Raw genomic sequence first — 55,836 nt, forward strand, 5'->3', positions numbered from 1 at the left:
ACAGCTGATCCACCCCGCACGAAGGCCCGTCACCGTCAGGTGGCGGGCCTTCGTCGTGCCGGGCGGGTGAGCGCTCAGCGGCGACGCAGGACGGCGGCCCAGCGGCGGCCGCGCGGCGCGGGGGCGACCTCGGTGCCGCCGTGCTCGGAGGCCCATTCGGCGGCCTCGCCGAGCGGCATCTGCTCGACGGTGCCGGCCTCGACCGGCTGCTCCTCGCGGGAGCGCCACTGGGCCACGCCGGCCGCCACGAGGAAGCCGCACACGGTGGAGTAGCCGTCGGCGCTGGGGTGGAACCGATCGTCGCCGAACAGGGCGTCGCCCTTCACCAGCAGCAGGGGCTCGAGCACGTCGGCCAGCGACACCACGCGCGCGCCGGCCTCGACGGCCGCCACGGTCTGACGCCGCGCGAGGTGGCGGCTCCAGTAGCGGCACACGGTGCGCAGCGGGTCGGGCAGGGGCTTGATCGTGCCGAAGTCGGGCACTGATCCCACGACGACCTCGGCCCCGAGCGCGCGCAGCCGCGAGACGGCCCCGGCGAGCCGGCGGGCCGAGCGCTTCGCGGGCACCTGGTGGGTGATGTCGTTGGCGCCGATGAGGATGATCGCCAGGTCGGGCCGCTGCTCGTCGGAGGCGGTGATCTGGTGCATGAGGTCGCGCGATCGGGCTCCGACGGTGGACTCGTTGCGGATCCTCACCGGACGGTCCAGCAGGTGCGACAGCCCGGTGCCGATCAGGGCCGAGGGGGTGTGCGCGACGTCCTTGACGCCATAGCCCACCATCGTGGAGTCACCCAGCAGCAGGCAGTGGAGCGGCTCGCCGGGGAGGTCGTCGCCGTAGAGCCCGTTGCCCGAGGGCGGGCGGTCGGCGGTGGTGCCGATCCGCTTGCGTGCCAGGAGCGCCTGGGCGACCAGGATCGCGTAGGTGCCGAGGCTGACGCCGGCCGTCCTCGCGGCGGCCTTGGCGGTGGTCCTCGCGGGGCTGGGCACGCATCCAGTGTAGGAACCCGCGCCAGAGGGTCGGACCCGGTTCCTAGGATGGGGGCGTGAACGAGACCGTCCCCAACCTCCGCGACCTCGGCGGCACCTCCGTCGAGGGTGGCGTGATCCGCACGGGTCGCCTGCTGCGCAGCGCCCTGCCCCTGCCCGACGACGTCGCCCCGCCCGAGATCGAGTGGCCGCCGACGGTGGTGATCGACCTTCGCTCGCTCGCCGAGACCGAGGCCCAGCACCCCTTGTCGGCGCCGGGCGTCAGGGTGCTCAACTTCCCGCTGCTCAGTGCACTGCGCCCGGGGGTGGCGCCGCCGGAGTCGCTCGCCGAGCTCTACCAGCTGATGCTGCGCACGACGGCCGATCACTTGGTCGAGGTGGTCGACGCGGTCGCCTCGGCCGAGGACGCCACCACCTTGGTCCACTGCGCGGCGGGCAAGGACCGCACGGGGGTCAGCATCGCGATGGTGCTGGCGCTGCTCGGGGCCAAGCGCGACGACATCGTCGAGGACTACCTCGCCACCGCCCAGCACGAGCAGGAGATCCAAGCGCGCTTCCGCCGGCTCTTCGGGCAGCGCAGCGCCGAGCTGCCGGCGGCCTACATCGCCACCCCGGTCGAGGCGATCAGCGGCGTCCTCGACACCTGGGACGAGCACCCGGGCGGGGCGCTCGGGTGGTTCCACCACTGGGGCGGCAGGCCGGAGACGGTCGACCGGCTCCGCACTACGCTGGTGGGATGAGCGCTGGCGCGATGAGCCCCGACCGGACGATCGACCCGCGCGAGGTGCCCCTCGGCGGGCTGCGCGGACTGCTCGTCCACCGCACCCTGCCGAGCAAGGAGATCCCGCTCATCGGAGCGTGGTGCTTCCTCGACCACTTCGGTCCCACCGACCACCGGATGCAGGTGCTGCCGCACCCGCACACCGGACTCCAGACGGTCACGTGGCCGCTCGTCGGACGGATCCGCCACCGCGACAGCCTCGGCAGCGACCTCGTGCTGGAGCCGGGCGAGCTCAACCTGATGACGTCCGGAGACGGGGTCTCGCACTCGGAGTTCAGCGAGGGCGAGCCCGGTCCGATGCACGGCCTCCAGCTGTGGGTGGCGCTGCCCGACCACCGCCGCGCCGGGCCGGCCGCCTTCGAGCACCATCCCGACCTGCCCCAGGTCGAGGGTGCGGGCTGGACGGGCGTCGTCCTCGCGGGCACGTTCGCCGGAGCCACCTCCAAGGCCACGGTCCACACGCCGCTGGTCGGCGTCGAGCTGCGGCTCGAGCCCGGCCGCCACGAGTTCGACCTCGACCCGGCGTTCGAGCACGGCGTCTTGGCCGTCGACGACGCCGTCACCGTCGCGGGCCGGCCCGTGCCGCACCGGTCGCTGCAGTACCTGGCGCCCGGCCGCGCCCGGCTGGCGCTGGAGGTCGAGCGGCCGACGATCGTCTTGCTGATCGGCGGCGAGCCGTTCGAAGAGCAGATCGTCATGTGGTGGAACTTCATCGGCCGCAGTCACGACGAGATCGCCGCTGCGCGCGAGGACTGGGAGGCCCACGAGCCTCGCTACGGCCACGTCGACGGGCACGACGGACAGGTCATCCCGGCACCTCCGATGCCCCACGTGAGACTGCGTCCGCGCGTTCGTCGCGCCTGAGCCTGCTTTTCGGATACTCTCGGTATCCGGAGGTGGGTATGACGTACTTCACAGGCAAGGTCGCCGTCGTCACAGGCGCGGGATCGGGCATCGGGAGGGCCCTCGCGATGGGTCTGGCGCGACGCGGCGCCCGCGTGGCGATCAGCGACGTGGACGCCACGGGTCTGGCCGAGACGGCCCAGGCGCTCGAGGCCCTCGGGGCCACCGTCCGGGCCGACCACCTCGACGTCTCCGAGCGCGAGCGGGTCCTGGCGTACGCCGACGAGATCGCCGGGCACTTCGGTGTCGTCCACCAGGTCTACAACAACGCCGGCATCGCGTTCACCGGCGACATCGAGGCGATGGACTTCAAGCACCTCGAGCAGGTGATGGACGTCGACTACTGGGGAGTGGTCAACGGCTCGAAGGCCTTCCTGCCCCACCTGATCGCGTCGGGCGACGGGCACGTCGTCAACATCTCGAGCGTCTTCGGGATCATCTCGGTGCCCACGCAGGGTGCGTACAACGCCGCCAAGTTCGCGGTGCGCGGCTTCACCGAGGCGTTGCGCATGGAGATGGTGGCGCGCGGACGCCCGGTGAAGGTGACGTGCGTGCACCCCGGCGGCATCAAGACGAACGTGGCGCGCAACGCCGGCCAGGTGGACGGGCTCGATCACGACTCGCTGGCCTCGTCCTTCGACCGCGTCGCGCGCACCACCCCCGACCAGGCCGCCGAGGTGATCCTGCGCGGGGTGGAGAAGGGCAAGGCGCGCGTCCTCATCGGCGCCGACGCCCGCGTGATCGACCTGCTGGCGCGGGTGACCGGCCCGCACTACCAGCGCCTCGTGGCGCGCTTCGCCGGGAAGGCCGGACTGTGAGCCTGATGACCGTCAAGAACAGCTGGGGTGGCCAGCGGTTCCCGCACCCGCCCGGTCGCCGGCCGATCGCGTACGACGCGCTCACGATGCGCACGGGCACGCCGCTGGCCAACGTCATGCGCGTGGGCCAGGACCTCGGGCCGCTCTTCGAGGTGCGCGTCTTCTCGCAGAAGTTCGTGTTCGTCACGGGCGCCGAGCTGGCCGCCGAGCTGTGCGACGAATCCCGCTTCCACAAGAACCTGCCGCCGGCGCTGGTGGCACTGCGCGAGTTCGTGGGCGACGCGCTGTTCACCGCCTTCGACCACGAGCCGAACTGGCAGACGGCGCACGGCGTGCTGATGCCGGCGTTCTCCAAGGCCGCGATGCGCGGCTACCACGGCACGATGCTCGAGACCGCGGCCGAGATGTTCGCCGTGTGGGACGACCTCGAGGGGCCGATCGACGTCACGGCCGACATGACGAAGCTGACGATGGAGACGATCAGCCGGTGCGCGTTCAGCCGCGACTTCGGCTCGTTCACCTCGCGCGAGCGGCACCCGTTCGTCGACGCCATGATCGCGGCGCTGATGACCGGGATGCAGAAGTCGTCGCTGGACTCGATCCCGGGCGGGAAGCGGATCGCACGGCGGATCGACGAGCAGAACGCCGAGCACCGCGCGTACGTCGACGAGCTGGTCGACGCGATGGTGCGCGAGCGGCGCGCCTCGGGGGAGCGGCGCGACGACCTGCTCGACCGCATGCTCTACGAGGCCCATCCCGAGACGGGGGTCCGGCTCGACGACCAGAACATCCGCGAGCAGATCCTCACCTTCCTGGTGGCGGGTCACGAGACGACCTCGGGCGCGCTGAGCTTCGTGCTGTACTACCTGTCGCGCAACCCCGAGTTGCTCGCGAAGGCCCAGGCGGAGACGGACGCGCTGCTCGGCGACGACCCCGACCTCGAGCCCACGTTCGAGCAGGTGCCGCGGTTCAGGTACCTGCGTCGCTGCCTCGACGAGGGGCTGCGGCTGTGGCCGACGGCCCCCGCGTTCGCGCGCTCGCCCCGCGAGACCACGACCATCGCGGCAGGGACCGACCACGAGGCCGTCATGACGCCCGATGACTGGGCGATCGTCGTGCTCCCGATGATGCAGCGCGACCCGGCGGCCTGGGGCCCGACGGCCGAGGAGTTCGAACCCGACCGCTTCCTGCCCGAGAACTCCAAGGGCCGGATGAAGAACGTCTACAAGCCGTTCGGGACGGGCGACCGCGCCTGCATCGGGCGCCAGTTCGCCCTCCACGAGGCGATCCTCGTGCTGGCCCGGCTGCTGCACCGGTACGACATCACCGGCGACCCGGACTACGAGCTGCGGATCGACGAGCGCCTCACGATCGTGCCCAAGGGCTTCGAGGTGACGCTAACGCGGCGCACGCCGGGCGCGCGTCCCGAGCCCGAGCCGGTCGACGAAGGTCCCGCCGAGGTCGCCTCCGGCTGCCCGGTGGCCCACTAGCTGCGCCACCTCAGCGCAGCGTGGTGCGCCCGTCCTCGTGCACGGTCCAGAACGGGTTGTGCGCGATCTCCCACGGGTGGCCGTCGGGGTCGGCGACGTAGCCGGAGTAGCCGCCCCACTCCGTCGCCGTGGCGGGCTTCAGCACGCGCGCGCCGGCTGCGCGCGCCTGCTCGATGACGGCATCCACCTCCTCGGGTGAGCCCACGTTCTGGGCGAGGGTGACGCCGCTGAACGTGGCCCCGGTGTCTTCCACCGCCGCGTCGACGGCCAGGCCCTCGCGTGTCCACAGGGCCAGGATCAGGCCGGGCAGCTGGTAGAAGGCGATGCCGTCCTCGTCGTTGTCCTTCGTGAACCCGAGGCCCTCCTCGTAGAAGGCGCGCGCACGCCCGAGGTCGGCGACGCCGAGGGTGATGAGGCTGAGTCGTTGGTCCATGAGCGTCACGATAGGCGCGGCCTCGGACACGCGAGGGGAGTCGCGATCGAATTCGTCACAGGAGCAACTCCCGTAACTTGCCTCGCGCTCGACACATCGTCGGTAACCTGCGTGCCGGGCGCCGTTCGGATCGGCCACGGCGCTGTGCCCGGAACGAGTGGAGGGCGAGGATGAACTCCTTGCGGATGGTGTTGGCGTGCGGCGCGGTGTCAGCGGTGATCGGTGCCGGAACGGCCTTGGTGGTGACGACGGCCTCGGGCGATGACGCGGTGCGGGTCAGCTCGCCGATGTACGGCTGCATGGACGTCGCTGAGGGATCGCTCTACCTGTCGGACGAGTCGGCCTCGTGCGCGGACGACCTGGTGCCCGTCACGTGGCAGGGCTCGGAGGAGGCCGCCGACGGTTCCGATGGCGAGGACGACTCCGACGGTGAGGACGGCTCGGACGGCCTCGATGGCGCCGATGGTGCTGCGGGCGCCGACGGCGGCTCCGGTGCGAAGGGCGCCGATGGCCAGGACGGCGCCGCGGGCGACAAGGGCGCGAAGGGTGACGACGGCGCTACCGGTGCGAAGGGCGACAAGGGTGACCCCGGCGCTGCGGGTGCGACCGGCGCCAAGGGTGACGACGGCGCGACCGGCGCGGCAGGTGCCAAGGGCGACAAGGGCGACGAGGGCGCTGCCGGTGCGGCCGGCGCCAAGGGTGACGACGGCGCGACAGGTGCCGCGGGTGCCGCGGGTGCCAAGGGAGACAAGGGCGACAAGGGCGACGACGGCGCCGCGGGTGCGACCGGCGCCAAGGGCGACAAGGGCGACGACGGCGCCGCAGGTGCCAAGGGCGACAAGGGCGACGACGGAGTCGTCCCGTGGAGTGCCGTGTCCACGTGGAGTGCCTCGACCACCTACAGCGCAGGCCCGCCGGCCTCGGTCGTGACCCGCGGCGGCAGCACCTACGTGGCCGCCCGGTCCTCGATCGCGGCCGACCCGGCCGCCTCGCCCGCGGACTGGATCCTCGTCGCGGCAGCCGGCGCGAAGGGCGACAAGGGCGACCAGGGTGAGAAGGGTGACGATGGCGCGACCGGCGCCGCAGGCGCCGCAGGAGAGAGCGGGCCCGCCGGCCCGGTCGGCCCTGCGGGCGATACCGGTCCTGCCGGACCGACCGGTCCGATGGGACCCGCCGGACCGCAGGGCCCCGCCGGCAACTCCCTGCTCTCCGGGCAGTTCAATCAGTGGCAGGGCTCCGGTCGCGCGTTCCGCGATGACTACGACTGCACGATGGGCAGCATCGTCCTCGGCGTCGGTTGGCGCGGCATCCCGGCCGACGGCCGCCTGATGGCGATCCAGCAGAACTCGGCGCTGTTCTCCCTCATGGGCACCACGTTCGGCGGGGACGGCGTCAACACATTCGCGGTTCCGGATCTGCGGGCCGTGACCCCGAACGGACTGCGCTACAGCGTCTGCTCGATCGGCATCTATCCGTCGTCGGAGTGACGGAAGCGCCTCACGCGAGCAGGCCCGCGGCCTGCGCCGCCTCACGGTAGGCGCGGGCCAGCGACTCGACGGTCTCGTGGGCGTTCAGGCCGCTGGGGTTCGGCACGACCCAGACCTGCGCGCCGGCGAGGTCCTCGGGCTGGCGTCCGGGGCGCGCACCCCGCTCACCGAACGCGGTGCGGTACGACGTGATCCCCGCGATCGCGACCACGCGAGGCCGGCGTTCGAGAACGAGCTCGGCCAGGCGGGCGCGTCCCTCGACCAGCTCAGCCGGGTCGAGCTCGTCGGCGCGCGCCGAGGCCCGCGCCACGAGGTTGGTGATCCCGACGCCCCGGGCCCGCAGCTGGTCGGCCGCGGCCGCGGGGTCGTCGGTGTCCACCAGTCCGGCGCGCACGAGCGCCGGGTAGAAGCGGTTGCCGCGCCGGGCGAAGTGCAGGCCCGTCGCGGCACTCACCAGGCCGGGGTTGATGCCGACGAACAGCAGTCGCAGGTCGTCGGGCATCAGGTCCGGGATCGTGCTCCCGGCGAACGACTCCAGCTCGGCGCGGCTCCAGCCCACGCGATCAGGCGTAGCTGACGCCGGTGGCGTGCAGCGGGCAGTAGCCGTACGGGTTCTTCACCAGGTACTGCTGGTGCGGCGCCTCGGCGTAGTAGTACGCGTCGAGGGGCCGGATCTGCGTGGTGATCTGTCCGTACCCGTGGTCGGTCATCTGCTTCTGGTACGCGTCGCGCGACGCCTCGGCCTCGGCCTGCTGCTCGGGGCTCGTGGTGAGCAGGATCGAGCGGTACTGCGAGCCGCGGTCGTTGCCTTGGCGCATGCCCTGCGTCGGGTCGTGGTTCTCCCAGAACACCTTCAGCAGGTCGGCGTAGCTGGTGACCGAGGGGTCGAAGATGACCTTGACGACCTCGGCGTGACCCGTGCGACCGGTGCACACCTCCTCGTACGTGGGGTGCGGCGTGTGGCCGCCGGCGTAGCCCACCGAGGTGGACCAGACGCCGGGCTGCTCCCAGAACGTCTTCTCCTCGCCCCAGAAGCAGCCGAGGCCGAAGACGGCGACGCCGAAGCCCTCGGGTCCGTCGGTCTCGATCGGGTTGCCCGTGACGAGGTGGCGGTCGCCGACCTCGAAGGGGCGGGTGTCGCGGCCGGGCAGGGCCGAGTCGGCCGTGGGCAGCGTGGTCTTGTCGAATCCGAATCTCATGGAACCTCCTGTGTCGTCTTCAACACCGTGCGGCGTCGGGGTGTTCCCGTAGCCTCGAACCGTGAGTGACGAGACGCCACGCGGGTCCGGGCGATACGAGGTTCCCATCGGCGTCGAGATCGCCGCGGCGTGGGCCTGGCGGGTCGTGGTGATCGGAGCGGCGCTCTACGTCCTCGCGCTGGCTCTGGGCCACTTCTCCGAGGTCACCATCCCCGTCGCCGTGGCCATCCTGCTCGCGGCGCTCACGGTCGGCGGCGTCGACTGGCTGCAACGTCACGGGGTGCCGCGGCTGCTGGCGGCGCTCGCGGTCGTGCTGGGGCTCGTCCTCGCCCTCGTGGGCATGCTCGGGCTCGTCGGGCAGCAGCTCTCCACGCAGTTCGACGACCTGCGCGACAGCGTGGTCAAGGGAATCTCGCAGCTGCAGGACTGGGCGCGCACCGGCCCGCTCAACCTCTCCGACCGCCAGCTGGCCGACTGGATCGACCGGGTCGAGAAGGCCATCTCCAGCAGCGACACCTCCGTCGTGAACCAGGCCACCGAGGTCGGCACCCAGATCGGCCACTTCGTCACGGGGTTCTTCATCGCCCTGTTCGCGCTGTTCTTCTTCCTCTACGAGGGCGCCCGGATCTGGTCCTGGGTGGTCACCCTCTTCCCCAAGGCGTCCCGTCCGCGCGTCACCTCCTCGGGCCGTGCGGCGTGGGGCTCCCTGACCGCCTTCGTGCGAGCCACGGTGCTCGTGGCACTCGTCGACGCGATCGGCATCGCCGGCGTCGCGCTGATCCTGCAGGTCCCGCTCGCAGCGGCGATCGGCGTGCTGGTCTTCCTCGGCGCGTTCGTGCCGATCGTCGGCGCCCTCCTGTCGGGCATGGTCGCGGTGCTGGTGGCCCTCGTCGCCCAGGGGCCCGTCACGGCCCTGCTGATGCTGGCCGGCGTGATCGCCGTGCAGCAGCTCGAGTCGCACGTGCTCCAGCCGTTCCTCATGGGTGCGATCGTCGCGCTGCACCCGCTGGCGATCCTGCTCGCGATCGCCACCGGACTCGTCGTTGCCGGCATCGTCGGCGCGCTGCTCTCGGTGCCGTTCGCGGCCTGCCTCAACAGCGTCGTGCGGCACCTCGCATCGGGGGAGCCACCCGACACCGACGGCATGCTGGGCGAGGAGTCACGGGACTTCGGCGACCCGCCTCCGGCCACGGCCTAGGCTGGATCCGTGGACCTCGACGATGCGCGCGCGGCGCGTGAACTGCTGGACGGGGTCAGTGAGGTCACCCCGCTGACCCACTCGCGATGGCTGCACTCCCTCACCGGCTGCGACATCCGGCTCAAGTGCGAGAACCTCCAGCGCGCGGGGTCGTTCAAGATCCGCGGTGCCTACACCCGGATCGCGCGGCTCTCCGAGGAGGAGCGCTCGCGCGGTGTCGTGGCGGCCAGCGCCGGCAACCACGCCCAGGGTGTCGCCCTCGCCGCCGCCCAGCTCGGCGCGCACGCCACGATCTTCATGCCCCACGGGGCCGCCCTGCCCAAGGTGGCAGCCACCCGCGGGTACGGAGCCGACATCAGGTTCCACGGCAACGGCGTCACCGAGGCGCTCACCGCGGCGGAGGAGTTCGCGGCCGAGACCGGCGCGACCCTGATCCACCCGTTCGACCACCCCGACATCGTCGCCGGCCAGGCCACCGTCGGCCTCGAGATCATCGAGCAGCTGCCCGAGGTCGCCACGATCCTGGTGCCGCTCGGCGGCGGGGGACTGGCCGCGGGCATCGGGCTGGTCAAGACCGAGCGCCCCGACATCCGGGTGATCGGTGTGCAGGCCGAGGCCGCCGCGGCCTACCCCGACTCGCTCGCCGAGGGGATGCCCGTCCAGGCCGAGCTCGGCGCCACGATGGCCGACGGCATCGCGGTCGCTCGGCCCGGCGAGGTGCCCTTCGGGCTGATCCGCGAGCACCTCGACGACGTCGTCACCGTGTCGGAGGAGTCGATGAGCCAGGCGCTCATCGGCCTGCTCGAGCGGGCGAAGCTGCTCGTGGAGCCCGCGGGGGCCGTCGGCGTGGCCGCGCTGCTGGAGCACCCCGACCGGTTCGAGGGCCCGATCGTCCCCGTGCTCTCGGGCGGCAACCTCGACGCGCTGCTGCTGATGGAGGTCATCCGGCACGGCCTGGCGTCCGGCGGACGCTTCCTCATGTTCCGCGTGCGCATCTCCGATCGCCCCGGCGAGCTGATGCGCCTGCTGACCGCGCTGGCCGAGATGGACGTGAACATCCTCAACGTGCACCACGACCGCGGCTCCGAGGCCCTCGGCGTGCGCGAGGTGGAGGTGGCCCTGCAGGTCGCCACCCGCGGTCTCGAGCACCGCGCCGAGGTCTGGCAGCGGCTCGAGGAGCTGGGGTACGACCCGATCTGACGGCGCCGCCCCGCGAGTGGCGCAGAAACGCCCGCCACTCGACGAGTGGCGGGCGTTCTTGCGCCACTCGAAGAGTGGCGCTGGGGGATCAGAAGGGCTTGGCCTCGACGATCTCGACGGTGAGCTTCTTGCCGTTGGGCGCCTCGTAGGTGGCGGTGTCGCCGGCGGACTTGCCCACGATGGCCTCGCCCAGGGGCGAGGTGGGGGAGTAGACGTCGAGGTCGACGCTGGAGTCCATGCTCAGCAGCTCGCGCGAGCCGAGCAGGAACGTCTCGGTGTCGGTGTCGCCCTCGAAGCGGATCGTGACCTTCATGCCCGCCTCGACGAGACCGTCGTCGGCCGGGACCTCGCCGACCTCGGCCCGGCGGAGCCGGTCCTCGAGCTGGCGGATCTGGGCGTCGGTCTTGCCCTGCTCCTCGCGAGCGGCGTGATAGCCGCCGTTCTCCTTCAGGTCACCCTCTTCACGCGCGTTGGCGATCTTCTGGGTGATGTCGGGCAGGACCTCGTTCTTGAGGCGGTTGAGCTCGGCGACGAGTCGGTCGTAGGCCTCCTGCGTGACCCAGATGGTCTCAGTCGACATGGCTGTTCTCCTCACTACGTACGACACCCCGGGACCTCCCGGGGTGAAACCTCGAGTCTACAGCATCAACGGGGTTCGCAGGAGTCCAAGACGGCGGTGACGGCCCGCCGTTCCGTGCGGATCTCCGCGACCACGCGGACCTGGGCGGCGTCCGAGGCGGGCACCTCGATCGTCTTCTCGCCGACGACGACCTTGTCCTGGCTCTGGGCGAACACGCGGCACGTCAGGGCCACGGGCTCGTCGCGGAAGATCTCCAGGTCGACCTTGGTGGTGCTGGCGTCGACGACCTCGTAGGAGTGGACGCGCGCCTGGTGGACGGGGACGTCGGTCCACGACGCCCACGCGGCCCACGCCACGCCGAGGGTGATGCCGACGGCGGCGACGACGGGCCACAGCCAGCGCGGAGTGGTGCGGCGGTGGCGTCCGTAGCGTGCGTCGAGGTCGGTCACGACATCCATTGTCTCAGGGGCGTGGAACACTAAGGGACGTGGTCGAGAACGCCGAAGCCGGCACCCTGCGTCTGATGCACGTGCACGCCCATCCCGACGACGAGTCGAGCAAGGGCGCCGCGTCCACCGCCAAGTACGTCGCCGAAGGGGTCGACGTCCATGTCGTCACCTGCACCGGTGGCGAGCGTGGATCGATCCTCAACCCGGCGTTCGAGCATCCGGGGATCCTGGAGAACCCCGAGCTCATCGCCGAGATCCGCCGCGAGGAGATGGACAAGGCCCGCGAGATCCTGGGCGTCACCCAGGACTGGCTCGGCTTCGTCGACTCCGGCTGGCCCGAGGGCAACCCCAAGCCGCCGCTGGAGGAGGGCTGCTTCGCGCTGGTGCCGATCGAGGAGGCCGCCGCGCCGCTCGTGCGCCTGATCCGCTCGTTCCGTCCCCACGTGCTCACCACGTACGACGAGAACGGCGGCTACCCGCACCCCGACCACATCAAGTGCCACGAGGTCAGCGTCTACGCGTTCGAGGCGGCCGCCGACCCGGAGCGCTACCCCGAGCTGGGCGAGGCCTGGCAGGTCAAGAAGCTCTACTACCACCACGGCTGGTCGCGGGCGCGGATCGAGGCGATCAACTCCGCGATGGAGCGTCACGGCCTCGAGTCGCCCTACAAGGACTGGCTGCAGGAGCGCGAGCTCGACCCCGAGCGCGAGAAGCGGATGACCACGCGCGTGCCCTGCGCCGAGTACTTCGACGTGCGCGATCGCGCGCTGATCGCTCACGCCACGCAGATCGACCCGAACGGGTTCTGGTTCGCGGTGCCGCGCGAGGTGCAGGCCGAGGCGTGGCCCACCGAGGACTATGAGCTGGTCACGTCGTTCGTCGACTCGCAGGTCCCCGAGGACGACCTCTTCGCCGGACTGCGCTGACCCCGCTCAGCGACCCAGGGTGCGACGCGCGAGGCCGCGCACGGGATCGAGCACCGTGCCGATGCGGGCATGGGCCAGCGCGGCGCGCGCCGCGTTCATGCCGGGAGCGCCGTGCACGCCGCCGCCTGGGTGGGCTGATGCGGAGCCGAGGTAGAGCCCGCCGATCGGCGTCTCGGCGCGGCCCAGGCCGGGGGTGGGCCGGAAGACCAGCTGCTGGTGCAGCTGGGCCGTGCCGCCGTTGATCGCCCCGCCGACGAGGTTCGCGTCGCGCGCCTCGAGCTCGCGCGGACCCAGCACGCGGCGCGTCATGATGCGCGACCCGAAGCCGGGCGCCAGCGCCTCGATCCGGGCCTGCATGCGGTCGGCGAACCGCTCGACGTCGTCGTGGTCCCACGTGCCGCGGATCGACCCGTCGCCCGCGTCGGCCACGGTCCTCTGGGGCACGTGCGTGTAGGCCCAGACCGACTCGGTGCCCGCCGGCGAGCGCGTGGGATCGGTCGTGGTCATCTGGCCGGCCAGCAGGAACGGGTGCGCCGGCACGCGCCCGGCGTGGACCTGCTGGAGCGCCTGGTTCATCTCAAAGCGCGAGTCGGCGACATGGAAGGTGCCCGGTGCGTAGAGGGGCGGCGTGGCCCAGGGGATCGGCCCGTCGAGGGCCCAGTCGACCTTGACCGTGCCGGGGTCGAGCCGGAAGTCCTTGATCCGCCGGTTCACGCGGGCGGGCACGTCGGCGGGGTCGAGGAGGTCACCGTAGAGCTGAGTGACGATCACGTCGGCGATCACGGCGCGGGTCGCGGTGTGGTGCTCCCCGTCGGCCGTGCGCACCCCGGTGGCCCGGCCGCCGGCGACGTCGATGTGGGCGACGCGGGTCGACGTCTCGATGCGTCCGCCCAGCGACTCGAGCCGGCGCGCCATCGCCTGCGTCAGCATCCCGGCGCCGCCCTCGGGGACGGGGAACCCCACGGTCTGGCCCAGCATCGTCATCATCAGGCCCATCAGCCCGGACCCGGGGGCGTCCAGCGGGATGTCGGCGTGTCCGGCGTTGCCGGCCAGCAGGAGCGCGGGGGAGGGGCCGCGGAAGCGGGTGTCGGCCAGGTCGATCACGGGGCTCAGCAGCGTCTTGACGAAGTCCATGCCGCCGACCCGTGGCAGCTTGGCGGCCGTGCTCAGCCCTCCGCGCAAGGGCGGGAACGGGGTCAGCAGCGACGTGATGAGCGCGTCGCCGATCGTGTCCCACGCGGCGCACAGCTCGAGCCATGCGTCGCCGTCGCCGGGCTGCTGCTGCTCCATGAGGGCTGCGGTGATCGCGCGGTCGCGGTGCAGCAGGGCCCAGCTGCCGTCGGTGGAGGGGTGACCCAGCACCGCAGGCGCGTGGCGCCAGACCAGCCCGTGCTCCTCGAGGTGGAAACCCTGGATCGTCCGCGACGCCGCCGCCAGGGGATAGAAGGTGCTGAAGGTGTCGTGGACGAAGCCCGGGTGGACGTCCTCCGCGCTGCGCACCGCGCCGCCGACCGTGTCCTGCTCCTCCAGGACCAGCACCGACCAGCCGGCGTCGACGAGGTGGTTCGCGGCAACCAGGCCGTTCGGCCCGGCGCCGATGACGATCGCGTCGTGGGTGCTCATCGGTGGTCCACCTTCTGCAGCGAGGACAGGACGTTGCCTGCCGTGGCCCGGACGGTGCGGTCGGCGTCGGTCGCCAGCCGGGCGAAGAGCGGACCGATGAGTCGATCGTAGACGCGCGGTGTGGCGACGAAGCCGAGCCGCAGGACGTGGTTCAGCATCGGGACCTGCGTGTTGCGCCGTGGGCGCTCGAGGCGTCGCACGATCACACGGGCGACGGCGTCGGGCGACAGCACCGGAGGCGGCGGCGTCCCCGCGTTCCCCGTGTAGTTCGCGGCGTGGGGGTAGATCGGCGTGTCCACGCCGCCGGGGGAGACGCACGAGACGCTGACGCCGACGTCGCGGTTCTCGACCTGCAGCTGGCGGCACAGGGCCCGTACGGCCCACTTGCTCATGACGTAGGGGGTCATCGTGGGGACGGTCAGGTGCCCCACGACCGAGCTCACCACGACGATGGAGCCCAAGCCGCGGGCGCGCATCGGCGGCAGCACGTGGCGGACGACGTTCACGACGCCGAGGACGTTGGTGCGCAGGACGCCCTCGAACACCTCGGGCGGGACCTCCTCGGTGCGGCCGTAGGAGACCACGCCGGCGCTGCACACCACGTCGTCGATCCGTCCGTGCCGGGCCAGCGTCCCGCGCACGCACTCCGCGACCGCGTCGTCGTCCCCGACGTCCGTCGGCGCGATGTGCACCGAGGCGGCGCCCGCGGCCCGCGCCTCCTCGGCGGTCCGCTCCAGCGCCTCAACGCCGCGGGCCACGAGGGTCAGGTGGTCGCCGCGCGCGGCCAGGCGGCGGACCACGGCCAGCCCGATCCCGCTCGACGCCCCGGTGACGAGGGAGACGCGAGGGGTCATGAAGTCGGCAGCTCGCGCCGCTCGGCGATGAACGCGAGACGCCGCAGCGACTCGGAGTTGCGCCAGCGCAGGGACAGGCCGCGCACCGGCTGCGGGATCAGCGTGGCCGGGCCGCTGACCGGCTCCTCCTCGATCGTGACGAGCGTGCCGGCGCCCTGCGGCGAGAGGGTGATGACCACCTCGGCCGCTCCGGCGGGCCAGCCGCGGGCGTGCAGCTTGATCCGGCGACCGGGGTCGGCCTCGATCACGCTGGTGCTGTCGTCGATGAGGGCCGGCCAGACGCCCACCGAGTGGTGCAGCTTCGCGCCGACCTGGGGCCAGTGGCTGTCGACGTCGCGCATGCGTGAGGCGCCGACGACCCAGAGCGGGTAGAGCCAGCCGTCCGAGAGGACCTCCCAGACGCGCTCGGGCGTGGTCTCGACGAGTCGGGTGTTGGTACTCATGCCTCGCAGGTACCCACCGGCGCGCGCCACACACCCCGCCGCGGTGGCCGCGTGGTTGCCGGAATCGCCTACGCTGCGTGGTGACAACAGTTTTCGACAGTGAGGATGCGAGCCCATGTGCTCTCCGGTCCCGTGCAGGCAGTGCGGCAAGACGACGTGGCGAGGATGCGGCGAGCACGTCGACCAGGTCCGTGCGGCGATCCCGGCCGACCAGTGGTGCGGTCACGAGCAGGACTAGGCTGATCCGGTGACCATGCTGGATCTCGCGGTGCTCGCCACCCAGGAGATCGACCCCAAGGGCAACCAGTCGATCGGCTGGCTGGCCGGCCTCTACACGCTCGGGCTGTTCATCGTGATCGGCCTGCTGCTGTGGTCGTTCACCAAGATGGCGCGGAAGGCGCGCGAGCCGTGGGAGGGCGAGGACACCGACGCCCGCCGTCCCGAGGACGATCCGCCGGCGCCGTGACCGACCTGCCCCGCCTCTGGCACGAGTTCGTCGAGGCGCACCCCGAGTTCGCCGGCGAGAGTCCGGAGGTCGAGCCGTTCGGCGACACCCCCGAGATGGCCGATCGCCTCGGGCAGCTGGTGCTGGACGGGACGAAGCGCGCCACCGCCGGACCCGTCGAGGAGGGCGTGCCCCCGGACGGCGCGCACTGGGTGCTGCTCGACGGTCGAGGCGAGGCCGTGGCCGTCATCCGCACCACCGAGATCCGCATCGGCCGGCTCGACTCCGTGGACGACGCGTTCGCCTGGGACGAGGGCGAGGGCGACCGCACCCGCGACTGGTGGCTCGACGCCCACCGCGGCTATTTCCGCCGCCGACTGCCGCACGTGACCGACTTCGACGCGCTGCCGACCGTCTTCGAGAGGTTCACCGTCGTCTGGCCGCCCGCGCTGGCCGACTGAGCGGGGGCTCCGTGACCGAGCTGACGACTGAGCGCCTGACACTGCGCCCGTGGACGCCCGCCGACCGTGAGCCGTTCGCCGAGCTCAACGCCGACCCCGAGGTCATGGAGCACTTCCCGTCCACGCTCGACCGCGCGGGCAGCGACGCCCTCGCCGACCGCATCGAGACGCGCATGGCGCACCAGGGTTGGGGTCTGTGGGTAGTGGAGGCGCCCGACGGCCGCTTCGCCGGTATCGCCGGGCTGAACCCCGTGCCGCCGGATGTCCGTTCGCTGCTGCGCGGCACGCCCCCGGTCGAGGTGGGCTGGCGCTTCGCCCGCTGGGCCTGGGGCCACGGCTGGGCCACCGAGGCCGCCACGGCCGCCGTGCGCCACGGCTTCGAGATGCTGGGGCTGGTCGAGATCGTCTCGTTCACTGCCGCCGGCAACTTGCGCTCGCGAGCGGTGATGGAGCGCCTCGGCATGACGCGCGACGAGGCCGACGACTTCGACCACCCGGCGCTGCCGGTCGACAGCCACCTGCGCCGGCACGTGCTCTACCGCTTGCCGCGGTAGCCGCGGCGTGGCCAACCGGCTCGTGCTGGCTGTTTTCCACAGCCAGCCTGCACGTGGGTTGTCGTGGCACCGCGACGTCGGGAGGCTGTCGTCCGAGCGAGCGACTCCTGCGCTCGCCGGTCGAATCGGGGGATTCACATGCTTGGTAGTCGCGTGGGCAACAGGGACACACGTTGTCCGGTCGGGCTGGTCGTCACCTTCGTCGCGGAGATGTTCTTGGGCCTTGTCAGCCCTTCGCCGGCCGAAGCGGCCGGTGCGTGCGGGGACCGCTCGCTGAACTCGATCAAGAGGTACTACCCGACGAAAGCCGGGAAGGTCCCGCTTCGCTGTGGCTTCCACAACCATGAGGAGAACAAGGGCTTCGGGGTGCGACACCTTGAAGCTCGAGGACGATACAACGTCTGGTTTCGGGGCATGATCGGTGCAACGCTCGAAAGTCCAGCGTCGATCAAGCGCGAGGGGACGACGTTCATCTACCGCACGAAGTACTTCACCAACTGCGACCCGGTGTACCGGTTCAAGGTCGTCGTTCAGACGAAGAACATCGGCGGAACGAGACTCATGCGTGGTGTCATCACCGCCTACCAGGAGAAGAGGAAATGATGGCCAAGCGGGATCTCATCTCTGAGTTCAGGACACTGCGCGACCTGTTGGTCGGTGTGCAGCGCACGGATGACAACGGCCCGGTCCTCACGATCGAGGACGTGGTCGTCGTGTCCGAATCGGCCGACGTCATCGAGGGCCGCGTCCTCTTCACCGACTACCGCGCTGCCGGTCGTCCTGCGCGGACGTCCGACTTTCACTACGAGGTCAAGCAACTCGCGGTGGACGGGCCCGAGGATGCGGCGGACCTGCTGATCGTCAATCTCGAGGAAGAGGTCCTCGCCATCGACTGATGGGAGTCACGGCTTCGTGCCGAGCACAAGACTCGGCGACCAGCGGCGCGACCTCAGACCGCCATTACGTCGGCATGTGATCTGTCGCCCGCCCCGGTAGCGTGACGAAATGGCCAATCGACTCGCTCAGTCCCAGTCGCCGTACCTGCTGCAGCATGCCGACAACCCCGTCGACTGGTGGGAGTGGAGCCCCGAGGCACTGGCGGAGGCCGAGCGCCTCGACCGGCCGATTCTGCTGAGCGTGGGCTACGCCGCCTGCCACTGGTGCCACGTGGTCGGGGTTGCGCTCAGGTCGGACTCGATCGGGCCGGTTCACGCTTGATTCGAGCGTGATTCAGGCCGTTCAGGTCTGCCGCTGGTCGTCGTTGGACGCGCGTTCCGGACGAATTCGTATCAAGATTTCGTATCGTCGGCCAGTGCTCACGGTAGGTGAACCAAGACGCGCTTCGGCTGAGACGCGACGACATCCTCACTACGGCCGAGGTCTCCGAGCCGGTCGGCTGATGACGCAAGTCCCCAGGTGAAGCCGTCGATGCCCTCGACGGTTCGCTGCCGCAGGCGATCGAACCCCTCCGCTGATGTGACTGCCAATCCACAGCTAAAGCGAAGATGCCGATTGTGTGGCCCGTACGGCGTGTTCTTTGCACGCCGAGACTGGGCACCGTTTCGATCCCAGGCGGCCGCGAGGATGACCTCCGCAGAACCGATTCGTCCGGAACCGATGTGCGGTGCGACCCGTTGATGGGCAACCTCGAGGGCCTGTTGCTCCGACCAGGAGGGATCCCATTCGCCGAGGATGCGTAGGTGTGCCCCATCGCGAAGAGCGCCATCCAGGCTACGGACGAGCCACTTGGCATGGTCGCCAGACGCCTTCGTGAGGAAGTAGCGATCCAAGAGCGTCGCCTCGTCCGAGATCTGGGCGAGGGGTCGAAGAACCGCATCCCAGATCTCGTCCCTCGAAGAGCCCTGCGCAAAGTTGCCGCGGTCGCGAAGTCCGCGAACGGTGTTGGCGGTCGCACAATGCGCGAACGAGTCGAGGTAGGCCAGTTCTGGCCCGTCGTTCCGACAGACGAACCCCGGGCTTTCAGGGACGCCCTGTGCATGTCCGGAGACATCACTGACGACGAGCACGTCGACGTCGCTGCTGAGATCGAGTGGAAGCGGCGTCTTGAGGGCGACCTCCCGGGACGTTTCCGTGCCGTTGCCTCGGCGGATTCGATTCACCCCGTCCAATGCCGTCAGGGTCTTCACCCACAGGGTTTGGGTATCCGAGCTCAGATTGGTGATGGCGTCGAAAAGTTCGACGAGGTCGTCGTTGTTGCGGGCCTCCAGAAGGCCAAGGCTTTCGAGACTTGTAGCCATCGCACGCTGTGCATTCAGTGACGCTCGCGAGGAGTCTTGGAAATCGAGAAGGGCGCTTGCATCAACACCTACCCTGGCCAGCAGCCCTGGATGGCGGATCACCGCGTAACCCCGAGGATGTCAGCCAAGGTGTCATCGAAGAACCCGGTGGGCCACGGATCAAGGAGCTCACCTTGTGCGCCGAGGCGAAGTCTGCGAACGGTGACGCCGTCGTCGGGCGTGTTGTCGACATACAGGACCGCGACCTCGTCCGGCAGGAGCTGTCCGGCACGGACCAAGCGGCGGGCCCGCAAGAGGAGGCTCTCGGAGTGTGTCTCCACAACCACCTGGTTTCCGCGGCGTAGGACGGAGAAGGCAAACAGGTTCGCCAACTTCGCCTGAAGGCGCGGGTGCAAATGGAGCTCGGGCTCCTCGATGGAGATCACGCGTTGCGTCGCATGCGCACACGCGTCGATCACGGGCAGCAGCTGGCTGACCCCGTATCCGACCTCCGACAGTGGAACAGGCGCTCCGGACCGTCGGTCGGCCAATATCCAGTCGGATACACGGACTCCGCCCTGGTCGGATGTGAAGGCTGGCTCGAATGAGTGGGGGATCTCCAGCTGTTCCAAGAGTTGGTTGAGGACCTCGTATCCCTCGAATCCTGCTACGCCCCATCGTGGGGCGCCGGCGATTCCCCAGTGGTCCGGGCCAGCGATGTCCGCGAGGTCAACCGGGGAGTATTTCTCTGCAGGGTTGCCCCGGTGCGGCCCGAAGTGCGTGAGCTGACCGGCCAGTCGGAACAGAGTTCGCTGGAGGTGGACGTCGGCATCCCCAAACAGCAGGTGGTCGACGTCCCGCTTCATTGGCTCCGAGCGCTCACCGCCGGACCACTCACTGACCTCCCACCGGGGTCCGATGTTGCCGAAGTCGCCACGATCGATTGGGTCGGCATCCTCGAAGTTCAGGAAGAACTCCTTGCGGGCCTGGGCTGGGTCGCCTGCCAGGCCGATGGTCGACGACTGCCATGGACCGATGTCGGAGCTCTGGAATCCAAGCTCGGCCCGGGCGAGGTCGCCGGAGCGTGGGAGGCGGTAGTCGACTCCGAGCACGAGCGTCCTCGTCTGAGAGAATGGGGTGTCCTCAGGCTGGCGCTCCCAGGTGACCACGCTGTCAGGGCGAACGTCCGGAAACGCTCGACGCCAGAGATTCAGGGCGTCGGACCTGCCGGTGTCGACGGCATGCATGAACAGTTGCAGTGCCTTGAGTGCCGTCGACTTTCCGGCGGAGTTTGGTCCGTAGACCAAGGTGAGTGGCGCGAGCGGGATCTCGTGACGGCCTGCCAGCGACTTCAAGTTCTCCACGTGGAGACGCTCGATGAGTGGCTGCGGGCGAAGGCGCTGCTTCGGCTCTCGCGGTTCGGTTGCGCCGCCCGCAGGGCGAGGGTCGTCGGCGTGTCGATCGAGGAATGCCTGGAGCTGCTCCTCGCTGCGCTTCTGCTCCTCGCGCCAGCGTTCGCCAGCCTCGCGCATGCGACGTACAGTCTCCTCCTGCCGAGCCTTCATCGCCTCGCGGTCGAGGCTGACCCACTCGGGCGGGATCGGGCGCTCGCCCCCGGAGGTGCGGGTCGAGTCGGGCATGGAGTGCTCCTTTGGGTTTGTGCGAATGCTATTCAGTCGATCGATCGGCTGCGGTGCAATCGGAGCGAACGGCCGACGCCTCGGGTCAGGCGGCCGAGACGCGATGGTTCCTGCCAGGCGACGCTCTTGACGTAGGGCGGGCCGAAGCCGGGAGCCGGGTCTGCGACCACGACGAGGAGGGTGCGGCTGCCGATGTCCCGGAACAGCTCGATGGCGAAGTCTTTTGGACTGCGCCGCCGCTTGGACGGATAGGCGATCACGGCCTCGATGTGCTCGGCAGTGATGTTGTGCTGGGCCATGTCGGCCCGAGCCTCGGGCGAATAGGTCACCCGATCTCGATCCGCCTCGGCTTGCACGAGCGCGGAGTGAAGATCGTCCCTGCCGATGACGGCGACGAGGTGGCGCATTCGGGAGCGTTGCTCCTCAAGCAGGTGTGTGACCTGGGCGGCCGCCTGGCTCCGGCCCTCGAGTGAACGGCGTCGCAGGGCAACGACGTTCCGGACGGTCAGCAGCATGAGAATCATCCAGACGACGCCCACCGTCAGTGTGAGCGAGAGCAAGGCGAGGTCGGGTACGCCGCTCATTGACCGGCCTCCTTCGCCGGGGCGGACAGGGCGGCGCGCCATGCCTGCTGACTTCCCTCGGAGAAGTTCCACGCCGCGGGGCGGAAGAGGCGTTCGACCGCCTCGTGCACGGCGGCAGGTGGGGCGGACGGCACGACTTTGAGTACGACGCGGCTGACGGCAGGAGCCACGCTGTTACTCATGACGTCGGCGAGAAGCGATTGCAGCAGCAACGTGAGCATGATCAGGCCTCGCTCACCAGGGCGAAGTTGAGCTGGCCCTTCTCATTCTTGCTGGTCACCTTGACGTAGACCGACTGGCCGACATTGGCGACGAGCGTGGCGTTGGCGAGGCGGCGACCGTTGTTGAGAGGGTGCATCTCCGAGACGTGGAGCAGGCCCGACTCTCCAGACGGCAGCAGGATGAAGGCCCCGAACGGCTTGACGCCCGTGACCTCACCCCAGCACGGCTCGTACCCGCGTGCGGGCGCAGGCGGGAGCGCGGCCTGGATCTTGGCGGTCTCGACCATGTCGGTCGCCTCGATCATCGCGAGCTCGACGCGGTGCCGAACCTGGGCAAGCATCTCGTCGATCACCTTCGACGGATGCGTACGTCCCCGACGGGTGCGGGTGGCGACAAGTAGTTCCTGCTCCAGGTCTGCCGAGCAGGCGCTCCACAAGATCTCGTCAGCGCGAGCCTCGGGAGAAGCGATCACGCCGGACGGTGCGCCGCGGAGGATCCCGATCAGCTCGTTGCGTGCGCGGGTCAGCGACTTCGCCAGCGTCCCCTTCGCGATCGTCAGCGCCTTCTCAAGCGCACGGATCTGCGCTGGGTCGGTCGACTCAACGAGGGGCTGGAGCAGGGTGGTGACGAGCTCCGGGACGTAGGCGAACGGAGTAGCGCCGACCGAGGCGACGGGCGTAGCTACGACAGAGGTGATGGTGGCGACCGCGGGAGAGCGGTGCACGGTGAGCTCGGACATGGTGGTTCCTTCCTCAAGGACGATGTTTGGGTCTTCGGCCACGCACGACGTGGTGGCCGACATGGCCTCGGTGGTCGAGGCGGTGTGCGCAGGCATTCGCTGCGCGGTCATGTGTTCAAGCACTTCGTCAATGAGGGGGTGGAACGTGGTGCTACTTGAGTTGGCAGCCTTGCTCTGGCTGCCGGTGCCGCGTCGGACCGACTCGCCGATGGTCTGCCCGGCTCGGCCCTTGCTGTAGTACTTGCCGTCGAAGTTGCCGGTCGACTTCAGGACAGCGATCTGCCTAGCCGTCGCCGGCTGAGACCACATCCACGAGTTGGAGGATCGGGTCGCGGATGATCCGGCGGACGTGCGCGAGGAACCTCGGGACGAGGCGGTGCTGCGACCGCCCGCCGACCGGGATCCCTTCGCCATGCTCATCTCCTTGGGTACGTCGGCCAACGGTGTGCTGACCGAAATATGCAAAGTCGAAAAACATAACACCCCTGTCAAGTCCTGCTGTCACTTGGCGTTGTCGGGTGTTGGTCTCGTGCCGACCGATCGCTGGGCCGAGCTCGGCCCATCGACTCGGACGCTCGACCTCCACGCACAACAACGGCCTGAATGTGTCGGGGCCTCGCCCTACGCTCGTTACACCAGCCTCGGGGCTGCACAACACGGCTCACCAACGAGGAGGGAGGCCATCCCCATGGCCAAGTCGGCGTTCTTCAGTTTCCACTACAACCGTGACGCTTGGCGGGTCCAGCAGGTCCTCAACATGGGCAAGCTGGAGGGCCAGCCGCTTCGAGGCGGTACGCCGGCGTCGCGGTTTTCGCGAGATCCAGCACGAGTCGGTACGGCGCCAGCTGATCGGCTTTGAGAGCGGTGACCACCAGCCGGGTGATCAATGGCGGCACCTCATAGCCGCCGCCCTGCAGATCCCGCACGATCGCCTCTTCGGCCCGTCCGCGCCTCGCGCGTTGCCCAACCCGATGCTCGCCTCGACGCACGTCACCGAGGCCACCGTGCAAATCCTCCTCCGGCAACGCGCACTCCACGCCGAGAACGAGCACATCTTCGGCCCGTTGCATGTCCAGCAGCAGGCGTACGCCGATCTCCAGATCGTCAACCAACTCCTCGCTGTCACACCGGCCAAGCTCCGACACGAAATGCACCGCGCAGCGGCCTCGGTTGCCGAGTTGTTCGGCTGGATCGCCCAGGACAGTGGTGACACCAGGCTGGCGCTGACGCTCACCGACGAGGCGCTGGGCCACCTGAACGTCGTGAACCACGCCGACCCTGCCTTCAAGGCGATGGTGATCATGCGTCGGTCGAACATCGTCACGGTGTCCGATCCGAGGACCGCCGTGGAATGCGCCGAGGTCGCGGCGCAGCTCGCCGAGCATCTCCCAACTGGCCGGCTGCACGCTGCCATCGGCCGCCAGCAGGCGCTCGCAGCCTTGGCTGCAGGGGAGGAGCGTGCGTTCAACGAGCACGTCGCGTACGCGCTCGACCTCGCTGAGGCGGACAGGACGACCGACGACCTCGCTGCCTACGCCACCCGCGGCTACGTCCTCTCCGAGATCACGCCCGGCATGATCAGACTCAATCGAGCCGATGAGGCAGCAGACCAGCTGATCGGGCACCTGCCGCACTGGCCAGACGGCCAACAGCGCGACCACGGGATCGCCCAGCTACGTCTCGTGCGTGCACTCGCGGCGACCGGCGACTACGGCACCGCGCTCGAGTACGTCGAGGACGCCGTCGCCGCCTGGCGAGCAACTCCGTCCGCCAGGGCCCGGCACGAGCTTGAGCAGCTCGGGAACCTTCTGCGAGACCGATCCCGCCGGCAGCCGGCACTACCGTTGAACCAACTCCGCGGCCGGGTCAAGGACGCACTTCAAGGAGGCAGCAGCGATGGCTGAACACCACGTCCTACCCGCGACCGCGACCGCGGACGCCGCCGTCATCGAGCCGAGTGTGGCAGTCCTTCCGGTGGGTGCCTTCGAGCAGCACGGCCCGCACCTTCCGCTCGCAACGGACACGCTGGTCGCCGTGGCGATCAGCAACGCGATCGCCGAGGTCGTACCGGTACGACAACTTCCGCCCGTGACGATCGGCTGCTCCCACGAGCACGCCGCCTTCCCGGGGACACTCAGCATCAGCGCCACCACACTGGCGGCGATCGTCGCCGACGTCGCTGCCTCGCTCCGAGGTCAGGGGATCGAGCACCTGATCGTGGTCAACGGCCATGGCGGCAACTACGTCCTGTCGAATGTGGTCCAGCAGGCCAACGCCGTGCGCCCGCGGTCGATGGCGCTCTACCCCAACCGCGTCGACTGGGACGAAGCGCGCGCGGCCTCAGGCATGACCACGACGGCGCACGAGGACATGCACGCCGGCGAGCTCGAAGCCTCGATCCTGCTCGCCGCTTGGCCCGAGTACCTAGGCGATGGCTGGCAAGAAGCCTGGACCGACGCCGACCAGACCGCCGCCGACCGCCGCCACCTGCTCACCGTCGGCATGGACGCCTACACCACCACTGGCATCATCGGCAGGCCCTCGTTGGCAACCGAAGCCAAGGGACAGGTGGCCCTGCACGCCCTGGGTCAGAACGCGGTGAAGGTTGTGGAGATTCTGACCAGCGGATCACCCAGCCAATAGGGCGACGCGGTCCGCTCCTTCGTCGCTCCCCGCGCCGCCCACGACGGGGAGTGGGGGAGGCGACTGTGGCCGGATGGACCAGGAGCCGACGCTGGGCCGTGTGGCCGTCTGGCCGCCTCCGTTCAGACTTTCTCTACTGCATCAAGACCGGGGCCAACGACATTCGCGATGCTGTCGGGCGCAGCAATCTAGGCGCTGGCGGTCAGGCCCGGCGCTCCTTTCACCCGTGCGACGATGGCGGCAGCAACGTCGTCGGCGGACGTCATCCAAAGGGAACGTCCGCCGTGATCTTTAGAGACAAAGCTGGACGATGCTGGCGCAACGAGCCATCCCGATGCCGCGCCGGCGAACAACGCTGGCCGGTCGCGCATGTACCCGAGGAGCTGGGACAGCCCGCTGCCGAGGTACATGCCTGACCCGGAGGCCTTGAGCTCCAGCAAGACGGCGCTCGACGAAACCCCATCGTCGACAACCTCGACGACGATGTCAGGCCGCGTTCCTCCCGAGGGGAGTTCGTAGTGGCGGATGGCGTCGTTGAGCTCGGACGGGCGGGTCGCTGGTGGCCATCTCTGGTACCAAACGCGGACCTGGCGCGTCGAGGACAGCCGGTAGACGGCGAACGGACGGGTCTTGTTGTCGTGGAAGAGCATGGTCGGGTTCGCGCGTCCGCCGACCGCGCTGAGCGCAGTGGTGATGCGAAGCAGAACGGCAATCTCGAATAGCTTCCAGTCTTGCTTGGGCTCAAAGTAGCGCTGGCTCAGCGCATCGACGATGTCGGCGGCAGATGGCGCGACGAGCAGACGGCGCAGGTAGCGCGCGGCCTCGGTCACGCGCAATCGGTAGAAGCCCATCCTGTCAGCCTTGAGCCGGAAGTAGACCTCGTCACCAGGCCAGGTAGGCGGGACGGACTCCAGCCAGGCGGTTTTGCGTGCTCGGCGGACTGTTGTGGTCATCGTCCGGATCTCTTCTGCCCATGCGCCATAGGCCTCGCCCAGCGGGGCAATCGCCATTACGCCGCGTTCGTCGATCGTTCTGAGCACCCACGCCAGCGCTCGGTTCTCGGGGATGTTGAATATGCGGTTGGCTGGTCGGGTCACCCAGATATCGCCCAGTGGACTCGAGGTGGCTCTGTGACGGGAGGTAGCCGCCCAGTCGATGCCGGATGTTACGGACCTTCCGGCGATGCGAGGGCGCACGGAGGATGTCAGGGGACGACGGACCCCTGTGGGGAGAGCCGCCGCCAACTCGCGCACGGGTCGCGACAGCATCATGTGTACGGCCAGGACTCGTCGTAGATCCGACTCCGGGAGACTGAGGAGCTCGACCGCGGCGTTCACCGGTCCGTCCCGTTCGATGCTTGCTGCACTCAGGAATGCGGGGAGCAGTTCTTGGACCTCCGACAGCATCACCGCGCGCAGGGCGGGCTCTATGCTGCTGTCGATCTGGCTCATGACAACGCGACCTCACGAAGCGCCGCTTCCAGAGCGGAGCGGGCGGGCAACCCATCGGTAGCCGCGAGTTCATCGATAATCTCGAGGAGCTTCTCGCCCGACGTGAGCGGCTGCCCTTCGTATTGGGGGACGACCAAGAGGCGAGCGGCGGTGAGGATGGCTTCCTCGTCACTGGCAAAGGTTGGCTCCCCGCTGGCAGTCTCGGTGAGCCCTTCGACGATGAGCTGTGCAAAGTCGCGCCCGATAGCCGGTCCGATCGGTACCGGGCCGCCTACCACCGCCATTGCCAGCTCGACGAAGGTTGTCGCGTCCTCACGGCCGAGTGCTCCGAACCAGCGACCAAACAGCGTCCGGTAGTCGTCCTCTGCTGGGAGCGGTACGTCGATGACCGCAAAGCGGCGGAGGAAGGCGAAGGACAGCCGGAAGAGGCTTGCCTTGTCGGAGACATTCAGCGTCCCGACTAGGCGCCATGAGGGCGTGATCGCGAATACACCCTCGGTCGAGCTGCTACTCGACGACCACTCGATGGTCACCGGCTTCCCATCACTCGTCATGTAGGGGAGCACAGAGGTTCGTCCGGTCGATCCCTCGCCACCGGAGAGAACGGTGAACAGCGGACCGAAGGCCTTGTCGATGTCTGCGCGGTTGACCTCATCGATAATCAGCCAGCCGTTCGTCCGGAGCGACCGCAGCACCACGCCTGGGACGAACTTCAGGCCGCTCTCGTCGGGGAGGTAGCCGCCGATGGTGTCGAAGGTCGTCCAGTCGGCGGTCGCGGTGGTCACGTCGTAGTTGGTGCTGACCACCGCTCGACACAGCGCCTCAGCGAGGGTTGTCTTGCCGGTTCCCGGTGGGCCGCCCAAGAGAAGGTGCTTGCCTGCCCGGAGTGAGGCCACGGCGGCCGCAACGACGCTCCGTTCGATGGAGAAGCCGTCGGGGAGTTCGGCAAGCACAGCCTCAACCGACAGCCCCTGGAGAGCTGCCGCAGCGTCGGCGTCCTCCGGAGCTTCCTCCGCCTCAGAGGCCACAGGGGCGTCGGCTGGAAGCGGCCGCTTGGCGAGGTCGATGGCTTGGGTGACCGCTCGGCTCAGCGTCCGGAATTCGTAGAAGGCCGCGAAGTCGTCGACTGCCTTCACGGGCTGATCCGCACTCAACAGGCCGAGGAGCTCGTCCGTGGCCGCGATGGCCGGCGTGGCATTGAACGGATCAGAAGGGGTGGCCTTCCGCTGTGCATCGATCAGGAGGGCCTTGATGTGCTCGGGCGTGTACGCGATCGGTTGTTGGGGCTGGGTCAGCGTGCCGCTGGCATCTGCGGTGGCGAGCCCTGGCATAGCTGCTCGCGTGACGAGGAACGCGAGGTCGCCCTCGCGCGGGGGACGACCAGCGTCAGTCAGTAGCTGGGCAGCTGTCTGAACGTTCTGAGCGGCAACCAGGCTCAGGTTTCTGAGGAGGGCGCTCTCATCTCGATCGGGACCGGCCGCTGTTCGGACGCTGGCACTCAACGAGCGGGGAACCTCCTGGATGGGGCGCGCCGGAGCTGACCCCTTGAACTGAGACGCCACGGTGTCGCTCAGTGCCCGCAGCCGCAGGAAGTCGGCCGCCGGCAGCGCGTTGGGGAGGGTCTCGATCTCAACAGGAACCACGACCAGCGTCTCGGTGCCATCAGCCTGGTCATTGGCGCCGCCGGACACACGCAGCAGGTGCGGGACCTGGCCGGCGACGGCCTCGTAGGCGGTGAGCAACTCATCTAAGGAGAGATGCAGCAGGTTGTCGGCCAGGTCGTCGAGCGCTCGCAGCTCGTCCTCGCCGTGCGCTGGCGTCGACTCGTACAGCGGAACGACGTGCTCGCCGGGGGACATGCGGCGGAGCGCATCGGCGACGGCGGTGCCGGGCTTGGCGGCCAGCTGGCCATTCCGAACGTGCGCGTACACCCGCGCGTTGGCGAACATGGCGTAGTCGGTCACGACAGTAAGTTATCGGTCGCACGGCCGGGGCACCCGGAAAGTGTCGGCCCGAGCCTCTATGTTGACGACGTGATCCACCGACGAACTCCTCCAGACTGGGTCGCGCCGTCCTCCCCCGGTCATAACCGCCCGCTTGTGCCGCGCGTGGAGCGGCTCGCACGGGGCGTCCGCGCCGCCGCTGTTCAGGTCCAATCCCGAGTCGACCTGCCGTTCGAGGATCTCTACCGTCCCACCCGAGTTGGGGTCGGCTTCACACTGCCTGACGATGACCTGGCGCGACGGTCCGCTTGGGCGCTCCTTGGCGAGTGGCTGGTCGCTGCGTCAGTGCGAGCCCCTTGCCTTGGGCAAGGGCTGGCGGCCGCCCACGACTGGTTCTGGCAGGGCAGCGGACGGGAGATTGGAACGGCTCCCGACGTCGACGTCGACCTCGAGATCGGAGACGCTGTCGAGCTCCGTGCCCTGCTGCCGTACCTCCTCGACCCCATGGCAGCAGCTACGCGACGTGACGTTCTGAGTGCCCAGACCACTGCTCATGAACGGCGCTCGCGGAAGGCGTCCGGGGTGTACTACACCCCCGGCGACGTCGCCTACCTGATGGTCGAGCGCGTGTTGTCCGGTCATGCCGGCACGGATGAGGATCTTTGGATCGATCTCGCTCACGGCAGTGGCGTGTTCCTGCGTGCCGCGTTCTGTGCCCTCGGGGGACGGTCTGAAGCGGCCGACCGCCTTTATGGAGTCGACCTCGATCCCATCGCCGCCGAGACAGCCTCTTTCGTCCTGACTGCCGAGGACCTGGTTCGCAATCCGGACGCTGGTGCCCCGTGGGAACGCTGGCACCGGTTCCGTCGGAACCTTGCAACGGGCGACGCTCTCCTAATCGACACCAGCACTACTCCGGCTCAGCCAACGCTGCAGTTTCACACGAGGACTGATGCGATCGACGGGCATCCGCTCGGGCGGTTCGAGCCGTGGGGGCTTTCGGCGGTGTTTCCTGAGACGGCCGGTCGAGGCTTCGCGCGTGTGATCGCGAACCCCCCATACGCTCCACTCCAGCGCAGCGCAGCGACGTTCCATGTGCCATACCTGCACGGTGTCACAGGACGTGCTGCGGGCGCAGATATCTCGCCCGTGTTCGTTGAGTTGGCTGCCAACATACTGTCGGACGATGGCGCGCTGGCAGTCGTGCTGCCGCTTTCCGTGGTCTCCTCGACGAGGGCGCCGTTCCCTGAGCTTCGGCAGCAGCTCGCAGCCCAGCGGGGCTGGCTAGAGTTCCTGTCCTTTGATCGTGTCCCCGATGCCCTTTTCGGTGACGACATCAAGACGCGCAACGCGATCGTGCACCTCGATCGGAGTGCTCCGAGCGATCTGACCGTCAGCCCGCTGTATCGGTGGACCAGTCGGACCCGGGAAACGGCGCTCCCCAACATCCCTGTGGTGTCGGTTGCTGGCGTAGAGGGTGTACCGGGTGCCATTCCGAAGATCGGCAGTGAATGGGAGCGGGAGCTGCTGTCGGCGTGTGGAACCCACGGGACATACCTCGAGCACTGGCAATCGCGACGGCGGCAGCTGCCCCTCGAACGTGTCACGCGCAGCGTTGACGACGTGCAGTCTGACGTCCTCGCGTTGGCGCCGACGGCGTACAACTTCCTCGGCGTGATGCGTGACCCGTTCCGCGCCGTGACCGATGGGCACAACTCGCAGAACGGTTTTTCGATCATCCAGTTCAGTAGCGAGCGGGACGCCTCAGCGGCGTACGCCTTGCTGAGCAGTCGGTTGGCCTTCTGGCTGTGGCACGTAACCGGCGATGGCTTCCACGTCACGAGCACCCTGCATCATCGCCTGCCGATTCCGCCGGGGGACGAGGATCGGATCGAACGCCTCGCCGACCTCGGTGACCGGCTATGGAAAGCAGCGCTGGAGGGCCCAGTCGTCAGCAGCAATCGCGGTCGCACTACCGTGGCCTATCCGACATGGCCGTACACCGAGTTGATCGATCAGATCGATGCCGAGGTAGGCGCATACATCGGTGTGGCATACGGAGCTCGGTTGGCCGCATGGCATGAGCAGCTCGTTGTGGTCGACCTCGACTCTGAGCGACGCAACTTGATCCGAAGGAAGAAGTAATGAGCCTGGTCGTAACCCGAGAGCAGCGCGATTCCAGCGCGATCACGAAGGAAGAGTGGCGCGAGTACACCAAGACGGTGTGGAGCATTGCCAACACTTCGGATCCGGAGCACCCGGCCGTCTTTCCCCCGGAGATCCCACGACGTCTGATCAAGATGTTCAGTTTCGTTGGCGAGACCGTGCTCGATCCGTTTGGTGGGACCGGCACGACTGGCCGGGTCGCCGCTGAACTTGATCGCCACGGTGTGTGCGTCGACCAAAGCGACATCTACGTCGATCGGATGCTGCGCGAGAAGGCGCTCCTCAACGGCTCCGGCCATCTGTTCGACCCGACCCTGGGCGACGCCCGCAAGCTCGACCTGGGCGATGAATCGGTGGGGCTGGCCGTCACGAGCCCGCCGTACTGGAACAAGGCCGACTACGGGGACGGTGGGGACAACCTCGGCAACGTGGATGGCTACCTGGAGTTCATCGAGTCACTTCGTCCGGCCTTCGCGGAGGTCTTCCGCGTGCTGGCTCCTGGCCGGAAGTTCTGCGTCAACACCGCCAACGTGAACCAGCACACCGAGCACGGCTTGCTGACGTTCCCCCTTGCGACGGATCTTGTGATCCTTCTTCGCGAGCTTGGCTTCGTGCTGGTCAACGAGATCATCTGGAACAAGGACGGGACGGGCGGCAAGTGGGGCTCTGCCAACGGCCAACGGCCCATCTTTGGTAGTTACCCGTACCCGCCAAACCTCCTGTTCAAGAACGTGCACGAGTACGTCATCATCGCGGCGAAGCCCCCGACAAAGAAGTCCACGGGCAAGACGGTGCTCCCATACGACGAGATCATGCGGGCACCCGAGACGGCTCGGTGAGGCACCATGAGTTCACAAGTACCCGACCTCCTGACGGGCACCGAGGTTGCTCTAATCGGATGGGTCGGTAAGGCAAACAACAGCAACGGGCTGCCGCGTTGGCAGCAGGTTCACTTCAACCAGGACGTCGCTCGGCAGTTCTTTAACCTTGAGCCCGGCGACGACCGGTCAATTACCCTGGAGAAGATCTCAGCCGCCGGCCGGGTTACCGAGCGAGTAAGCAAGAAGCTGGTGTTCTCGGAGCGCAACAAGAACCCGAAGATCGAGTTCCATTTCGGTCCACGGGACTTGGCCTACCCTCCGGATCCGCTGCGCCCGCTCTTGGTCGTGGTGGAGTCGGCCTATCTGACCTATCGCTACCGCACGCTGATGCCCGGCGACGCGGGCCATGACGGCATCGAACAGCTGCTCCTCGCCGGACCGAGCCTGGGGAAAGGGCTGAACCGTCGCATCGTCACACTCGACGAGGTCGAGGCGGCGTGGCCCCAAGCGGCGCTCCGCGGCGGGGTGTAGGTCGACGCCAGCGAACGCACGACTTCAGGGCTGACCCGGTGCGACCATTAGCGGTCGGCCAGCTTGCTGACCGTGTCGCGGAGGGCGTCCTCGCCGGCGCGGACGTAGTGGCCGAGGACGGTCGTCAGCTTGTCGCCGAGGTACTGGGCGACGACCTCCCAGGACTCACCGAGCTCCTCGTGGAACCACTTGGTCGCGGCATGGTGGCGGAGGTTGCGGTAGACGATCGTGCGCGGCCAGGTGTTGTCGGGGTCATTCTCGTCGACCCACTTGCGGATCCGGTGCCAGCGTTCGTTGTGGAGCTCGGGCTTCACGGGCAGGCGCGTGACGGTGTCGACGAAGATCCACTGCTCGTTCTCGAGCGGGATCGGGTAGTTCCACCAGGCAACGCTCTTGTCGGCGTCGCGTGCGGCGAGCTGGGCGCGACGCTGGCGCTCCTCCTCCTGAGCGTTCACTACGCGCTGCAGCGATGCGGTGGCGGGAAGACCGAGGAGTTCCTTCACTCGCGGAAGCAGCTCGTCGTGCATGACCGAGCGGGGGAGGGGGACCTCGTGGATGACGTGGTTCTTCACGGGCCCGCGGAAGCCGGGGGAGTGCCTGGGCGTGATCCAGCTGCCGTTGACCTGGACGTATCCCCGCTCGAAGAACACGTCGATCGCGCGGAGGCCGTTCTGCTCGCCCAGGCGGAGGCCTCCAAAGCCGGCGACGCGAATCTTGGTGCCGAAGAGCGGCAGCCGGGTAAGCAGCGGGTCCGTGCCGTCCGGGCCGCAGAGCTTGTCGGCTGCGTCGGCCATCGCCTTCACTTGGCGGGTTTCCGGGCGCAGACGCGGGTCGACGTAGTGGGTCGTCGTCCCCTGGAACACCGTCGACCGTCCAATCTCCAAACCATCCAGCGGGTCGAAGCGACGATCCAGCCACTCCAGTCTCCACGCCAGCTTGCGCATCGCAGCCAGCGCGCCGCGGACGTCCTCGCGTCCTCGGGCTGAGTGCACGGTCTTGGACGCTCGGTCCAGCACCTGCTGGCTGTGCTCGACTCGCCACTTCGCGACGGGCACGTGGCCGATCGCCGGCAGAACATGAGCATTCACGCGGGACTCGCGCCCCTGGACAGTGCGCGGCGCCTTGCCGCGACGCTTGTTGTCGGCGATGTATTCGGCGGCGAGCGCTTCGATGGTGCGGGTCGCTCGAACCTTGGCGCTGGCCGGTGACGCCAGCTCGTGGTCGAGCGCCTCTTCAGCCTGGGCGAAGATCTTGCGAGCCTCGACCTCGGTGTTGGCCCGGCGCAGCACCGGCTTCCAGGGCTCGCCCTCGCCGGCGGGAGCCTTGAACTTCACCTGGTAGCTCGTGCCGCCGGGCGGGGGAGCGTAGAGACGGACGCGCCAGGGCCAGCCGGTGCCGTCGAGGCGGCGCTCCTTACCTTGCGCCAGCAGGGTCGACTTCCTGCGTACTGCCATCGCTGCCTCCCTCGTAGGGTGGAGCTGGGTCTCGATACGGCCTCGTTCCTCGGCCTACTCGACCAACGAAATCCAGAAGTTCGTATCAATAGTTTGTATCATCGGAGCCAGATTGATACAAGCATCACTGGACCAGGAGCACTGCTGATGGCGAATCGACTGGCCTCCGCGACGAGCCCGTACCTGCTCCAGCACGCTCAAAACCCGGTGGATTGGTGGGAGTGGTGCGACGAGGCGTTCGAGGAAGCACGGCGTCGTAATGCACCAGTTCTCCTCAGCGTCGGGTACGCCGCCTGCCACTGGTGCCACGTGATGGCGCACGAGTCGTTCGAGGACCCCGCGACCGCCGCGTACATGAACGAGCACTTCGTCAACGTCAAGGTCGACCGCGAGGAGCGGCCCGACATCGACGCGGTCTACATGCGCGCCACGCAGGCGATGACGGGCCAGGGCGGCTGGCCGATGACGTGCATCCTGACCCCGAGCGGTGAGCCGTTCTTCGCCGGCACCTACTTCCCGCCCGAGCCCACCGCGGGGCACCCGGCGTTCAGCCAGGTCCTGCAGGCGCTCGCCGACGCGTGGGAGAACCGGCGCGGCGAAGTCATGGAGTCGGCGGGGCAGGTCCTCGACTTCCTCGGGGCCGAGGACGCCCTCGCCGGTGACGCGCTGAGCGCGGCCGACCTCGACGAAGCGGCCACGGCGCTGCTGCGCCAGTTCGACGCGGAGGCCGGCGGCTTCGGTGCCGCGCCCAAGTTCCCGCCGTCGATGGTGCTGGAGTTCCTGCTCCGCCAGCACACCCGCAGCGGCGACGACCAGGTGTGGACCGCCGTCGGCCGCACGTTCGACGCCATGGCGCGCGGCGGGATGTACGACCAGCTCGGCGGCGGCTTCGCGCGCTACAGCGTCGACCGGAACTGGCGCGTGCCCCACTTCGAGAAGATGCTCTACGACAACGCGCTGCTCCTGCGCGCGTACCTCCACTGGCTCCGCGCGCTGCGGGTCCGCGGCGAGGACGGCGCCGCCGTCGCGCTGGCCGAGCGCGTGTGCCACGAGACCGCCGACTTCATGCTGCGCGAGCTCCGCACCGACGAGGGCGGCTTCGCCTCGGCGCTCGATGCCGACAGCGACGGCCACGAGGGCACCTACTACGTCTGGAACCCGCACCAGCTGATGAAGGCGCTCGGCACGGGCGACGCGGCGTGGGCGGTCCAGCTGCTCTCGGTCACCGGCGGCGGCACGTTCGAGCGGGGCCTGTCGACGCTCCAGCTGCTGCAGGACCCGGACGACCCCGAGCGCTGGGCCCGCGTGCGCGAGCGCCTGCTCGAGGTGCGTGCCGAGCGCACCCGGCCGGCCCGCGACGACAAGGTCGTCTCGGCGTGGAACGCCTACGCCATCACCGCGCTGGCCGAGACCGGGATCCTGCTCGAGCGCCCCGAGCTCGTGGAGGCTGCCACGGCCGCCGCCGACCTGCTGTGGGACCTGCACGTCGAGCTCGGCTTCGTCCGGACGTCGCTGGGTGGCGTCCGCTCGGGCCACGCCGCGGTGCTGGAGGACCACGGAGCCGTGATCGAGGCGTTCGTCGCGGTCCTTGGGGCCACCGACGACGACCGCTGGCTCGACCGCGCTCACCACGTCGCCGAACGCGCGATCGCCCACTTCCGCGCCGAGGACGGCGGCTGGTTCGACACGGCCGACGACACCGAGGCGCTCGTGGTCCGTCCGCGCGACGCCGCGGACAACGCCAACCCCTCAGGGTCGTCGGCGCTCGCGCACGGCCTGCTCGCGCTCGCCGCGGTCACCGGGGACCACGAGATCCGCGCCGCGGCGACCTCGTGCGTGGAGTCGGCCTCGGCCCTGGCAACGGGCGCGCCCCGCTTCGCCGGCTGGACGCTGGCCGCGGGGGAGGCGATGCTCGACGGTCCCGCCGAGGTGGCCGTGGTCGGCGAGGTCGGCGGCCCCATGCACCGCGCCGCGCTCGGCCTGCTGGCGCCGGGTGCCGTGGTGGTGGCCACCTGCGAGGGGTCCTCGGTGCCGCTGTTCGAGGGGCGCGAGGCGATCGACGGGAAGGCGACCGCCTACGTGTGCCGCGACTTCGTCTGCGCGCTGCCGGTCAACGACCCGGAGGCGCTGGCGCCGCGGTGAGGCTGTCCCGCACCCCGACTTTTGTGACGGGGTTCGCCCGCCCGTGACCGAGCGTTCCGAACGGCGTCACAAAAGTTGAGCGGGGGCGGCGTCAGGACTGGCCGTAGACCAGGAAGCTGACGCCGATGTAGTGCACGATGAACGCCGCGATCGTGAAGACGTGGAAGACCTCGTGGTAGCCGAACCAGCGCGGGCTGGGGTTGGGCCACTGGAACGCGTAGACGAGCGCGCCGAGCGTGTAGAGCAGGCCGCCGACGCAGAGCATCACGAACACCACGGTGGACGCGGCCGCGTAGAAGTCGGGCAGATAGATCAGCGCGGCCCAGCCGAGGGCCATGTAGAGCGGAACGTAGACCCAGCGCGGGGCCGACATCCAGAAGATCTTGAACAGCACGCCGAGCAGGGCGCCGCCCCACACGAGGGAGAGCAGCGTGAGCATGTCCTTGCGGTCCAGCAGCAGCAGGGAGAACGGCGTGTACGACCCCGCGATCATCACGAAGATGTTGGAGTGGTCGAGTCGCCGCAGGGTCTGCTTGGCCCGCTCGCGCCACGGCACCGTGTGGTAGACGGCGCTGACCCCGAAGAGCAGCAGTGCGCTCAGCATGAACACCGCGGCGCCGAGGCGTGCGGCGCGGCTGTCGGCCAGCACGAGCAGCACGAGGAACGAGATCAGGGCGAGGGGAGCGGTCGCCGCGTGGAGCCAGCCACGCAGCTTCGGCTTGATCTCCTCGACGGTTCCTCGGAGTCGGTCGCTGACCTCGTCCGCGAGGGAATCCTGCTGGGGGGCCGCCATGCGCCGATTCTAGTCCCTGCGGGGAAGCAGGCGAGTCGGACGAACGCGTGATGGTCGTCCCACCGTCGCAAGGGAGCCGCGTACTCTGGCCGCATGCCGGTCAGCGATCTCCTCTACGGCGCGTACGAACGTCGGCTCGCCAAGGGGCTCGATCCCGCCAACCTCCCGCGCCACGTCGGTGCGATAGTCGACGGCAACCGTCGCTGGGCCAAGGGCGCGGGTGCCCGCGTCGACCTCGGCTACCAGGCCGGCGCCGACAAGATCACCGAGTTCCTGGGCTGGTGCGACGAGCTCGGCGTCGAGATCGTCACCCTGTGGCTGCTGTCGACCGACAACCTGCGCCGCCCGGCCGACGAGCTCGCGGCCCTGCTGGTCGTGATCGAGCGACTCGTGGAGGACCTCGCGGCGCTGGGCTACCGGATCCGCCTGATCGGCAACCTCGACATGCTGCCGGCCGAGTCGGCCTCGCGGATGAAGCGCGCCGCCGACCTGACGGCCGACCAGGACTCCAGCCTCTCGGTCAACGTGTGCGTGGGCTACGGCGGTCGCCAGGAGCTGACCGACGCGATGCGCTCGCTGCTGCTGGAGCAGGCCGCCGCGGGCAAGAGCCTGCAGGAGGTGGCCTCCACCCTCGAGGTCGACCACATCGCCGAGCACCTCTACACGAAGGGCCAGCCCGATCCGGACCTGGTGATCCGCACCTCGGGCGAGCAGCGCCTGAGCGGCTTCCTGCTGTGGCAGAGCGTGCACTCGGAGTTCTACTTCTGCGACGCGATGTGGCCCGCCTTCCGGCGCGTGGACTTCCTGCGCGCGATGCGCTCCTACGCCGGGCGCGAGCGCCGCTTCGGCACCTGACGCGCGACCCCGGTCGTTCACACGATCGTCACGAGACACGCCGTGAGCCTTCCCGGAATCGACGACCTCCAGTCGTACTTTCGGTGTGTGCCCAAGCTCGATCCCGAGCCCTTCGTCCCCCGACAGGCTCAGGCCCCCACCCACTAGTGAGGGCTGGGCGCGGGGCGCGCGCATGGCTCTCGAGGAGATTGCCGTGGCTGCTTCGAAGAGCGTGACCCTCCGCCCCGATCACCGCACCTACGTCCTCGACACGAGCGTCCTGCTGGCCGACCCGGCCGCGATGCAGCGCTTCGGCGAGCACGAGGTGGTCATCCCGATCGTGGTGATCACGGAGCTGGAGGCCAAGCGCGCCCACCCCGAGCTCGGGTACTTCGCCCGCAATGCCCTGCGCTTCCTCGACGACCTGCGCGTCCAGCACGGCACGATCGACGTCCCGATGTCGATCGGCGACGAGGGCGGCACCCTGCGGGTCGAGCTCAACCACACCGACGCCGGCTCGCTGCCGTCCGGGTTCCGCCTGGGCGACAACGACACCCGGATCCTCTCGGTGGCCCGCAATCTCGCGAACGAGGGCCACGACGTGGTCCTGGTGTCCAAGGACCTCCCGATGCGCGTGAAGGCCTCGGCCGTCGGCCTGACCGCCGAGGAGTACCGCGCCGAGTGGGCCCTGGAGACCGGCTGGACGGGGATGACCGAGATCGACGTCGAGAGCGCCGACCTCGACGACCTCTACGAGCACGGCACGATCGACCTCGAGTCGGCTCGGGACCTGCCGTGCCACACCGGGATGGTGCTGCTGTCGGACAAGGGCAGCGCGCTCGGCCGGGTCACGCCCGACAAGCAGGTGCGCCTCGTCCGTGGCGACCGCGACGCCTTCGGGCTTCACGGCCGCTCGGCCGAGCAGCGCGTGGCGCTCGACCTGCTGCTCGATCCCGAGGTGGGCATCGTGTCGCTCGGCGGTCGTGCCGGCACCGGCAAGTCGGCCCTGGCGATCTGCGCAGGCCTCGAGGCGGTGATGGAGCGTCAGCAGCACCAGAAGGTCATCGTGTTCCGGCCGCTCTACGCCGTGGGCGGGCAGGAGCTCGGCTACCTGCCCGGCAGCTCCGACGAGAAGATGGGGCCGTGGGCGCAGGCCGTGTTCGACACGCTCGGCGCCGTCGCCTCACCGCACGTGGTCGAGGAGATCATCGACCGCCAGATGCTCGAGGTGCTGCCGCTGACGCACATCCGCGGGCGCTCGCTGCACGACGCGTTCGTCATCGTTGACGAGGCCCAGTCGCTCGAGCGGAACGTGCTGCTGACGGTGCTCTCGCGCATCGGCGCCAACTCCAAGGTGGTGCTGACGCACGACGTCGCGCAGCGCGACAACCTGCGGGTGGGCCGCTACGACGGCATCGTCGCGGTGGTCGAGAAGCTCAAGGGCCACCCGCTGTTCTCGCACGTCACGCTCACCCGGTCGGAGCGCTCGCCGGTGGCGGCGCTGGTGACGGAGATGCTGGAGGACGTGACCCTCTGAGGCGTGATCTCGATACGCCGCTCGCTGCGCTCGCGTGCTACTCGATCACCGGACAGCGGGGGGATCTCGATACGCCGGCTCGTTCCTCGCCGTGCTACTCGATCACCGGACAGCGGGCGTGATCTCGATATGCCGGCTCGTACCTCGCCGAGCTACTCGATCACCGGGTGACGGGCCCGGTGATCGAGTGCCGGCGAGCGAAGCGAGACGTGGGGGCACCTCCCGCTTGCGGGGGCGTATCGAGATCAATCAGTTGACGGCGCGGGCCGCGAGGGCGCGGCGCAGGTCGTCGCGACCCTCGAGCACGTAGCGTCGGGCGGCGGCGGGCGCCTGCGTGCTCTCCAGCCAGGAGTCGACCTTGTCGAGCGCGTCCTGCGACGGGTTGGCCAGCGGGAACAGGTGGATCAGAGCGTTCTGCCCGATCCACACGCCCATCTCGTCGATGACGGTGTCGGCCATCTTCAGGTAGCGGTCGACGTAGGGCTCGAGCAGCTCGGCCTGGCCAGGCACCTGGAAGCCTTCCGCGATTTGGCGGCGCGTCTCGTTCGGCGTGGAGGCGTCCTCCACGACCTTGCGCCACGCCTCGGCCTTCGCCTCGGCGTCGGGGCGTCGGGCCCGCGCACCGGCCGCGTTCTCGCGGCCCTGGTTCGTGTCGTCGCGCGCCAGCTCGGCGTCGATCTCGGCCTCGTCGGCGTCTCCCAGACGCGCGAGGCCGCGGATGTACGTCCAGCGCAGGTCGGCATCGAGCTCGAGTCCCTCGACCGACCCGCCCAGCACCTGGCGCAGGAGATCCGCAGAGGTCGCCGCCGACGCCACCGCCCGCGCGAACGCCAGCTGGTGGTCGCTGCCCGCTTCGGCGGAGGACAGCAGCTCGGCCACGCCCTGCTCCCAGTGCCGCGCGAGCGCGGGACGGTTCTCGTCGGAGGTGAACAGGTTGATCGCCGAGTGCCCCTGGCGCAGCAGCGACGACACGGCGGTGAGGTCGGACTCGGTGCCGACGCCGGCCAGCACGAGGTCGACGAACCGCGCCGACGGCAGCTCCGCGTCACGCGTCATGTCCCATGCCGAGCCCCAGCACAGCGCGCGCGGCAGCGACTCGGCGAAGTTGCCGATGCCCGCGAGCAGCGTGTCGAACGACCCTTCGTCGAGGCGGATCTTGGCGTACGTCAGGTCGTCGTCGTTCAGCAGGATGAGGTCGGGACGGCGCTGGTCGACGAGCTCGGTGATCGTCGTGCGCTCGTCGCGGACGTCGGTCTCGATGCGCTCGGTGCGCACGAGGCGGCCGTCGTCGCCGCGGTCGTACAGGCCGATCGCGATGCGGTGACGGCGGAGCGTGGGGTAGTCCTCGGTGGCCGTCTGCACCACGTCGAAGCGCGTGAAGCGACCCTCGTCGTCGACGTCGAAGTCGGCACGCAGCGTGTTGACGCCCGAGGTCTGGAGCCACTCGGCGGCCCAGCTGTCGAGCTCGCGGCCCGACGCCTCGGACAGCTCCACGAGCAGGTCCTGGAGCTCGGTGTTCCCGTACGCGTGCTTCGTGAAGTAGGCGCGCAGGCCCGCGAAGAAGTCGTCCTCGCCGACCCAGGCGACCAGCTGCTTCAGGGCGGAGGCGCCCTTGGCGTAGGTGATGCCGTCGAAGTTCGCCTCGACCGCGTGGAGGTCGTAGTTGTCCGCCGCGATCGGATGCGTGGTGGGCAGCTGGTCCTGGCGGTAGGCCCAGTTCTTGCGGCTGTTCGTGAAGCCGGTCCACGCGTCGGTGAACCGGGTGGCCTTGACCGAGGAGTGGTGCGCCGCGAACTCGGCGAACGACTCGTTCAGCCACAGGTCGTCCCACCACTTCATCGTGACGAGGTCGCCGAACCACATGTGGGCCATCTCGTGCAGGATCGTGTTCGCGCGCTGCTCGTAGGCCGAGACCGTCTGGCGGCTGCGGAAGATCATCTCGTCGCGGAAGGTGACGGCGCCCGCGTTCTCCATCGCGCCCATGTTGTACTCCGGCACGAAGAGCTGGTCGTACTTGCCGAACGGGTAGCCCATCTGGAAGGCGCCCTCGAAGAACTCGAAGCCCTGCTTGGTGATGCCGAAGATGTCGTCGGCGTCGAGGAACGGCACGAGCGACTGGCGGCAGAAGACGCCGAGCGGGATCTCGTCGTACGCGCCGGCGTAGGAGTCGCGCACCTCGTGGTACTCGCCGGCGACGAGCGCCGTGATGTAGGTGCTCATCGTCTTGGTGGGCTCGAAGTGCCACACCGCACTGCCGCCGTCGAGCGTGATCGGCTCGGGCGTGGGGGAGTTGGAGACGACCTTCCAGTGCGCGGGCGCCGTGACGTGGAACGTGAACTGCGCCTTGAGGTCGGGCTGCTCGAACGTGGCGAACACGCGGCGGGCGTCGGGCACCTCGAACTGCGTGTAGAGGTAGACGCGGTCGTCGGTGGGGTCGACGAAGCGGTGCAAGCCCTCGCCCGAGTGCGAGTAGAGGCACGTGCCCGTGACCACGAGCTCGTTCTGCGCCTCGAGGCCGTCGATCGCGATGCGGCTGTCGGCGTAGGCCGACAGGTCCAGCTCGCGGCCGTTGAGGGTGACCGAGGTCAGCTCGCCGTCGACCAGGTCGACGAAGGTGGAGGCGCCGGGCTGCGCGGCGAAGGTCAGGGTGGTGACCGAGCCGAAGCGCTCGCCCTCGAGGGTCAGGTCGAGCGCCACGTCGTAGGACGCGTCCGAGACGACGGCTGCGCGCTGGCGGGCTTCTTCACGGGTGAGGTTGGTACCGGGCATGCGCCCACTCTTTCACCCGCCACCCACAGATGTCACAGGCAGCGTCTGCACGATCTGGGTCACACGAGCGCCTTTCGTCGCGGCATGCTCCGGCGGGTCGGGCAGGATGGGGGAATGCACATCCCGTTCGCGGCTTCCGAGCGCTCGACGATCGGCATCGAGTGGGAGCTGGCGCTGGTCGACCAGGACTCCGGTGACCTCCGCCAGGTGGCGCAGACGGTCCTCGACGCCGTGGCGCCCGCCTACGGCGAGGAGCACCCGCACATCAAGCAGGAGCTGCTGCTGAACACGGTCGAGGTCGTCACGGGGGTGTGCCACACCGTCCGCGAGGCCACCGACGACCTGGGCCGCAACATCGAGCGGCTGCGCCAGGTCACCGATCCGCTGCGGGTCGAGCTGATGTGCGCGGGCACGCACCCGTTCGCGCGCTGGACCCAGCAGAAGGTCACCGACAAGGAGCGCTACGCCACCTTGATCGACCGCACGCAGTGGTGGGGCCGCCAGATGCTGATCTACGGCGTCCACGTCCACGTGGGCATCGAGGACCGCGACAAGGTGCTGCCGATCAGCCGGGCGATGCTGACCCACTACGGCCACTTCCTCGCGCTCAGCGCCTCCAGCCCGTTCTGGGGCGGCCAGGACACCGGCTACGCCTCGAACCGCGCCCTGATGTTCCAGCAGCTGCCCACCGCGGGCCTGCCCTTCCAGTTCGACCACTGGCACGAGCTCGAGCAGTACGTCGACGACATGATGCACACCGGCGTGATCGACGTGTTCGACGAGATCCGCTGGGACATCCGCCCCTCGCCGAAGTTCGGCACGCTCGAGATGCGCATCTGCGACGGCATCCCCTCGATGTCGGAGCTGGCCAGCATCGCGGCACTCACGCACTGCCTGGTCGAGCACCACTCGCGTGAGCTCGACGCGGGCCGCGAGCTGCCATCGATCCCGTCGTGGTTCGTGCAGGAGAACAAGTGGCGGGCCGCCCGCTACGGCATGGACGCGATCCTCATCCTCGACCGCGAGGCCCGCGAGGAGCTCGTCACCGACGACCTCGAGCGGCTGCTCGTCGAGCTCGAGCCGGTCGCCGAGGACCTCGACTGCGCCGAGGAGCTGCACGGCATTCGCGAGATCATGCGGGCCGGCGGCGCCTCCTACCAGCGCCAGCGGGCGGTGGCCGCGCAGAACGGCGGCGAGCTCGACGCAGTCGTTGCGGCCCTCGTGGAGGAAATGCGCGCGGGTCATCCGGTGTTGGACCGGACATGACCACCACCGAGACCGTCGACCTCTGGTTCGACCCGCTCTGCCCCTGGGCCTGGATGACCTCCCGCTGGATGCTCGAGGTCGAGCAGGTCCGCCCGGTGCGGACGTCCTTCCACGTGATGAGCCTGTCCGTCCTCAACGAGGACAAGGACGTGCCGGACGAGTACAAGGAGATGATCGAGCGCGGTTGGGGTCCGGTGCGGCTGTGCATCGCCGCCGAGCAGCAGCACGGCACCGAGGTGCTGCGCGACCTGTACACCGCGCTCGGCACCCGCCACCACGTCGAGGGCCGCGACTTCGACCGCGCGCTCTACGAGGAGTCGCTCGCCGAGGCCGGCCTGCCCCTGGAGCTGGCCGACGCCGCCGACGACACGTCGCTCGACGACGCCGTGCGCGCCTCGCACACCGACGGGATCTCGCGGGTCGGCGAGGAGGTCGGCACGCCGGTCATCGCGATCGGCGACACCGCGTTCTTCGGCCCCGTCGTCTCGCCCGCCCCCAAGGGCGAGCAGGCCGGCACCGTGTTCGACGGCGCCCGCGCGCTGGCGTCCTACGACGGCTTCTTCGAGCTCAAGCGGACGCGCACGCGCGATCCGATCTTCGACTGATCCGTCCGTTCGCGGAGCGTGATCTCGATACGACCGTCTCGCTCCGCTCGCCGGTCACTCGATCACCGAGCTCAGCCGCCCGGTGATCGAGTGCCGGGGCGAGCGCAGCGAGCTCCCGGTGTCGAGATCACGCGGCGCGCCACGGGCCCGCGGATCCGAACCGCTAGGTTGGATCCGATGTCGACATTGCTGGAGCGGGTGCGAGGGCACCTCGATCGCCGCGAGCACCGCATGCGGCACCGGTTCCGCACCGACGTCTCGAGCCGCAACCGCGTCCTCGCGTGGTCGACGGCCGCCCTCGTGGCCGTCGCCGCGCTCGCGCTCCTGATCCGGTGGCTCCTCCACGTCCCGATGGCCGCCGGGATCGTCGCCGCCGTGATCGGCGTCCTGGTCGTCCGCGCGGCGATGCTCCGCCCGGCAGCGCCGCCCCACGTCCACGGTCTGCCGGGCGTCCCCGAGCCGAGGGTCTGCCCCGCCCCCGAGCCGACCGACCGTGGCCCCTTCGTCATCGCCGTGCGGTGGCTCGGCGCGGTGACGGCGCTGGCCGTCGCGTTCGCCCCGTCGCTGGTCGTGGGCCTCGCCGTGCTCCTGCTCGCGGCGGCGGCCGCCCCGGTCATCGCCGACAAGGTCGTGCTGTGGCGGGCCCGCCTGACGTTGCGCCGCGCGCTGAAGGCCTACGAGCCGCGCTTCGTCCTCGGCTACGGCGGCTACGGCGGCGGCCCGATCCACGTGGGCATGTGGGAGCCGCACCTGCTGGCCTCGGGCGACCGCGGAGTGATCGTCGGCCTGCGCAGCCACTACTGCGCCGAGCTGCGGGCCGCCATCCGTCCGTCGATGCCCTGGATCTCCGCCGGGTCCGACGTGCTGGGCGACATGCGCGTCCTCACGGTGCCGAGCATCACCACCTTCTTCTACGTCCACAACGCGCCGGGCCACCTCAAGCTCATGGGCATCCGCTCGGTGCGCCACGTGTGGCTCGGCCACGGTGACTCGGACAAGGCCGGGAGCCACCACACGCGCCACCTGCGCTACGACGTCCTGGTGGCGTCGGGCGAGGCCGCGATCGACCGCTACGCCCGCCACGGCGTGGAGATCCCGCGTGAGCGGTTCGTCCTGCTGGGCCGGCCCCAGTCCGGTGACGTGCTGCCGGCCGTCACGCCCGTCACCGAGGTTGCCCGGCCCACCGTGCTCTACGCGCCCACGTGGACCGGCAACGGCAAGATGACCGACTTCTCGTCGATGCGGATCGCCGACCGCATCCTGACTGCGCTGCTCGACGCCGGCACCGACGTGATCTTCCGGCCCCACCCCGTGTTCCTGCGCGACGCCTACTGGTCGGGGCGGCTGGAGGAGCTCAACGCCATCCTCGCCGCCGACCACGAGGATCCGGCCACGCCCGGCCGCCACGTGTGGGGGGAGGAGGCGGTCCGGGGCTGGTCGGTGGCCGAGTGCATGAACCACGCCGACGCCCTCGTTTCGGACGTCTCCAGCGTCGTCTCGGACTGGCTCGCCTCGGGCAAGCCCTACCTGATGGTGAGCATGGTCCACGACCTCGACGAGTTCGCCGACGCCGTGCCCGTGGCCGCCGGCGGCTACATGGTCGACCGCGAGCTCACGGATCTGCCGAAGGTGCTCGCGCAGATGCTGCGCGAGGACCCCCTGGCCGCGCGCCGCCGCCAGCTCAAGGTGCACGTGCTGGGCGAGTTCGAGGGCAACGCGTCGGCCCGGGCGTTCTCGGCGTGGGTCCACGAGATGGCCCACACGCCAATGGTCCGCGGCTGATCCCACCTGCGAGAATGGCCGCATGCGCGTCCACCTCGGTGCCGATCACGCCGGCTACGAACTCAAGAACCACCTCGTCACCTGGCTGCGGGACAACGGCCACGAGCCGATCGACCACGGCGCCCACGCCTACGACGAGCTCGACGACTACCCGCCCTTCTGCATCGACGCGGCCCAGGGCGTCGTCGACGACCCGGGCTCGCTCGGCATCGTCATCGGCGGCTCGGGCAACGGCGAGCAGATCGCCGCGAACAAGGTGCCCGGCATCCGGTGCGCGCTGACGTGGAGCGTCGAGACGGCCCAGCTCGCCCGTCAGCACAACAACGCCCAGGTCATGGGCATCGGCGCGCGCATGCACTCGGTCGAGGAGGTCGAGTCGATCGTCGAGGCGTTCCTCACCACGCCGTGGAGCGAGGCCGACCGCCACCAGCGTCGGATCGACCTGCTGGCCGAGTACGAGGAGAAGGGCACTCTTGCCTGAGGGACACACCCTCCACCGGCTCGCGCTCGACCTGACCGGCACGTTCGGCGGCAAGCGCGTCCGTTCGTCCAGCCCGCAGGGCCGGTTCGAGTCCGCCGCGGTGTTCGACGGCCGTGAGCTGCTCGAGGCCACCGCCCACGGCAAGCACCTGTTCGTCGCCTTCGCGGGCACCGAGGAGCAGGTGCATGTGCACCTGGGCCTGTACGGGTCGTTCAACCTCGTCGACGATCCGGCGCCGCCGGTCGTGGGGCAGGTGCGCTGGCGCATCGCCTCCGACCGGGTCAGCGCCGACCTGCGCGGCCCCACCGCGTGCGAGTCGCTGACCCCCGACGAGGTGGAGACCGTGCTGGCGCGGCTGGGCGAGGACCCGCTCGACCCCGACGCCGACGTGGAGCGGGCCGCCGCGCTGGTGGCGCGGTCCCGCGCACCGATCGCCACGCTCCTCATGGACCAGCGCATCATCGCGGGCGTCGGGAACGTCTACCGCGCCGAGGTGCTGTTCCGGCACCGCATCGATCCGAGGACCCCGGGACGCGACCTGCGGCCAGTGACGTTCCTCACACTGTGGTCCGACCTGGTCGACCTGATGGGGGAGGGCGTGCGCACCGGGCGCATCGACACGGTGCGCGCCGAGCACGAGCCCGAGGCCATGGGGCGCCCGCCGCGCGTGGACGATCATGGCGGCGAGGTCTACGTCTACCGCCGCGCCGGACAGCCGTGTCACGTCTGCGGGACGAAGGTGCGCACGGAGGTTCTCGCCGCGAGAAACCTGTTCTGGTGCCCGCGTTGCCAGCGTCGCCGATAGGGTCAGTCCGTGAGCACGGCGCGAGGGGCGAGACGCGACCCCGTCGGGCGGTACCTGTCGTCCAACGCCCGTGAGTGGCGCTCGGGCTCCCGGGACGGCCAGATGGCGGTTCTGGCCGCCCTGCTGCTGATCACCGTGGTCATGTTCATCGTGAGCCTGACCTGGTACGCGATCATGCCGGTCACGATGTTCATCCTTCCGCTGCTCGTCGGCGGGATGCTGCTCCAGTGGTGGCCGCAGGCCTCGCTGACGGGCATCGTGCTGTTCGCCGCCACGGTCTCGTCGCTGGTCTACACGCTCGACAGCGGGTGGAACGCCGCCCGGCCGGCGTCCCTGCTCGCGGTCTACCTCGCCAGCGCGATCCTGCTCTACAGCGCGTCCCGCACCCGCTCGGGCCTGCCCGCCGCGCTCGGCGAGGCCATGCTGATGGAGCTGCGCGACCGGCTGCAGGCCCAGGGCACCGTCCCGAGGCTGCCCGAGGGCTGGGTCAGCGAGTCCGCGATGGAGTCGGCCGGATCGGCCAAGTTCGCCGGCGACTTCCTCGTCGCCAACCTGTCCAAGGACGAGAAGTACCTCGAGATGGTGCTCGTCGACGTCTGCGGCAAGGGCGTCTCCGCCGGCACCCAGTCGCTCCAGCTCGCCGGTGCGCTCGGCGGGCTGATCGGGTCGCTGCCACCGCTGGGCCTGTTCGCCGCGGGCAACGACTACCTGCTGCGCCAGTCGTGGGACGAGGGATTCGCCACGGCGGTGCACGTGCTGGTGAACCTCGAGACCGGCGGGTACGAGGTCCTGAACGCCGGGCACCCGCCGGCGATGCACTGGAAGCCCGACGAGGACCGGTGGGTCGTCTCGGGTGCGCGCGGTCTGGCGCTCGGCATCATCGACCACCCCGAGTTCCGCGGCGCCACCGGCGTCCTCGCGCCCGGCGAGGCGCTGATGTTCTACACCGACGGCGTCGTCGAGACCCGCACGCTCGACCTCGCGGTGGGCATCGAGTGGCTGCGCGGTGCGGCGAAGATCGCGATCAGTCACGGCATGGACGGCGCGCCCCGCCGGATCCTCGACCAGACCGAGCCCGGCGAGGACGACCGCGCGGTGCTCATCCTGCACCGGCTTCCCGCCTGACCTCCGCGCTGCGGCCGTCGTAGAGTCCGAGGCATGGACGACTCGCCCCGGGGACTCGCCGACCAGTGGCCGCTGCTCGCCACGGCGGCGGGCGTCGTGTTGATGGGGGTCTTCATCCTGACCAGCACGAGTGACCCCGACAAGGGCTGGGTCTTCGTGGTGTTCGGCGCGGCCTGGATCGTGGTGACCGTGGGGCGGACCCTCGTCGCTCGCGGGCGGGGCCGGCGCGACTGAGGCGCCGGTGCGTGGAGCGGACGACGAGATTCGAACTCGCAACATCCTGCTTGGAAGGCAGGGACTCTAGCCATTGAGTTACGTCCGCGTGGCGCCGAGGCGCCGCCTCCATGATGCCACAACCGCGTGAGGAGTCAGGACCCCGTCGACACGATCAGGTCGGCTGCCTCCGGTGTGTGGTCCGTGGCGATGTACTGCTCCTCCTGGGCGGCCCACACGTCCCACCACGGGGCATAGGTGTCGCCGTCGCGGGTGAGGGCCCGCCGGCGCCGCTCCTCCTCGGGCGCCTCGAGCCACACGAGATGGCTCAGGAACGGGCGCAGCGCGGTGGCGCCGGCCCCCACGCCCTCGATGATGAGGTCGTTCGTCGGTCGCACGGTGAGCCACCGGCCCGGCGCGTCGGCCTCCCAGTCCCACTGCCGGGCGCGGCCGATCTCGCCGATCGCCAGGTCGGCCAGGAGGGCACGGACGACGGCGGGCGTCCGGGACAGGCCGTGCCAGCCGGGGTAGAGACGCTCGAGGTGCAGGATCGGTGCGCCGATCCGGTCGGCGAGGTCCAGGGCGAGTGCCGTCTTGCCGGCTCCGCTGCGACCGTCGATCGCGATGACGCGAGTGGCTCCGCAGGCCGGAGCGCGGCCGCGCACGCGCGCGGCCAGGACCTCGGGAAGGCTGGAGGGGTCCACCGGGTCGACGCTACCCGTTCGTCGGATCGTGGCGAGCCCGTGTGGACGCTAGTTTGGCTGCATGGAGCCCGTGAGAGTGCGACTCTTCGCCGCCGCCCGCGAGGCGGCCGGCACCTCGGAGACGACGGTCGAGGCCGCCACGATCGGCGACGTCCTCGACGCGTTGGCCGCGAGGTTCGAGGACCTGGGTCCGGTGCTGACGCGTTGCTCGGTGCTGGTGGAGGGCACGCGCACGACCGACCGGTCGGCTCCCGTCCCGGCCGGTGGCACCGTCGACGTGCTGCCGCCCTACGCGGGAGGCTGAGCCGCGCCGCTCAGCCGCCGATGGCGCTCATGGGGCGGTCGGGCTGCACGAACGTGGGGGAGTCGATCCCGTGGCCGGCGCGCTTGGCGGCGATCGAGCCGCTGATGATCCCGACCAGGTCCTCGTCGCTGCCGCCGCCGCGCAGGACCTTCACGAGGTCGGACTCGTCGCGCGCGAAGAGGCAGTTGCGCACGTGGCCGTCGGCGGTGATCCGGATACGGTCGCACGCGGCGCAGAACGGCGCGGTCACCGAGGCGATGACGCCGACCGAGCCGGGACCGCCGTCGAGCAACCACGTGTCGGCGGGGGAGGAGCCGCGGCCGGGGATCGGCTCCAGCTCGTAGCGCGTGCGCAGCCGCTCGAGGATCTCGTCGCCGGTGAGCATCGCGGCGCGGTCCCACGTGTGACCGGCGTCGAGCGGCATCTGCTCGATGAAACGCAGCTGCGCGCCCTGGCCGACGGCGAACTCGACCAGGTCGACGAGCTCGTCCTCGTTCACGCCGCGCATCGCGACGGCGTTGAGCTTGAGCGGCGTGAAGCCGGCGACCCGCGCCGCCTCGATGCCCGCCAGGACGTCGTCCAGCCGGTCGCGGCGGGTGAGCTGGGCGAAGCGCTCGCGGTCGAGCGTGTCGATCGAGATGTTGAGGCGAGCGAGCCCGGCCTCGCGCAGGGGCTGGGCGAGCTCGGCCAGGCGCAGGCCGTTGGTGGTCATCGAGACCTCGGGGCCCAGCGCCGCCAGGCGCCGCACGACCTCGACGGCGTCCTTGCGCACGAGGGGCTCGCCGCCGGTCAGCCGGATGCTGGTGACGCCGAGACCGACGCAGACCCGCGCGATCCGCTCCAGCTCGTCGGTCGTGAGGATGCTGTCGCGCTCGATCCACGGCACGCCCTCGGCGGGCATGCAGTAGGTGCAGCGCAGCGAGCACTTGTCGGTGAGGGAGATCCGCAGGTCGCGGTGAACGCGGCCGAAGCCGTCGACGAGGGTCACAGGCCCACCCAGTCGGAGCGGCCCTGCGTGTCGGTCTGGCGCTTCCAGATCGGGACCTCGGTCTTGATCAGCTCGATCAGGGCGCGAGTGGCTTCCAGCGCCTCGCGGCGGTGGGGCGCCGCGCTGGCGATGACGACGGCGACGTCGCCGATGGCGAGTGAGCCGAAGCGGTGCGAGACGGCGACCGTCGCCCCGGTGTTGAGCGCGACCTGGCCCGCCAGGGCGGCCATCATCCCCTCGGCGTCGGGGTGCGCCTCGTACTCCAGCTGCGCCACGGTGCCGGCGGCGTCAGGGTCGTGGTCGCGGATCGTGCCGACGAACAAGTCGGCGGCACCGATGGCCGGTCCGGTGACGGCGGCCAGGTGCTCGGCCACGTCGAGCGGCTCGTCGACCACGCGGGCGTGGACGACCCGTCCGGTCACCGCGTCGGTCGTCATGCAGACAGCCTAGGTGCCCGCACCGAGTTCGGCCGGGCTCGTCTCGCGGCCGGTACGTGGTCGGGATGACAGGATTTGAACCTGCGGCCCCCTGCTCCCAAAGCAGGTGCGCTACCAAGCTGCGCCACATCCCGTGGGCACGGATCAGTGTAGGCCGCTCGGCGGCAGCCCGTTTGACCCGCCACCACGGGCGCCCCGTAGACTGGACGCTGGCCTGCGTGAGGACTCCGTGGGCTTGCCACGAGCCCAACGACGCAGGAGTCATCACGTGAAGAGCAGCACCGAATCGCTGAGCCCCACCCGGGTCAAGCTGACCATCGAGGTGCCGTTCGAGGAGTTCAAGCCGAACCTCGACAAGGCGTACAAGACCATCGGTGCACAGATCCAGGTCCCCGGATTCCGCAAGGGCAAGGTCCCCTCGGCGATCATCGACCAGCGCGTCGGCCGCGGCGCCGTCCTCGACGAGGCCCTGAACTCGGCCCTCCAGGGCTGGTACGCGCAGGCCCTGCAGGAGACCAAGACCACGCCGCTCGGCCAGCCCGAGATCGACCTGACGAAGTTCGAGGACGGCGAGACCATCGAGGTCACCGCCGAGCTCGACGTGCGCCCGCAGCTCGAGATCCCCGACGCCTCCGAGATCGCCGTGACGGTCGAGGACATCGAGGTCGGCGACGATGACGTCAACGAGCAGCTCGACCAGCTGCGCGAGCGCTTCGCCACCTTCAGCGAGGTCGACCGCCCGGCCGCCGAGGGCGACTCGATCACGATCGACCTCTCGGCCGCTCGCAAGGACGGCTCGCTCATCGACGAGGCCCAGGCCGAGGGCCTGCCCTACGTCATCGGCAAGGCCACCATGCTCGACGGACTCGACGAGGCCGTCACCGGCCTGTCGAAGGGTGACTCGGCGACCTTCTCCACCACGCTGGTCGGCGGCGACCTCGCCGGCGAGGAGGTGGACGTCACCGTCACGCTGCAGGACGTGCGCCAGACCGACCTGCCCGAGCTCGACGACGAGTTCGCCCAGATGGCGTCGGACTTCGACACCATGGACGAGTTCCGCGCCGACCTCGTCGAGCGCCTGACCCGCGGCAAGCGGATCGAGCAGGCCGCCGAGGCCCGCGACCTCGTGCTCGAGGAGCTCGTCAGCAAGATCGACGCCCCGATGCCCGAGGGCCTCGCCGAGGGCGAGCTGACCAACCGTCGCCAGCAGATGGACCAGCAGCTCGCGATGGCCGGCCTGACGCTGGAGGACTACCTCACCGACCAGGAGGACGGCAAGACCGTCGAGGAGTTCGAGGCCGAGCTCGAGCGCGACGTGCGCGAGTCGATCGTGGCGCAGTTCGTCCTGGACCAGCTGGTCGAGGAGAACGAGTACCCGCTCGACAACGACGAGCTGAGCCAGCACATCATGCGCCGCGCCCAGCAGTCCGGTGAGGACCCGAACTCCTACATCCAGCACATCATGGAGCACAACCACGTGCCCGAGATGATCAGCGAGGTGCTGCGCGGCAAGGCGCTCGCCGCGCTCGTGGAGTCCGCGAAGGTCACCGACAAGTCCGGCAACGTCGTCGACCTGGCCAACCTGCGCGCCGACGGCACCGTGGGTGGCGCCGAGGACGAGACCGAGTCCGAGTCCGACTCGCAGTGATCCCCGGTGGGCTCGTCCCACCGCCCGAGAGAGCCGGTACCCCGCTGGGGTGCCGGCTCTCTCTCGTCTCCTGACGCTCTCGCGCCGCTGTCCAGCCAGAGAACAGGGTCTTGACGTGAGCCACCTCACACGGAAATGTAACTTCTAGTTACACGTAACTAACAGTTACACGTCGTCCCAGCGACCAGGACCCCAGGAGACAATGTGAAGTTCCCACGCCCCCGTACCGCGAGTCTCGCGGCGACCGCCGTCGTCGCGTTCGCGGTTTCGACCATGTCCTCGCCCGCGCACGCCGCCGAGGACGTCTACACGCCGCCGGCCAGCATCGCCGGCGCCCCCGGCGCCGTCCTCAAGCAGGCACCCGGCACCTACGCCTTTGACAACCTGGGTCTGAACCGGGCCGATGCCACGGTCACGAAGGTCCAGTACGTCTCGACCGGTGCCCGCGGAGCCAAGACCGCCGTCACGGGTACGGTCATCGTCCCGAAGGCGGCCTGGACCAAGGGCGGTGAGCGTCCGATCATCTCGCTGAGCCCCGGCACCCAGGGTCTCAACGACAAGTGCGCCCCCAGCAAGCTGATCGAGACGGCCCAGCTGTACGACGGGAACTGGCTCAAGCAGTTCTACGACGCCGGCTACGCCGTCGCGATGACCGACTACGAGGGCCTCGGGACACCGGGCACGCACCCGTACGCGAACAACATCGCGCTGGGCCAGAACGCGCTCGACGTGGTGCGGGCCGCGCAGAACCTCGGCTTCTCCAAGACCGCTCCGGTCTTCCTCCAGGGCTTCTCCGAGGGCGGCGGCGCCACGGCGGGCGCCCTCGAGCTGGCCCCGACCTACGCGCCCGAGCTGAGGATCAAGGGCGGCCACGCCACGGCGCCCACGGTCGACCTCGGTGCGGTCGCGAGGAACATCGAGCACAGCGCCTACCAGACGTTCATGCTGTTCGCGGTCAAGATGCTCGACGTCACCTACCCCGAGCTGGGCATCCGCGCTCTGACCAACGAGGCGGGGCAGAAGCTGCTCGACGGCGCGGACACCGCCTACGGCTGCCTGCCCGAGAGCCTGCCCAGCGGGTGGCTGGACACCAAGACGCTGACCAAGGAGGGCAAGACGATCACGTCCTACCTGTCGCGGGCCGACATCGCGAGCCGCCTGGGCCAGCTGAAGCTCGGCTCGAAGAAGATCGGCGTCCCGTTCAAGGTCACGTCCTCGTGGGCCGATGACGTCATCCCGAACGCCACGGTGAAGCAGGCCTCCAAGGACTGGTGCGCCAAGGGCTCGAAGATCTCGTACAGCACCCTGTTCGCCCCGACTCACGTGGCCTCCGGCTACGAGGGCAGCGGCCAGGCCGTCGGGTTCTTCAACGACCTCGTCGCCGGCAAGTCCTTCGCCTCGAACTGCGGCTGGATCTTCTGAGGTCCTCCTCCCACGGCACGACACCGCCCCCGCGAGCTCCGGCTCGCGGGGGCGGCTGCGTTCACGGGACGAGATCGCGCGCCTGCCATGCGAGGGCGTACGGCACCATGGGGTCCATGTCCACCACGGCGCGCACCACCGATGTCGCCGCGCTGGCCCTCGAGTACGGCGACCGGCTCGTCCTCGGCACGGTGCGCGAGGTCCACGGCGCGATCGCCCGCCGGGCCTTCCGGGCGACGCGACTGGTCGGGAGCCGGGTGCCCGAGTCCGTGCACGACGCGGTCGCGGGCTCGATCTACGGTGGCATCTCGGGTGCCCTGCGCCTCTCCGGCGGGGCGGCCCGCGCGCTGGCCGCGCGCGGCGTCGGCGCGCCGGTCGACGACTCCCGGCTCGGGCGCCAGGTGCGATCCGCCGTCAACGGGCTCGTCGGCGACGAGCTGCGGCTGCTGGGGGATCCGCAGGCCATCACGATGTCGCTGCGCCACGACGGCACGGACATCCCCGCCACGCCGTGGAAGCTGCGGCAGGCCTACCCCGACGCCACGGGTCACCTCGTCGTCCTCGTGCACGGCCTGTGCGAGAACGAGGAGTCGTGGTCGCGCAGCAGCCGCGAGCGCCCGACGTACGCCGACCGCGTCGCCGCCGACACCGACGCCACCCCGGTGCTCCTGCGCTACAACACGGGCCTGCACGTCTCGGAGAACGGCCAGCACCTCGACGAGCTGCTGGAGCAGCTGGTCGAGGCCTGGCCGGTGGCGGTGCACCGCATCACCCTCGTGGGCCACTCGATGGGCGGCCTGGTCGTGCGCGCCGCCACCAACCGCGCCACCGTGGCCGGGCACCAGTGGGCCCACCGCGTGAGCGGCGTGGTCTGCCTCGGGACGCCGCACGCCGGCGCGAACCTGGAGAAGGCCGCGCACCTCGGCTCGCGCATCCTGCGGATCTGGCCGCAGTCCACGCCGTTCGGCGCCATCCTGGACTCCCGCTCGGCCGGCATCGTCGACCTGCGCCACGGCTACATCACCGCCGACGAGTGGGAGGGTCAGGACCTCACCGCTCGCTGGGGCCTCGACCGGATCGCCGCCGCCCCGCTGGCGCACGCGGAGTACCACTTCGTGGCCGCCACGGTCGGGGCCACGCAGCGTCACCTCCTCAGCACGGTGCTGGGCGACCTGATCGTGCACTTCTCCTCCTCGGCGGGCATCGGCCGGAGCGGTCCGGTCGTGGAGCACGCCCGGCTCGAGTACCTGCCCTCGACCCACCACCAGGCGTTGCTCAACCATCCGCGGATCGCGGACTGGCTGGTCACGTGGGTGACCGCGCGCCCGCGGCGCACGCGAGCGCTGGAGTCCTGAGCCCGCTCACACTGTGAGCCGGATCACCCCCATGTGACAGTTCTGGTGTCACGGTCCACTAGGCTCGCCGAGCAGTGACCGCGACGAAGGAGAGCAGCATGGCCAACCGCGACGAGATCTCGGCGACCATCGACATCGAGGCGCCCCCCGAGCGGGTGTGGGAGCTGGTGAGCAACCCGGCCCACATGCCCCGCTGGAGCCCGCAGTGCCGCAAGATGATCGTGCGCGGCAAGGGACCCGTCGGCGTGGGCACCACCACGATCAACGTGAACCGGCGCGGCCCGCTCTTCTGGCCGACGCGCTCGAAGGTCAAGGAGTTCGTCCCCGGGAAGCGGTTCGCGTTCAAGATCGCCGAGAACGGCACGATCTGGTCGTACGACCTCGAGGCCACCGCCACGGGCACGCGCCTCACCGAGAGCCGTCACGCGCCGCACGGTGTCTCGTCGCTGTCGAACTTCCTCACGCGCCGCGTGCTGGGCGGCACCGAGAACTTCGAGGAGGAGCTCGAGGCGGGCATCCGTCAGACGCTCGAGCGCATCAAGGCCGCGGCCGAGAGCAGTGACCTGGTGGGAAAAGCCTGAGCGGGGGAGTCCCGCCCCTCGAGACGTACCTGCTCGTCGCCGCACCGCCGGAGAAGGTCTGGGACGTGCTGAAGGACCAGCGCAGGATGAGGCGTTGGAGCCCCGAGACGTGGCTCCAGCTCTTCTACCCCCGGCGGCTGAGCCACAACCAGGTCTCGCTCAACCTGAACCGGCGCAAGGCGTTCGTCTGGCCCACCGTGAGCCGCTACGTCGACGTGGTGCGCCCCCAGCGCCTGGCGTTCCAGGTCTACGGCCCGGCCGCGCGGTGGAGCTACCGCCTCGACCCCGAGGACGGGGGCACGCGCCTGACCCTGCGTCGCGACCTGGCCGGGGGCCGGCGCAGCCTGCTGAGCCGGGTCGTGGCCACGCTGGCGCTCGGCGGGATCCAGAGCCACGACGACGAGCTCCTCGTCGGCATGGACCGCACGCTCGCGGCCATCTCGGCCGAGGTCGACGCGCACGTGGCCCGGTGACCCTGTACGCCGATGGCGAACACGGGGGCCGGGCGCGTGTCTGCGTCGGTTCCGCGGTCTAGGGTCAATGACGTGAACGCACCCATGAGCCCCCAGATGGCCGTCGAGGCGGGTCCCTCCGATCTCGACGGGCACATCTACAACCGACTGCTGAAGGAACGCATCGTCTTCCTCGGCTCGGAGGTCCGCGACCAGAACGCGAACGCGATCTGCGCGCAGCTGCTGCTGCTCAACGCCGAGGACCCCGAGGCCGACATCTACTTCTACATCAACAGCCCCGGCGGCTCCGTCGACGCGGGCATGGCGATGTA

General features: G+C 69.7%; 60 protein-coding genes and 2 tRNA genes (2 of these 62 running past the window's edge). 38 read left to right on the top strand and 24 right to left on the bottom strand.

Going from position 1 to position 55,836, the window contains the following annotated elements; translation table 11 throughout:
- A protein-coding gene (locus B2363_RS06905) for a Bax inhibitor-1/YccA family protein (protein ID WP_286929358.1) crosses the window boundary here: on the top strand, positions 1-8 show its end. It extends 844 nt beyond the left edge of the window; only the last 8 of its 852 coding nucleotides appear in the window; the start codon falls outside the window, past its left edge; it ends in the stop codon at positions 6-8.
- A 66-nt stretch (positions 9-74) separates the two neighbouring features.
- On the opposite strand, the gene B2363_RS06910 is transcribed toward B2363_RS06905, so the two are convergent.
- Positions 75-986, bottom strand: coding sequence for an SGNH/GDSL hydrolase family protein (locus B2363_RS06910; RefSeq protein ID WP_286929359.1), 912 nt, complete (start codon positions 984-986; stop codon positions 75-77).
- Positions 987-1,042: 56 nt separating this feature from the next.
- Between B2363_RS06910 and B2363_RS06915 the strand changes: the two genes are divergently transcribed.
- Genes B2363_RS06915 through B2363_RS06930 form a run of 4 tightly spaced genes read left to right on the top strand, consistent with a single transcriptional unit; the run spans position 1,043 to position 4,978 of the window.
- Positions 1,043-1,726: a tyrosine-protein phosphatase gene (locus B2363_RS06915; RefSeq protein WP_286929360.1), complete on the top strand. Its 684-nt coding sequence runs from the start codon at positions 1,043-1,045 to the stop codon at positions 1,724-1,726.
- Positions 1,723-2,631, top strand: coding sequence for a pirin family protein (locus B2363_RS06920; protein ID WP_286929362.1), 909 nt, complete (start codon positions 1,723-1,725; stop codon positions 2,629-2,631). The genes B2363_RS06915 and B2363_RS06920 overlap by 4 nt, the downstream gene beginning before the upstream one ends.
- A 38-nt stretch (positions 2,632-2,669) precedes the next feature.
- Positions 2,670-3,488 carry an SDR family NAD(P)-dependent oxidoreductase gene (locus tag B2363_RS06925; RefSeq protein ID WP_286929364.1) on the top strand — a complete coding sequence of 273 codons (819 nt, stop codon included), beginning with the start codon at positions 2,670-2,672 and terminating at the stop codon, positions 3,486-3,488.
- 5 nt (positions 3,489-3,493) lie between these two features.
- Complete coding sequence (locus B2363_RS06930) at positions 3,494-4,978, top strand: cytochrome P450 (RefSeq protein WP_286929366.1); 1,485 nt, start codon at positions 3,494-3,496, stop codon at positions 4,976-4,978.
- 10 nt (positions 4,979-4,988) lie between these two features.
- On the opposite strand, the gene B2363_RS06935 is transcribed toward B2363_RS06930, so the two are convergent.
- A complete protein-coding gene (locus B2363_RS06935) occupies positions 4,989-5,411 on the bottom strand; it encodes a VOC family protein (RefSeq protein ID WP_286929367.1) in 423 nt (140 codons plus the stop codon).
- Between the two features lie 170 nt (positions 5,412-5,581).
- Here B2363_RS06935 and B2363_RS06940 point away from each other — a divergent pair, with 170 nt between their 5' ends.
- Positions 5,582-6,898: a phage tail protein gene (locus B2363_RS06940; RefSeq protein WP_286929369.1), complete on the top strand. Its 1,317-nt coding sequence runs from the start codon at positions 5,582-5,584 to the stop codon at positions 6,896-6,898.
- A 10-nt stretch (positions 6,899-6,908) separates the two neighbouring features.
- Here B2363_RS06940 and B2363_RS06945 read toward each other — a convergent pair whose 3' ends face one another.
- Together B2363_RS06945 and msrA are read right to left on the bottom strand one after the other, a co-directional pair.
- Positions 6,909-7,457, bottom strand: coding sequence for a mismatch-specific DNA-glycosylase (locus B2363_RS06945; RefSeq protein WP_181754828.1), 549 nt, complete (start codon positions 7,455-7,457; stop codon positions 6,909-6,911).
- Positions 7,458-7,461: 4 nt separating this feature from the next.
- On the bottom strand, positions 7,462-8,097 hold the full coding sequence (gene msrA, locus B2363_RS06950; protein WP_181754830.1) for a peptide-methionine (S)-S-oxide reductase MsrA: 636 nt from the start codon (positions 8,095-8,097) through the stop codon (positions 7,462-7,464).
- A 61-nt stretch (positions 8,098-8,158) separates the two neighbouring features.
- On the opposite strand from msrA, the gene B2363_RS06955 reads away from it, so the two are divergent.
- The gene (locus tag B2363_RS06955) at positions 8,159-9,295 is read left to right on the top strand and encodes an AI-2E family transporter (RefSeq protein WP_286929373.1); all 1,137 of its coding nucleotides are present in this window, start codon (positions 8,159-8,161) and stop codon (positions 9,293-9,295) included.
- A gap of 9 nt (positions 9,296-9,304) precedes the next feature.
- Positions 9,305-10,495, top strand: coding sequence for a threonine ammonia-lyase (ilvA, locus tag B2363_RS06960; RefSeq protein ID WP_286929374.1), 1,191 nt, complete (start codon positions 9,305-9,307; stop codon positions 10,493-10,495).
- Positions 10,496-10,583: 88 nt separating this feature from the next.
- Here ilvA and greA read toward each other — a convergent pair whose 3' ends face one another.
- Positions 10,584-11,075, bottom strand: a complete 492-nt coding sequence (gene greA / locus B2363_RS06965; RefSeq protein WP_286929375.1) for a transcription elongation factor GreA — start codon at positions 11,073-11,075, stop codon at positions 10,584-10,586.
- Between the two features lie 65 nt (positions 11,076-11,140).
- Positions 11,141-11,524 carry a DUF4307 domain-containing protein gene (locus tag B2363_RS06970; protein WP_286929376.1) on the bottom strand — a complete coding sequence of 128 codons (384 nt, stop codon included), beginning with the start codon at positions 11,522-11,524 and terminating at the stop codon, positions 11,141-11,143.
- A gap of 74 nt (positions 11,525-11,598) precedes the next feature.
- Here B2363_RS06970 and mca point away from each other — a divergent pair, with 74 nt between their 5' ends.
- Positions 11,599-12,450, top strand: coding sequence for a mycothiol conjugate amidase Mca (mca, locus tag B2363_RS06975; RefSeq protein WP_286929766.1), 852 nt, complete (start codon positions 11,599-11,601; stop codon positions 12,448-12,450).
- A gap of 6 nt (positions 12,451-12,456) precedes the next feature.
- Here the strand turns inward: mca and B2363_RS06980 are convergent, their stop codons facing one another.
- From B2363_RS06980 to B2363_RS06990, 3 genes are read right to left on the bottom strand one after another with little or no spacing between them, the layout of a single operon-like run.
- Positions 12,457-14,073, bottom strand: coding sequence for a phytoene desaturase family protein (locus B2363_RS06980; protein WP_286929377.1), 1,617 nt, complete (start codon positions 14,071-14,073; stop codon positions 12,457-12,459).
- The gene (locus tag B2363_RS06985; protein ID WP_181754843.1) at positions 14,070-14,927 is read right to left on the bottom strand and encodes an SDR family NAD(P)-dependent oxidoreductase; all 858 of its coding nucleotides are present in this window, start codon (positions 14,925-14,927) and stop codon (positions 14,070-14,072) included. The genes B2363_RS06980 and B2363_RS06985 overlap by 4 nt, the downstream gene beginning before the upstream one ends.
- Entirely contained in the window at positions 14,924-15,370 is a 447-nt protein-coding gene (locus tag B2363_RS06990) for an SRPBCC family protein (RefSeq protein ID WP_286929378.1), read from the bottom strand. Before B2363_RS06990 ends, B2363_RS06985 begins: the two co-directional genes overlap by 4 nt.
- Positions 15,371-15,485: 115 nt before the next feature.
- Between B2363_RS06990 and B2363_RS06995 the strand changes: the two genes are divergently transcribed.
- From B2363_RS06995 to B2363_RS07025, 7 genes are all read left to right on the top strand, one after another.
- Positions 15,486-15,608: a hypothetical protein gene (locus B2363_RS06995; protein ID WP_269456870.1), complete on the top strand. Its 123-nt coding sequence runs from the start codon at positions 15,486-15,488 to the stop codon at positions 15,606-15,608.
- 9 nt (positions 15,609-15,617) lie between these two features.
- Positions 15,618-15,836, top strand: a complete 219-nt coding sequence (locus tag B2363_RS07000) for a hypothetical protein (RefSeq protein ID WP_181754847.1) — start codon at positions 15,618-15,620, stop codon at positions 15,834-15,836.
- Positions 15,833-16,276 (top strand): ASCH domain-containing protein, encoded by a 444-nt coding sequence (locus B2363_RS07005; protein ID WP_286929380.1) that lies wholly within the window; start codon positions 15,833-15,835, stop codon positions 16,274-16,276. The genes B2363_RS07000 and B2363_RS07005 overlap by 4 nt, the downstream gene beginning before the upstream one ends.
- An 11-nt stretch (positions 16,277-16,287) precedes the next feature.
- On the top strand, positions 16,288-16,830 hold the full coding sequence (locus B2363_RS07010; RefSeq protein ID WP_286929381.1) for a GNAT family N-acetyltransferase: 543 nt from the start codon (positions 16,288-16,290) through the stop codon (positions 16,828-16,830).
- Between the two features lie 153 nt (positions 16,831-16,983).
- A complete protein-coding gene (locus B2363_RS07015; RefSeq protein WP_286929382.1) occupies positions 16,984-17,433 on the top strand; it encodes a hypothetical protein in 450 nt (149 codons plus the stop codon).
- Positions 17,433-17,726 carry a hypothetical protein gene (locus B2363_RS07020; RefSeq protein WP_286929384.1) on the top strand — a complete coding sequence of 98 codons (294 nt, stop codon included), beginning with the start codon at positions 17,433-17,435 and terminating at the stop codon, positions 17,724-17,726. The genes B2363_RS07015 and B2363_RS07020 overlap by 1 nt, the downstream gene beginning before the upstream one ends.
- 109 nt (positions 17,727-17,835) lie before the next feature.
- Positions 17,836-18,048, top strand: a complete 213-nt coding sequence (locus B2363_RS07025) for a DUF255 domain-containing protein (RefSeq protein ID WP_286929386.1) — start codon at positions 17,836-17,838, stop codon at positions 18,046-18,048.
- Positions 18,049-18,146: 98 nt separating this feature from the next.
- On the opposite strand, the gene B2363_RS07030 is transcribed toward B2363_RS07025, so the two are convergent.
- From B2363_RS07030 to B2363_RS07050, 5 genes are read right to left on the bottom strand one after another with little or no spacing between them, the layout of a single operon-like run.
- Positions 18,147-19,190 (bottom strand): hypothetical protein, encoded by a 1,044-nt coding sequence (locus B2363_RS07030; RefSeq protein ID WP_286929387.1) that lies wholly within the window; start codon positions 19,188-19,190, stop codon positions 18,147-18,149.
- Positions 19,187-20,707 (bottom strand): AAA family ATPase, encoded by a 1,521-nt coding sequence (locus B2363_RS07035; RefSeq protein WP_286929389.1) that lies wholly within the window; start codon positions 20,705-20,707, stop codon positions 19,187-19,189. Before B2363_RS07035 ends, B2363_RS07030 begins: the two co-directional genes overlap by 4 nt.
- A gap of 32 nt (positions 20,708-20,739) precedes the next feature.
- Positions 20,740-21,291: a hypothetical protein gene (locus B2363_RS07040; protein ID WP_286929390.1), complete on the bottom strand. Its 552-nt coding sequence runs from the start codon at positions 21,289-21,291 to the stop codon at positions 20,740-20,742.
- Complete coding sequence (locus B2363_RS07045) at positions 21,288-21,512, bottom strand: hypothetical protein (protein ID WP_286929392.1); 225 nt, start codon at positions 21,510-21,512, stop codon at positions 21,288-21,290. The genes B2363_RS07040 and B2363_RS07045 overlap by 4 nt, the downstream gene beginning before the upstream one ends.
- Before the next feature lie 2 nt (positions 21,513-21,514).
- A complete protein-coding gene (locus B2363_RS07050) occupies positions 21,515-22,735 on the bottom strand; it encodes a S1 RNA-binding domain-containing protein (RefSeq protein ID WP_286929394.1) in 1,221 nt (406 codons plus the stop codon).
- 242 nt (positions 22,736-22,977) lie between these two features.
- Here B2363_RS07050 and B2363_RS07055 point away from each other — a divergent pair, with 242 nt between their 5' ends.
- Together B2363_RS07055 and B2363_RS07060 are read left to right on the top strand one after the other, a co-directional pair.
- Positions 22,978-24,156 carry a hypothetical protein gene (locus B2363_RS07055; RefSeq protein ID WP_286929395.1) on the top strand — a complete coding sequence of 393 codons (1,179 nt, stop codon included), beginning with the start codon at positions 22,978-22,980 and terminating at the stop codon, positions 24,154-24,156.
- Positions 24,149-24,895, top strand: a complete 747-nt coding sequence (locus B2363_RS07060) for a creatininase family protein (protein ID WP_286929396.1) — start codon at positions 24,149-24,151, stop codon at positions 24,893-24,895. The genes B2363_RS07055 and B2363_RS07060 overlap by 8 nt, the downstream gene beginning before the upstream one ends.
- Before the next feature lie 188 nt (positions 24,896-25,083).
- Here B2363_RS07060 and B2363_RS07065 read toward each other — a convergent pair whose 3' ends face one another.
- Complete coding sequence (locus B2363_RS07065) at positions 25,084-26,346, bottom strand: hypothetical protein (RefSeq protein WP_286929397.1); 1,263 nt, start codon at positions 26,344-26,346, stop codon at positions 25,084-25,086.
- Positions 26,343-28,310 carry an AAA family ATPase gene (locus tag B2363_RS07070; RefSeq protein ID WP_286929398.1) on the bottom strand — a complete coding sequence of 656 codons (1,968 nt, stop codon included), beginning with the start codon at positions 28,308-28,310 and terminating at the stop codon, positions 26,343-26,345. Before B2363_RS07070 ends, B2363_RS07065 begins: the two co-directional genes overlap by 4 nt.
- A 561-nt stretch (positions 28,311-28,871) precedes the next feature.
- Here B2363_RS07070 and B2363_RS07075 point away from each other — a divergent pair.
- The 3 genes from B2363_RS07075 to B2363_RS07085 are packed head-to-tail and all read left to right on the top strand — an operon-like array spanning position 28,872 to position 31,807.
- On the top strand, positions 28,872-30,434 hold the full coding sequence (locus tag B2363_RS07075) for an Eco57I restriction-modification methylase domain-containing protein (protein ID WP_286929399.1): 1,563 nt from the start codon (positions 28,872-28,874) through the stop codon (positions 30,432-30,434).
- Positions 30,434-31,294, top strand: coding sequence for a site-specific DNA-methyltransferase (locus B2363_RS07080; RefSeq protein WP_286929400.1), 861 nt, complete (start codon positions 30,434-30,436; stop codon positions 31,292-31,294). Before B2363_RS07075 ends, B2363_RS07080 begins: the two co-directional genes overlap by 1 nt.
- A 6-nt stretch (positions 31,295-31,300) precedes the next feature.
- Entirely contained in the window at positions 31,301-31,807 is a 507-nt protein-coding gene (locus B2363_RS07085; RefSeq protein WP_286929401.1) for a hypothetical protein, read from the top strand.
- Between the two features lie 47 nt (positions 31,808-31,854).
- Here the strand turns inward: B2363_RS07085 and B2363_RS07090 are convergent, their stop codons facing one another.
- Positions 31,855-33,261 carry a hypothetical protein gene (locus B2363_RS07090; protein WP_286929402.1) on the bottom strand — a complete coding sequence of 469 codons (1,407 nt, stop codon included), beginning with the start codon at positions 33,259-33,261 and terminating at the stop codon, positions 31,855-31,857.
- 147 nt (positions 33,262-33,408) lie between these two features.
- On the opposite strand from B2363_RS07090, the gene B2363_RS07095 reads away from it, so the two are divergent.
- Positions 33,409-35,403, top strand: coding sequence for a thioredoxin domain-containing protein (locus B2363_RS07095; RefSeq protein ID WP_286929403.1), 1,995 nt, complete (start codon positions 33,409-33,411; stop codon positions 35,401-35,403).
- A 91-nt stretch (positions 35,404-35,494) separates the two neighbouring features.
- On the opposite strand, the gene trhA is transcribed toward B2363_RS07095, so the two are convergent.
- Positions 35,495-36,196, bottom strand: coding sequence for a PAQR family membrane homeostasis protein TrhA (gene trhA / locus B2363_RS07100; protein WP_181754866.1), 702 nt, complete (start codon positions 36,194-36,196; stop codon positions 35,495-35,497).
- A gap of 93 nt (positions 36,197-36,289) precedes the next feature.
- Here trhA and B2363_RS07105 point away from each other — a divergent pair, with 93 nt between their 5' ends.
- Both B2363_RS07105 and B2363_RS07110 read left to right on the top strand, forming a co-directional pair.
- Positions 36,290-37,051, top strand: coding sequence for an isoprenyl transferase (locus B2363_RS07105; protein ID WP_181754868.1), 762 nt, complete (start codon positions 36,290-36,292; stop codon positions 37,049-37,051).
- 193 nt (positions 37,052-37,244) lie between these two features.
- A complete protein-coding gene (locus B2363_RS07110; RefSeq protein WP_376785960.1) occupies positions 37,245-38,567 on the top strand; it encodes a PhoH family protein in 1,323 nt (440 codons plus the stop codon).
- Positions 38,568-38,816: 249 nt separating this feature from the next.
- Here the strand turns inward: B2363_RS07110 and pepN are convergent, their stop codons facing one another.
- Entirely contained in the window at positions 38,817-41,336 is a 2,520-nt protein-coding gene (gene pepN / locus B2363_RS07115; protein WP_286929406.1) for an aminopeptidase N, read from the bottom strand.
- Between the two features lie 114 nt (positions 41,337-41,450).
- On the opposite strand from pepN, the gene B2363_RS07120 reads away from it, so the two are divergent.
- The 7 genes from B2363_RS07120 (at position 41,451) to B2363_RS07150 (ending at position 47,634) form a co-directional block, all read left to right on the top strand.
- Entirely contained in the window at positions 41,451-42,602 is a 1,152-nt protein-coding gene (locus B2363_RS07120) for a glutamate--cysteine ligase (RefSeq protein WP_286929407.1), read from the top strand.
- The gene (locus B2363_RS07125) at positions 42,599-43,207 is read left to right on the top strand and encodes a disulfide bond formation protein DsbA (protein WP_286929408.1); all 609 of its coding nucleotides are present in this window, start codon (positions 42,599-42,601) and stop codon (positions 43,205-43,207) included. Before B2363_RS07120 ends, B2363_RS07125 begins: the two co-directional genes overlap by 4 nt.
- 177 nt (positions 43,208-43,384) lie before the next feature.
- Positions 43,385-44,989: a CDP-glycerol glycerophosphotransferase family protein gene (locus B2363_RS07130; RefSeq protein ID WP_286929410.1), complete on the top strand. Its 1,605-nt coding sequence runs from the start codon at positions 43,385-43,387 to the stop codon at positions 44,987-44,989.
- 22 nt (positions 44,990-45,011) lie between these two features.
- The gene (locus tag B2363_RS07135; protein ID WP_286929411.1) at positions 45,012-45,470 is read left to right on the top strand and encodes a ribose-5-phosphate isomerase; all 459 of its coding nucleotides are present in this window, start codon (positions 45,012-45,014) and stop codon (positions 45,468-45,470) included.
- Positions 45,463-46,275 carry an Fpg/Nei family DNA glycosylase gene (locus B2363_RS07140; RefSeq protein ID WP_286929412.1) on the top strand — a complete coding sequence of 271 codons (813 nt, stop codon included), beginning with the start codon at positions 45,463-45,465 and terminating at the stop codon, positions 46,273-46,275. The genes B2363_RS07135 and B2363_RS07140 overlap by 8 nt, the downstream gene beginning before the upstream one ends.
- Positions 46,276-46,284: 9 nt before the next feature.
- Positions 46,285-47,400, top strand: a complete 1,116-nt coding sequence (locus B2363_RS07145) for a PP2C family protein-serine/threonine phosphatase (RefSeq protein ID WP_286929414.1) — start codon at positions 46,285-46,287, stop codon at positions 47,398-47,400.
- 33 nt (positions 47,401-47,433) lie between these two features.
- Positions 47,434-47,634, top strand: a complete 201-nt coding sequence (locus B2363_RS07150) for a hypothetical protein (protein WP_181754886.1) — start codon at positions 47,434-47,436, stop codon at positions 47,632-47,634.
- 12 nt (positions 47,635-47,646) lie between these two features.
- Here B2363_RS07150 and B2363_RS07155 read toward each other — a convergent pair.
- Positions 47,647-47,722 (bottom strand) — tRNA-Gly (locus B2363_RS07155).
- 46 nt (positions 47,723-47,768) lie between these two features.
- Positions 47,769-48,317, bottom strand: coding sequence for a 4-amino-4-deoxy-L-arabinose transferase (locus B2363_RS07160; protein WP_286929415.1), 549 nt, complete (start codon positions 48,315-48,317; stop codon positions 47,769-47,771).
- A 61-nt stretch (positions 48,318-48,378) separates the two neighbouring features.
- Here B2363_RS07160 and B2363_RS07165 point away from each other — a divergent pair, with 61 nt between their 5' ends.
- Positions 48,379-48,621, top strand: coding sequence for a MoaD/ThiS family protein (locus B2363_RS07165; RefSeq protein WP_181754890.1), 243 nt, complete (start codon positions 48,379-48,381; stop codon positions 48,619-48,621).
- 10 nt (positions 48,622-48,631) lie between these two features.
- Here B2363_RS07165 and moaA read toward each other — a convergent pair whose 3' ends face one another.
- From moaA to B2363_RS07180, 3 genes are all read right to left on the bottom strand, one after another.
- A complete protein-coding gene (gene moaA / locus B2363_RS07170) occupies positions 48,632-49,609 on the bottom strand; it encodes a GTP 3',8-cyclase MoaA (RefSeq protein WP_286929417.1) in 978 nt (325 codons plus the stop codon).
- Positions 49,606-50,046 (bottom strand): molybdenum cofactor biosynthesis protein MoaE, encoded by a 441-nt coding sequence (locus tag B2363_RS07175; RefSeq protein ID WP_286929419.1) that lies wholly within the window; start codon positions 50,044-50,046, stop codon positions 49,606-49,608. The genes moaA and B2363_RS07175 overlap by 4 nt, the downstream gene beginning before the upstream one ends.
- A gap of 57 nt (positions 50,047-50,103) precedes the next feature.
- A tRNA-Pro gene (locus B2363_RS07180) sits at positions 50,104-50,180 on the bottom strand.
- 134 nt (positions 50,181-50,314) lie between these two features.
- On the opposite strand from B2363_RS07180, the gene tig reads away from it, so the two are divergent.
- The 6 genes from tig to B2363_RS07210 all read left to right on the top strand — a co-directional run.
- Complete coding sequence (gene tig / locus B2363_RS07185; protein WP_286929420.1) at positions 50,315-51,694, top strand: trigger factor; 1,380 nt, start codon at positions 50,315-50,317, stop codon at positions 51,692-51,694.
- A gap of 273 nt (positions 51,695-51,967) precedes the next feature.
- A complete protein-coding gene (locus B2363_RS07190; protein ID WP_286929421.1) occupies positions 51,968-53,116 on the top strand; it encodes a lipase family protein in 1,149 nt (382 codons plus the stop codon).
- 116 nt (positions 53,117-53,232) lie between these two features.
- Positions 53,233-54,471: a lipase family alpha/beta hydrolase gene (locus B2363_RS07195; protein WP_286929423.1), complete on the top strand. Its 1,239-nt coding sequence runs from the start codon at positions 53,233-53,235 to the stop codon at positions 54,469-54,471.
- Between the two features lie 98 nt (positions 54,472-54,569).
- A complete protein-coding gene (locus B2363_RS07200; protein WP_181754902.1) occupies positions 54,570-55,052 on the top strand; it encodes an SRPBCC family protein in 483 nt (160 codons plus the stop codon).
- A gap of 29 nt (positions 55,053-55,081) precedes the next feature.
- Entirely contained in the window at positions 55,082-55,525 is a 444-nt protein-coding gene (locus B2363_RS07205; protein WP_286929767.1) for an SRPBCC family protein, read from the top strand.
- A 96-nt stretch (positions 55,526-55,621) separates the two neighbouring features.
- Positions 55,622-55,836 carry the 5' end (the start) of an ATP-dependent Clp protease proteolytic subunit gene (locus tag B2363_RS07210; RefSeq protein WP_078698878.1) on the top strand. The gene runs 361 nt beyond the window's last position, so 215 of the gene's 576 nt are visible here — the first part of the coding sequence; it begins with the start codon at positions 55,622-55,624; the stop codon falls past the right edge of the window.

Origin of the sequence: Aeromicrobium sp. UBA7512, from assembly GCF_002476985.1 — a bacterium.
GTDB classification, from domain to species: Bacteria; Actinomycetota; Actinomycetes; order Propionibacteriales; family Nocardioidaceae; genus Aeromicrobium; species Aeromicrobium phoceense.

Coding starts and splice junctions, on each gene's coding strand:
- pepN (WP_286929406.1), bottom strand. CDS start 41,336: ATGCCCGGTACCAACCTCACCCGTGAAGAAGCCCGCCAGCGCGCAGCC.
- B2363_RS07035 (WP_286929389.1), bottom strand. CDS start 20,707: ATGCCCGACTCGACCCGCACCTCCGGGGGCGAGCGCCCGATCCCGCCC.
- B2363_RS07085 (WP_286929401.1), top strand. CDS start 31,301: ATGAGTTCACAAGTACCCGACCTCCTGACGGGCACCGAGGTTGCTCTA.
- greA (WP_286929375.1), bottom strand. CDS start 11,075: ATGTCGACTGAGACCATCTGGGTCACGCAGGAGGCCTACGACCGACTC.
- msrA (WP_181754830.1), bottom strand. CDS start 8,097: ATGAGATTCGGATTCGACAAGACCACGCTGCCCACGGCCGACTCGGCC.
- B2363_RS07040 (WP_286929390.1), bottom strand. CDS start 21,291: ATGAGCGGCGTACCCGACCTCGCCTTGCTCTCGCTCACACTGACGGTG.
- B2363_RS07135 (WP_286929411.1), top strand. CDS start 45,012: ATGCGCGTCCACCTCGGTGCCGATCACGCCGGCTACGAACTCAAGAAC.
- B2363_RS07150 (WP_181754886.1), top strand. CDS start 47,434: ATGGACGACTCGCCCCGGGGACTCGCCGACCAGTGGCCGCTGCTCGCC.
- B2363_RS07125 (WP_286929408.1), top strand. CDS start 42,599: ATGACCACCACCGAGACCGTCGACCTCTGGTTCGACCCGCTCTGCCCC.
- B2363_RS07175 (WP_286929419.1), bottom strand. CDS start 50,046: ATGACGACCGACGCGGTGACCGGACGGGTCGTCCACGCCCGCGTGGTC.
- B2363_RS07130 (WP_286929410.1), top strand. CDS start 43,385: ATGTCGACATTGCTGGAGCGGGTGCGAGGGCACCTCGATCGCCGCGAG.
- B2363_RS07195 (WP_286929423.1), top strand. CDS start 53,233: ATGTCCACCACGGCGCGCACCACCGATGTCGCCGCGCTGGCCCTCGAG.
- B2363_RS07190 (WP_286929421.1), top strand. CDS start 51,968: ATGTCCTCGCCCGCGCACGCCGCCGAGGACGTCTACACGCCGCCGGCC.
- B2363_RS06925 (WP_286929364.1), top strand. CDS start 2,670: ATGACGTACTTCACAGGCAAGGTCGCCGTCGTCACAGGCGCGGGATCG.
- B2363_RS07025 (WP_286929386.1), top strand. CDS start 17,836: ATGGCCAATCGACTCGCTCAGTCCCAGTCGCCGTACCTGCTGCAGCAT.
- B2363_RS07200 (WP_181754902.1), top strand. CDS start 54,570: ATGGCCAACCGCGACGAGATCTCGGCGACCATCGACATCGAGGCGCCC.
- B2363_RS07095 (WP_286929403.1), top strand. CDS start 33,409: ATGGCGAATCGACTGGCCTCCGCGACGAGCCCGTACCTGCTCCAGCAC.
- B2363_RS06990 (WP_286929378.1), bottom strand. CDS start 15,370: ATGAGTACCAACACCCGACTCGTCGAGACCACGCCCGAGCGCGTCTGG.
- B2363_RS07120 (WP_286929407.1), top strand. CDS start 41,451: ATGCACATCCCGTTCGCGGCTTCCGAGCGCTCGACGATCGGCATCGAG.
- B2363_RS07045 (WP_286929392.1), bottom strand. CDS start 21,512: ATGCTCACGTTGCTGCTGCAATCGCTTCTCGCCGACGTCATGAGTAAC.
- B2363_RS06995 (WP_269456870.1), top strand. CDS start 15,486: ATGTGCTCTCCGGTCCCGTGCAGGCAGTGCGGCAAGACGACGTGGCGA.
- B2363_RS06985 (WP_181754843.1), bottom strand. CDS start 14,927: ATGACCCCTCGCGTCTCCCTCGTCACCGGGGCGTCGAGCGGGATCGGG.
- B2363_RS07165 (WP_181754890.1), top strand. CDS start 48,379: ATGGAGCCCGTGAGAGTGCGACTCTTCGCCGCCGCCCGCGAGGCGGCC.
- trhA (WP_181754866.1), bottom strand. CDS start 36,196: ATGGCGGCCCCCCAGCAGGATTCCCTCGCGGACGAGGTCAGCGACCGA.
- B2363_RS06930 (WP_286929366.1), top strand. CDS start 3,494: ATGACCGTCAAGAACAGCTGGGGTGGCCAGCGGTTCCCGCACCCGCCC.
- B2363_RS07105 (WP_181754868.1), top strand. CDS start 36,290: ATGCCGGTCAGCGATCTCCTCTACGGCGCGTACGAACGTCGGCTCGCC.
- B2363_RS07065 (WP_286929397.1), bottom strand. CDS start 26,346: ATGAGCCAGATCGACAGCAGCATAGAGCCCGCCCTGCGCGCGGTGATG.
- B2363_RS07090 (WP_286929402.1), bottom strand. CDS start 33,261: ATGGCAGTACGCAGGAAGTCGACCCTGCTGGCGCAAGGTAAGGAGCGC.
- B2363_RS06940 (WP_286929369.1), top strand. CDS start 5,582: ATGAACTCCTTGCGGATGGTGTTGGCGTGCGGCGCGGTGTCAGCGGTG.
- mca (WP_286929766.1), top strand. CDS start 11,599: ATGCACGTGCACGCCCATCCCGACGACGAGTCGAGCAAGGGCGCCGCG.
- B2363_RS07060 (WP_286929396.1), top strand. CDS start 24,149: ATGGCTGAACACCACGTCCTACCCGCGACCGCGACCGCGGACGCCGCC.
- B2363_RS06920 (WP_286929362.1), top strand. CDS start 1,723: ATGAGCGCTGGCGCGATGAGCCCCGACCGGACGATCGACCCGCGCGAG.
- B2363_RS07020 (WP_286929384.1), top strand. CDS start 17,433: ATGGCCAAGCGGGATCTCATCTCTGAGTTCAGGACACTGCGCGACCTG.
- B2363_RS06980 (WP_286929377.1), bottom strand. CDS start 14,073: ATGAGCACCCACGACGCGATCGTCATCGGCGCCGGGCCGAACGGCCTG.
- B2363_RS07080 (WP_286929400.1), top strand. CDS start 30,434: ATGAGCCTGGTCGTAACCCGAGAGCAGCGCGATTCCAGCGCGATCACG.
- B2363_RS06935 (WP_286929367.1), bottom strand. CDS start 5,411: ATGGACCAACGACTCAGCCTCATCACCCTCGGCGTCGCCGACCTCGGG.